A 57671-nucleotide genomic window follows, 5' to 3' on the forward strand; every position below is an offset into this window, starting at 1 on the left:
TTTTGGGCAAAGGTCTCCGTCATCCTTGTAATGACTTGGAGATGGACAGGATATAATATGGTGATTTTTTTGGCTGGACTACAGAATATTCCATCTGAATTATATGAAGCAGCAAGTATTGATGGAGCCAGTAAAGTAAAGCAATTTTTCATGATCACGATTCCTCAGTTAAAACCTGTATTTATTTTTACTGTAGTCATGTCAACCATTGGCACGCTTCAGCTATTTGATGAGCCGTTTATTTTAACACAAGGCGGACCAAATAATGCCACAATGACCATCACACTTTATTTATATGAAGCAGGCTTTAAATTCTTTGACTTTGGATATGCATCCGCGATTGCTTATGTTCTTGTCATCATCACGGCAATCATCTCATGGATACAAATGAAACTGGCAGGTGATGAATCATGATACATTCTAAAAAATTATCCTCGAAGGTTGGGGTGTATTGTTTATTAATTGCAGGTGTAGTCATATCTATTGCACCATTTTATTGGATGCTAGTCGGTTCTACCCTGCCTTCAGGAGAGATTTTTCGTCTGCCTCCTAAACTTCTGCCAGGCGATTACTTAGCACAAAACTTACAATCACTAAATGAGTCATTAGGGTTTGCTAAAATCTTTTGGAATTCATTATTTATTGCCCTTGTTTATACATTGGTTAGCACGCTTATTAGTTCAATGGCTGGGTATGCATTTGCAAAATTTACTTTTAAGGGTAAGAACTTTTTCTTTTTCATTATATTATGTACATTAATGATTCCTTCTCAGGTGACATTGATTCCTCTATTTGAAATGATGGTTACCTTTAATTGGTTAAATACGTATCAAGCGATTATTTTACCGACACTTGCTTCTCCTTTTGCGATTTATTTAATGAGGCAGAATATGAAGTCGGTTCCAGATTCGATTATTGAGGCTTCCCGAGTGGATGGGGCAGGGGAATTAAAAATATTCTTCACGGTTATTTTGCCAGTAACAAGACCTGCAATGGCTGCCGTTGCTATTTTTCTCTTTATGTCTCAATGGAATAGCTTACTCTGGCCGCTTATTACGTTAAATTCGAAAGAAATGTTTACTCTGCCGGTTGCTTTGTCTAGTTTAATTGGAATGGCACGCATTGATTATGGTCAGTTAATGTTAGGAACCACCTTATCTACGGTTCCCATTATGATCTTTTTCCTTTTGCTGCAAAAGCATTTTATTTCTGGGATTTTAGGCGGAGCTGTAAAAGAATAAATATAAGCCAACTGCAGTAAAGAAAAGCAAAAGAGAGCGGTCAATCCGCTCTCTTTCTTGATCTTTAAACGACTATCGTCTTTTTACCAAACAAAGTACCCCTTGGATGATTACCACAAGTGAGAATAAAAGGACAGCTAAGACACCAATTAGGAGAACTAACGGACTAAGCGGTGCGAAGAATCCGGTCAGCTCCACTCTTAATAAGGCAAAACCAGCTATAATGCAGCATAAGTACAAAAAAGGACTGCGGTCTAATACACTCATTGCTTACTCACTCCTTTTCTTGGGGTTAATTCATAAGTATTCATAAAAGGAGAAATTTATTTAACAGAATAATAAATCAGTTCTAAATAACTATTCTTTTGGAAATTTAATCCTTGCTGAAGGCGGGAGAAGTAGTGCTTTTGGCATTTTATTTTAATCAGGATTGATATGTGACTATATAAGCAAGGAATTGGATAGTATAACGTTTAATTAGCCGCCTTTGAAGGAGCTCATCTGCCCATGTGGAAGCTGGTATTTATATTCTTTTTTATCCTTGTCATCATTGCTTATCTAGTCCCAAAAAGATTGACTAAAATTGAATTATATACAACGAGTCTATTTGCTTTGGTATTTGGGATTAATGTGGATATGATTTTTAACTTTAAATATCATTTGTACGGGTATTTTGATAAAGGTTTCCAATGGCACGGGTTTTTAGGGGAATTTCTGTATTTCATCCCTGTTAGTATTTTGTTTTTAAACTATTACCCCTTTAAAGGGACTAATCAAACAAAACTCTTTTATATCCTTGCATGGACAGCAGGATCCTCCATAATTGAATTTTTTGTCGAAAGGACTCATTTTTTTAACTATACAGGCTGGAAACTCTGGTATTCCATCTGCATGTATCCCTTCGTGTTCCTAATCTTAGTGACTCATTTAAGGATCGTTCGGAGAATGATTAAACTAGATTCATGAAAAACGGTTGGATAAGAGCCCAACCGTTTTTTTTTATGAAATTTACCAATCAAAAGGCTTCTGCACGTTTCTTCGTTGTTTGTTCCACTGCAAGCTCCGGATGAACCTTCCGAATAACGGCTGGTCTTAAGAGCGTAAGGACTACACCTAAGAATACTCCAGATGACAGGAGCAGCACCCACTCGGCAGGGAAAACATCGTACAGAAATCCGTACAGTACCATACCTAATGGCGATAAAGCCATGGCAACTGTTTCAACGAGAGAGAATACGCGCCCCTTAAATTCATCAGCAATTTGCTTTTGCATCATGACTTGGGTTGGCGTATTGATGACAACTATACATGCTCCTAAACCAAGTTGAAGTATGATGAAGTAGCCAAACATCACGTTATAAGATAATGAGAAAAGTAAAGGTAAGGTGGCACCACCCATAATAACCCCCATGAGGATAATACCCCTTTTTGATATTAGTAACGGAAATCTGATCTCTTTTCGGATGGAGAGATAAATGGATAACAGCAGCATTCCAACAGCAAAGGCACCTTCTGTAAAACCAAAATGGGTGGAAAGCATTTTTAATTTTTCAATGAGAATGAAGGAATATCCAACTTGGTACGCACTAAAAAGGAAATTAACTAATAAGGCAATCCAGATAATAGTCATTAATATCGGCTGTAGTTTTAAATAAGATACACCCGCTGACATTGCTTGCCACATTGATTCTTTCGGCTTCTCTTCTGTTTCTGCCTTTGAGTTGGAGAACAAAGTGAATTTCATTGTAGCTTCGAGAATAATGGCAATCGTTGAAGCAGTCATGTAGAGAACGAGGAATAGCGGCATAGAAATGACTCCATACAAAAGTCCCCCAACTGCGGGAGAGGCAATGGCCGCAAAAGAAACGGACATTTGATTTAATGACATTGCTTTTTGAATTCTTGCTTCATCTACAAGACCTGTTATAGAGGAAGTGAATGCTACACTGGAAAACATAGATGTAAGCGATAAAATACAGGTTGTGATATAAATTGCCGTAAGCGATAGCCCATACGTAACACTGACGAGCAATAATCCCCCGATGGCCAAGGTTGCCGCTATTTGTGAAATGATTGCAATCCTTTTTCTTGGATATTTATCAATGATATAACCGGCAAAGGGTGCAGCAAGGGTGCGAGGTAATACATTGCAAATCAAGTTCAATGCAAAACTTTTTGCGGATCCTGTAGCCTGCAGAATATAAAAACTAATGGCAAATGAATATACTTGTGAACCAAAGGAGGCAATCAGTTTGCTTATGGTAAACGTCCAGAGATGATAAGTGGCTTTTTTCAACATGACACTGTTATTCATAATAATCTCCTCTTCTCTTAGGAATATTTTTGAAGAAAGTTTAATTTAATTAAACAAATCATAACATGAAGTTTTTACCAAATCAACTAAAAAGTTTAATTTAATTAAACAAAATTTGTTTCTTAACGAATATATCTTTCAAATTTAGGTAAAGTTTAATATAATTAAACAAAGAAACTGTTTAAGGAGGTGCTCTAACATGTTAGGAGATCGGATACGAAAATTAAGAAAACAGAAAAAGTTGACGCTTGAAGCACTTGCTGGTCAAGGGCTTACCAAAGGTATGCTCAGCTTAATCGAGAACAATAAAGCCAAGCCTTCGATGGAAAGCTTGGCACATATTGCTGAAGGGCTAGGGGTAGATGTAACTGAATTATTAGGTGAAATTAGCACACAAGAGTTAAGGGCAATTCTTGAAAAAGCAGAAAAGTTATATAATGAAAAGTCGGATGACCAATACAAGGAATTACTAACGCTGATTGAACCTTACATAGAAAAACTTACACAAGGATATGAATCTGCCAGGTTGCTGGATATCTTTTCCCGCAGTCTTTACAAAGAAAAGTTAGCTGGCTGGGAGGAGTTTGCTGATCGGGCCGCAATTATCTATGACGAGATCAATTTAACAGCAAACCGTGCACAAATTGCGATTTTTCGTGCAATGGTAAAATTTATCCAACATGATTATGCAGGTTCGTTAGATATTTTGGTAAGTGAACGGAAAGAGATTCATTCGAAGCATGTCTACATGGATCATATGACACGCATGGATTTTGATTATCATGAAGCCATTTTACATTTTGCTATTGGTGACAATGAGGCAGCGAGTGCTGTGATGGAAAAGGCGATTCAGTTTTCAAAAGAGCAGAGAATTTTTTATCGGATTAATGATTTATATAGACTTGGTGCAGGCCAAGCACTCATGTTTAAGGATGAAGAAAAGCTAGAGTTGTATTTGCGAAAGTTAAAACAATACGGGGAGTTTGCGGATGATTTACTCTCTATCCTCGTTCATGATTTAATTATCGTGATGTCTCTAAATACAGTGAAAAAGCAGTATACTTATGCACTTGAAATCATTGATACTTATTTAGCAGAACCCACAATGGAGGAAGTAGTAAAGGATCTCTATCAAATAGAAAAAGGTAAGGCGCTTTATGGGCTAGGTGAATTTCCGGAAGCCATTTCTTATTTCAATGAGGTAGAGACCTCTACTACGACGCATCATCCGTTTGATTTATCGCTCTATTATGTACGATATTCGTATAAAGCATTATGCCATCAGGAACTTGGAGAGATTGAAGAAGCTCTTCAGGCTGCACAGATTGCTGTGGAGAAATTTGAAGCGTTACCCGATACGCCTTTTAAAGAGTTTGCCACTGAGACCTACACTGCTATTCTCGCACAAGTAAACCCACAATAAAATGTAACGAGTTTATTTGTGAGGTGCAAAATGATTAAATCGCAAACCTAATCACAAAAACTTCACAGTGAAAAAGGCTAAGAGTTACAAATATCTCTAAGCCTTTTTTAAAATTTGTTTTTTTTAAAAGAACCGATAAATTGTACAAGTTTATTAGACGCTAAACAAAGTTCGATAAATAAGCGGAGAAACTTCGTCTAATTAGAAAATATTATTAAAAATGGCGTAAATAGACGGAAGGAATCCGCCTATTGACCCGAAAAACATGAAAATGAGTCATTTTTTCTTGCTTAAGCGGAAAACCTCCGCTTAAATCCCAGAACCGAGCTCTATTCACTAGTCTAAGCGGAAAACCTCCGCTTAATTAATACGGGGTTTCTCTTTTGTTTTTTACACTCCTCGTTCAAAGCCTCGTTTAAAACTAGGTTTTAATTTTCGTTCTAACTTTTTACCCTCATCACGGTCTCCCGTTTGTCCTGCTTCATTTCCGATTACTTTGAAACTATCCTTTGTTATTTGGTAGGAAGAAGCTTCACTTGTCTTTTTAGCTTTTTTCTTCTGAGCCTTAGGAAGTTTATATAACACTCCGACTTTTATTTGCTGTACTTCTTTTACACCCTGGATAATGAGTTGCATAGCGAAGATCGCTAGCATAAAGGCAGCTAAAATCCACAGGTACCAGTAGCGTCCTGAGGCGATTGTGGTTCTTCCTATTTCACCAATTAGCCCGGACCATTCATTGGTTATCGACATTGGCGGATCTGAACCCATTGGGTCAAAGTCTAGCTTTGTCCCGCCAAAGAAAAATTTAAATATCCCTAAATGAATAAAGATAAGTAGTACCTGAATAAATTGAGTTCCCAATAATATCGTTAGACGCGGACCAATATGTGGGATGATGTGCTTCCAGAAGAGATGAAATCTGCTTCCGCCTAAGACGCGCGCACTGGCAATAAATTCATAATCTAGAACTCTCTTGATTTCTTTTCCTAATAAAACGGTTGTTAACGGAACGACAAGGATGGTTAAGATAAACATCTCTAATAAAATTCGTTGTGTAAAGGTATAAGTAAATTCATATCCATAACCGATCAACGTCGGAAGTAAGATCGGTGCTAGCAAGATGTAGGCAACCAAGCTCAAAGGCAGGAAATGAATCGAATCGATTAACTTTGCAAGCCATTGCTGTGTGCGGGGACCTAAATGGAAAGCATAAATGACCCCAAATAAAAGCCCTCCAAGAACGCGCAATAAGGCAATTAATAACGCAAAAATCAATGTATATTTCGCGCCAATGACTAATTGGTCAAAAAGGCTGAACCCTAATTTGTCTGAGCCAAAGAAAAAGGGCTTAGTAGGTGCATGTGGTGCGGCACCAAGCAGCGTCGCACCATCCTCTGCGTAATAAAGTCTGACTTGATCGACATGGTTATCGGTTGTGACTGAATAAATAATGCTGTAACTGATGGTTACAATAAAAAATAGAGCTCCAAGTGCAAACTTCCAATTTTTCATATGCCTTCCAAATGTGAAGAGCATATTTAGAAATGGACGGAATGGCGATACTTTTCGCAGGTTAATCATTTGAAAAGAATATAGAATGTTTTCAAAGAATCTCTTGGTTCCCTCCGCAATATTACCAATGCGCCACAATGAATTCCGTCTCGTTTCGTACGCTAGTGGCCGATCTTCTTTTAGCCATAAGTCTACTAATTGGAATAGGAAGTAAAATGGTGTGAAAATAAGACCCAGCGTAACAAAGATGGTTATAGGCTGAAAGTTATCTAGTAAATAGAATGTTAATCCGTGGACGTTAAACACCCGTTCAATAATAAATTGGCTGGAGAGTGTTCCCCAAATAATAATCTTTATATGATGAAACGAAAGGGGCATGATATTTTTTAATACATGTCTAAGCAGGATATTCAATTTGTCTATCCCTTTACTTTTTACAAAGGTAACATAAACCTTCAAAAACTCTTCCTCAATCATAAGGAGCAGAATCTTGAACATGGAAACTAGCGGTAAGATTGCCAATGTGACAATAGGTGCAAAATAGGCCTTTTCTGTAAAACTGGCAACCTTAAATAAATCAACGCCAAACGACTTAAAGATAACAATGGAAAATACTTGTAATAAAGTAGCCAGTATTAAGTCAGGAACAGACTCCAACACATCAAGTAATCTCTTTATCGGACTCAGTAAGAACTTAGGTAAAAAGGTGGACCATAATGCGAGAATAAGCGCGATACTAAAGCCTGCCAAAAGAGCACCTAACAATATTTGCATGGAATATATAAATGCCGGCCCCATAATCTCCATCATGGGTGCACCGCCAGTTTGAGAACGTTCGAACTTATAAATCCATGATTCTGATTTAAACAAGTCCTTGCCAAAAGCAATTAATTGTTCAAAATAACCTGTTGAATCCGGAGTTCCCCTTGTGGAAAAATATTGTGGAAAAATACTCACACAAAATATAGATACAATTCCAAGTAGGTAGTATGTAATTAATCTAACCATCTTCAAAATATCTCACCCCATTTTCTCCCTCTAAATCACTAGATTCGTATAATAGAAGTAGTCACGTAAAAGAAATTATATTCTAAATTTTCACTCCTTTCAACATGATTTATCCCCTAATAATTTCCATGGCTGAAATTTAGACGTAATTGGGGTTGTATTTGTTACAATTAATAAGGAATATTTATTTAAATCTTTTTAAGAGGAGAAATGATTATGATTCTAGTGGTTGGCGGTGCGGGTTATATCGGAAGTCATCTTGTAAGGGAATTAGTAGAAACAGAAGAGGTAATCATTTTAGATAACTTGTCTACAGGTCATCGTGAAGCGATTGATACAAGAGCCATTTTTGTACAAGGAGACCTTGGGAATGAAGAAGATATACAGATGATATTCTCAAGTTATCCGATAAAGGCAGTTATGCATTTTGCGGCTTATAGTTTAGTAGGAGAGTCCGTGGTTGATCCTCTCAAATATTATGAAAATAATGTTGCATCTACGTTAACGCTTTTAAAAGTAATGATGAAAAACAATGTAAAGAACTTTATCTTTTCTTCAACTGCAGCTACATATGGTATTCCAAATGTTGAGATCATTGATGAACAAACCATTACATCACCAATCAATCCTTATGGACATTCTAAATTAATGATTGAACAAATGCTCGCTGATTTTTCCAACGCCTATGGCTTAAACTATGTCATTCTTCGTTATTTTAATGCAGCTGGGGCACATGAATCCTCTAAGATAGGTGAAAGTCATAACCCGGAAACGCATTTAATTCCCATTATTCTTCAACAGCTATTAGGTCAGCGCGAAAAGGTCGCTGTTTTCGGCTCCGATTACGATACTGCTGACGGTACATGTATCCGTGATTATATCCATGTGACCGATTTAGCGAAAGCACATATTCTTGCGTTAGAGGCTTTATTAAGTGAAAAGAAAAGTGCGGAGATTTATAATTTAGGAAATGGTCTTGGCTATTCGGTAAAAGAGGTCATTGAGACATGTGAGAGAGTAACCGGGGTAAAAGCAAATGTTGAAATGGCTGACCGTCGTGCAGGGGATCCGGCTAGACTCGTCGCTACTTCAAAAAAGATTTACAATGAATTAGGCTGGAAAGCAGAGCGGAATCTAGAACAGATTATTGCAGATGCCTGGAAGTGGCATAAGAATCAGCAATATTAATAGAAAGCCCTTGCTCGTGGGTGCGGGCAAGGGCATTTTTATCTGAATTAAAATAGTAATCGAATGATTATTTTTATCCAACCGAAAAACGCAATCCATAATGGAACACTTAATGAAGTCCCCCAAACCAGCCCATAAGCGAAATTACCATGCTCATCCATAAAATCCACTCCCTATAAGTAGTTGTAGATTATTTTTTAGTTTTTCCGATTGTTATACTGATCATAATAGAGAACGCTTACATTTACAATGATTCAAATGATTTATTTCACTGTGTTTAACTTGAAAAGTCGAGACAATAGCACTAAACAATTATCCTTAATTAAGTTTAACAAAAAGGAAAGGGGAAAAACCGTAAAGCTTGTCAAACTAATTAGTTTTGTTTTCGAGCATATTCTATAAAATAACCTGCTTTTATTCGACAGAATATTTTCTGGGAAATTAACATAGGCTTGTTATCTATATAGGATTTAGGCAGCAATCCTCAATCATTTGATTAGTAGTAAAAGGCGAAAAAATTGTCTGAGTTTGTTGATATCTATCACAGCTATTTTTATGAATTTAGTTTATGTTCACTATAAGCAGTGTATGATTCCTGGTGACCATGGAAAGGAGCTTCTTCTTGAGAAATGTGATCAAAAAGTCAGATTTAGATTCTTTTGTTGAGTTCTGTGAGCCTTTACTTTCTGAGGCACCATTTCCTTGTTATGTAATGGATCTGGAGGGCAGTATTGTTTTTTCAAATAAAGCCGTTCAAGAATTAACAGGTTATGAAAGACATCGTGATTATCAGCGGAATTTTTTCTCAGTTTTAGAAGAAGATGAGATTGGTAAGACGATAGAGCATATAAATACTGTCCTAAAAGGAGAAAGAAAGAGTCTTCGAACAAAGATTAGAAATCGGAGCGGTCATGTAATAGATGTGAACATCCTATCCATTCCGGTGATAGTAGAAGGTGAAATTCTTGGTATTTGCGGCTATATGATTAGTGCATCAAATGAGAGGATTTTTTCGAAACCTATTCCTGAGAACTGGAATAATATCATTACTGGTATTAAGACAATTGACAGAATTGCTATGGATAGTTCAAAGCGGAAAAAGGCAGAGGAACAGTTAACTTACTTAGCTTATCACGATCCTTTAACAGGCTTGCCAAACAGACGAAAGTTGGACCATGAACTGCATATATCGATTACGGAAGCAAAAGAAAAGATTATGTTGGTTGGGGTTTTATACTTGGACCTCGACCGTTTTAAATATATCAATGATTCTCTCGGTCATAAAATGGGCGATAAGGTTTTACAGGTCATTGCAGATCGCTTAAAGGACAGTTTGAGAAGTGACGATACGGTCTCCCGTCAAGGAGGGGATGAGTTTGTCATCTTGCTGAAGAATGTGTCCACTAAAGAGGACCTTTATGAAGCTGCAGCTAGAATTAATCGGATTATCGCAGAACCAATACGACTGCTTGGTCATGAATATGTCCTTAGTGCCAGTATCGGGATGAGTATTTTCCCAGACCATGGGTTCGAAGCCGAAGTTTTAATTCAAAAGGCAGACCAAGCGATGTACCTTGCAAAGGAAAGCGGGGTAGGAATTCAGCCTTACGAAGCGGGAATGTCGAAAAGTCTATCTCGAAAACTGCTGCTCGAGCAATTCCTTCATAAAGCCATTGAAAAGAATGAATTATATCTGGAGTATCAACCAATCGTTGATGTGTACAAAAAACAAGTAATGGGGTTAGAAGCACTTCTTCGTTGGCAGCACCCAGTTATAGGGCCGATACCACCCGGAGAATTTATCCAAATTGCTGAGGAGTCAGATTTAATAATAAAATTAAGTAATTGGGTATTGGAAACAGCATGCAGACAGCGTAAAACGTGGGTGGATATGAACCTGCCGCCATTTTATGTATCTATTAATGTACCAGCGAGACAAATTAATTTGGAATCTTTCCTTGAAACCGTTAAGGACACACTAGCACGCTATCAGCTGCCAGCTAATTTATTAAAAATTGAAATAACAGAAAGAACTGCGATGACCAATGTCCAGCAGACGTTAAACACGATAAAAGAATTACAGGATAATGGAGTTGATATCATACTCGATGATTTTGGGGTTGGTTATTCGTCCATTAGCTACCTGGTACAATATCCCTTTAATACGATTAAAATAGATAAATCCTTCATTGAAGGGTTAGAGAATAAAAATCAGCGGTCTATTTGTCGAACATTAGTGTCAATGGGCAGGAACCTCGGAATGAATGTGGTTGCAGAGGGAGTGGAAGAATTAGAACAATTTCAATTCTTATGCAGTATTGGCTGCCATAATATGCAGGGCTACTATTTTAGCAGGCCAACTCGTGTTGAATTGATAGAGGCGTTCTTTACTTCTGAACAAAAAGGCTTACAGGGTAAATTTAAATAAGGGCCGAGACGTATCATCTTCGGTCCTTACCAATTAAAAATGCTTCACCATTGTCAAAAATTCAGTTGTATTTCTACTAAACTCTACTTTTTTAACAAATCCTAGTTTTGTATATAGATGAATGGCTCTTTGATTAAATTTTGCGACGGTTAATCGGATAGAATCGAGCTGATAGGTTTCTTGAATATACGAAAGGATAAACGTAAAGAATGGTGTTCCAAACCCCTGACCAGTTATGGCAGGATCCATGCCAATACCTATATCCTGCAAATCTTCATTATAGGCGCCAACTGTAGAACCAAATGGAACTTGGGCAGCGCTCCCAATACAAAGGAAACCAAGGAGCTCATGGTCTTGATTCAAAACCGCATAATAAGGATTTTCTAGTAATTCGGTAAGAGATTCAGCACTTTCTTCATTGTTATAAAAATCATAGGGTGCTTCGTATTTCCAAGTTAGGATCTGCTTTGCGTATTCCTCCGTCATATCCCTTACAAGTAACTGCATTTTATAACCCCTTTTTTCTGTAATCAAAACAAAACCGCTGCCATAAAGTGAACAGCGAGTTTATCTTTAAATTTTTGCAGTCCGAATAACCTTACTCATCATTTCTGCATTTGGATAATTGACTTCATGATAGAGTGCTGCGACCTTTTCAAAATCATAGTTTACTCTTCGAATAGAAGTTTTTATATGTCCGTCCTCGACTTCAACAAGTCCATAAGAGGCCTTTGTCAGACCATCGAACGGTAAACCAACGCTTCCAATATTCATGATAACCTTACCATTTATATATCTAATATAGGGCTTGTGGATATGTGCATAAATAAAAACTTGTGAACCCTGCGCCTGCATTAAACTCGTTTCGATTTGGTTGTCATCAGCGTTAGGGAGTATAACATCAAATAGATTAGTTGGTGTGGCATGAAACGCTGATAATTGAACATCTTCGATGGTAAGATTTAAAGTAGTTGGAAGGCTTTCTAAATATTCAATATCGGTTGGTTCCAATTGCTTTACAGTCCATTGGCGTTCTAGATTCATTAACTCTAGAACCTTATCTGCCACTTCCCCTTTTTGAACACCGCGTACCACCCATTCATCGGCATTTCCTTTTATCACTTCCGTATGTAAAGAGCGGACTAGGTCAAGAGAACGCTTAGGCTCAGGTCCACGATAACATATATCACCTAATACATAAATTTGATCAATTCCTTGTTGCTCAATATCCTGGAGAACGGCGTCCAGTGCGATGGCATTCCCATGAATATCCGATATAAAGGTAATTTTCATATCTATCCAACCTCCTTTAAAAATAGTACCATTTTTTGCTTGTAAAATAAAATTAGAATTTTCAATAAAAGCTTCGCTTCTACTGGCTGTCTGCTGTATAATCTTTTCTAATAATAAAAGAGGAGTTATGACAATGAATTCATTTATAAAGGATCAACTAGAAACATTCCAACAAGAGAACAGAAACCGTGGACGTTTGCTTGTCAGTTGCCCAGACCAGCCAGGGATTGTTTCAGCTATCTCGCAGTTTTTATTTTCGTATCAAGCAAATATCATCGAATCTAGTCAATATTCTACTAATCCTGAAGACGGAGTATTTTTTATTCGAATCGAATTTGAATGCCCGAATTTAAAGGAAAAGGCAGAGGATATGGAAGGGGAGTTTGCTGCAGTTGCTGAGAAGTTTTCGATGGATTGGAAATTAACCCATGTCTATCAGGTGAAAAAAGCGGCAATCTTTGTGTCTAAGGAACTTCACTGTTTGCTTGAACTGCTGTGGGAATGGCAAAGTGGTGACTTAATGGCGGATATTGCGCTTGTAATCAGTAACCATGAGGAAGCTAGAGATGCGGTAGAATCTTTGAATATACCGTTTTATTATATTCCTGCGAATAAGGATATTCGTGAACAGGTGGAAGAAAAACAGCTTGAGTTATTAAAAGAATATGAAATTGATTTAGTGATATTAGCACGTTATATGCAAATCCTGACTCCAAAGTTTGTCGCTGCCAATCCAAAGAAAATTATTAATATTCATCATTCCTTTTTACCAGCGTTTATTGGGGCAAGACCATATGAGAGGGCACATGCCCGCGGTGTAAAGTTAATCGGAGCAACATCTCATTATGTAACCAATGATCTTGATGAAGGACCGATTATTGAACAGGATATTGCCCGTGTCGATCACCGTGATGATGTGAATGATTTGAAAAAAATTGGACGTAGAGTGGAAAGAAGTGTTTTGGCTCGTGCGGTGAAATGGCATATTGAAGACCGGATTATTGTCCATCAAAATAAAACGATTGTTTTCTAATGAAGTTGGAAAACAGAGTAAGGCTGACTCAATAGTTGGAAATGAGTCAGCCTCTTTCTTATTTACAAAATATATGTTTACCAATTTTCTTGATTTGTGGGCGGCTCCAAATCCAGCTGCTTGTCGCTGTATCGGGATTAAAGTAATATAGGGCATTTCCGGTTGGATCCCATCCATTTAACGCATCCTGGACAGCCTTTTTTGCTGTTTCATTCGGTGTCAAATTAATTTGTCCATCCGCAACTGCCGTGAAGGCGCCAGGTTCATAGATGACCCCGGCTGCTGTATTTGGAAAAGAAGCACTTTGAACCCGATTAATAATGACAGCTGCCACAGCGACCTGACCGGTATAGGGCTCCCCGCGTGCTTCCCCGTACACGGCATTTGCCATCAAACGGATATCATTGGCACTATAACCGTTCGGAACATTAGCACCTGTTGAACCGGTATTTCCACTCTTTTCATATTTTGTTGCTTTTACTAGCATTGCCTTCGTATCTGCCCCGACAACCCCATCGACAGGCAATCCAAATTCATATTGGAAATTCCGTACAGCCCAGTATGTATTCCAGCCAAACACACCGTCAATTTTACCTTTATAAAAGCCATTATACGAAAGGCGTGACTGCAGCTCAATCACATCTTCCCCCGAAGCCCCCTGTTGAATGATCTGGTTCGAAAATGCTTGAATATCCTTACTTTGATCGCTATTGGCTAAAGATGTTACAGTTAGAAAAATCATTACCAGCAAAATCTTAAAGATTGCTCTCCTCTGCACAGGTTCAACCTCCTAACGATTTAAAAAGACGTATAATACTATCCTTTCATATTTTTTACATTTCTATGTAACAAATGAAAGGAGTAAGGGTTTTTCTGCTAAAATAAGTTTCTTAGGATAGAATTCTTAAACCGTTCTTCAATAAAATGGATGAAGGACAAAACTTGATAAAGAAGCAGAGGATTTTTCTTTCATAAGAGGCATGAAGGACAAATCTCAATAAAGAAGCAGAAGATTTGTCTTTCATAAGAGGCCTGAAGGGACAAATCTCGATAAAGAAGCAAAAGATTTGTCTTTCATAAAGGGCATGAAGGACAAAACTCAATAAAGCAGCAAAAGATTTGTCTTTCATAAGGGGCATGAAGGACAAAACTCGATAAAGAAGCAGAAGATTTGTCTTTCATAAGGGGCATGAAGGACAAAACTCAATAAAGCAGCAAAAGATTTGTCTTTCATAAGAGGGATGAAGGACAAAACTCAATAAAGCAGCAAAAGATTTGTCTTTCATAAAGGGCATGAAGGACAAAACTCAATAAAGCAGCAAAAGATTTGTCTTTCATAAAGGGCATGAAGGACAAATCTCAATAAAGAAGTAAAAGATTTGTCCTTCATAAGAGGCATGAAGGACAAAACTCAATAAAGAAGCAAAAGATTTGTCTTTCATAAGGGGCATGAAGGACAAATCTCAATAAAGCAGCAAAAGATTTGTCTTTCATAACAGAGATGAAGGACAAAACTCAATAAAGAAGCAAAAGATTTGTCTTTCATAAAGGGCATGAAGGACAAAACTCAATAAAGAAGCAAAAGATTTGTCTTTCATAAAGGGCATGAAGGACAAATCTCAATAAAGAAGTAAAAGATTTGTCCTTTATAAGGGGCATGAAGGACAAAACTCAATAAAGCAGCAAAAGATTTGTCTTTCATAAGGGGCATGAAGGACAAAACTCAATAAAGAAGCAAAAGATTTGTCTTTCATATGAGGGATGAAGGACAGATCTTGATAAAAAAGCAAAAGATTTGTCTTTCATAAGAGGCATGAAGGACAGATCTTGATAAAGAAGCAAAAGATTTGTCTTTCATAAGGGCATGAAGGACAAAACTCAATAAAGAAGCAAAAGATTTGTCTTTCATAACAGAGATGAAGGACAAATCTCGATAAAAAAGCAGAAGATTTGTCCTTCATAAAGACCGCGAAGTACATATCCCAATATAGTAAATAATCCCCTCAAAAAGGTTGAGGGGATTTATGCTGCTGCTTATTAATGAAATTGTTTATACCATTCTACGAAATGACCCAACCCTGTTTCTAATGGTGTAGCAGGGGAGAAACCGGCTGCCTGCTGCAAGTCGGTAATATCTGCATAGGTCTCTTTTACGTCTCCAGGCTGCATCGGGAGGAATTCAATTTTGGCCTTTTTACCGATTAGATTTTCTAATGTTTGGATGAAGGCCATTAATCTGACGGGGCGATTGTTGCCAATATTATAGATTTTGTAGGGAGCATGACTTGTGCTTGGGTCGAGATCTCTGTGTGGATCTGGCTCAGGTGGCTGGTCTAATAATTTGACGATTCCTTCTACAATATCATCTATATAAGTGAAATCCCTGCGCATGTCGCCATTATTGTACACTTTTATCGAATTCCCTTCGATTATATCCTTTGTAAAGGAATAATAAGCCATATCCGGTCTGCCCCAAGGTCCATACACTGTAAAGAAACGAAGGCCGGTAGTAGGGATATTAAATAAATGACTGTACGTGTGTGCCATTAATTCATTTGCTTTTTTCGTGGCTGCGTAGATACTTACTGGATGGTCGACAGAGTCAGTGGTGGAGAAGGGGGTTTTGGTATTGGCTCCATAGACAGAACTGGACGACGCGTAAAGTAAGTGCTCCACTTGATAATGCCTGCAAGCCTCTAAAATATTTACAAATCCTACTAAGTTGGAATGGACATAGGAGTGTGGATGAGTGAGACTATATCGGACCCCAGCCTGTGCAGCTAAATTAATCACAATGGGGATGGAATGACTCTCAAAAATTTCGTTTAAGCCTGCTGAATCAGCTAAATCTATTTTATAAAATGTAAACTTATCGTTAGTCTCCAGCTGTTTTAACCGCTCATTTTTTAAACGTACATCGTAATAGTCATTAAGGTTGTCCACGCCGATTACATGATAATTTTCAGCTAACAAACGTTTAGAAAGATGGAAGCCAATAAAACCTGCCGCACCTGTCACTAAAATGTTCATCTTTTATCCGATCCTTTTTTACGATCATTTCCCTTCTTTTTATCCTTGTTATCTCTCGTACCGCCGTGCTCTCTTTTTTGACTGTGGTCCTTATCACGATTATGCCCTTTTTTATGGTCACGATCCTTATCACGATCATGTCCTTTTTTATGGTCACGGTCTTTACCATGGTCTCTGTCCTTTTTATGTCCGTGGTCTTTACCATGTTCCTTGCCTTTTTTATGGTCACGATCCCTATCGTGGCCCTTGCCCTTTTTATGCCCATGCTGTTTTTTACCGCTATGCTTTTTAATTTCTGGCAGAATAGTAGCAATGTCCTTAATTTCCATTTGAACTTCTTCCTCGGTAAGTGGAATAAGAGTTTTCGTCCATTCCGCGTGTGTAGCAGGATCTAAAACCTTTATTTGCTCTAAGAAATCAGCCAGGAAGCCTCTTTCATGAAGGTTTTGAAAAAGTTCTAATGGTCGTTCTTGCAGACGAGAGAAGGAATAAACATGGTCAACCATTTTAAAACCTTTATTGGTGACAAAAACATGTCGTAAGGGGGCGTCAATTTGTTTAAATCCAGCCTGTTTTTGGGAAGTTAGAATGTCTAATAGTAGTTTTGTCACGACGGGTGGAAGGGTGGTTTGTTTCTTTAAAAAGGTGTTTAAGTCTGGCCCTGATAAATATTCCATTACAACGTAGTTTTCTCCGCTTTCATGAACCTTTGGAATAAAGGAAAGGTCCTGATTCGCCAATAAAATGGTTTTTTCCATATGACAATGTTCCGGTTTTCCATAGATTTTTACGCATTGATCCTCTTCAATTCGAAAGACCGCACCTTGGTGACCAGCTCCAATTAATGTTTGCGAGATGGCGCTATCCACTTTTACTCCTTCACCATTTCCTCCTGAAAAGACGGGTATATTCCGGTAATCGATTGTGTTCTCTGCAAAGTATCGCTGCCAAGTTTCATAGGTGGCTGGTTCAAATTTTCTAACTTGAGATAAGAAGGATTCTTTTAATAACATCATGTTTAAATCTCTTAATAATTTAAGCGGCACAGGGTGTACACGTTTGAAGGCATTCACATGGTCAATGACCTTCAGCTCTTCATTTTCAAGGACGAAAATATGCCGTAACGGGGCATCAACCATTGTGAACTGTGCATTTCTCATTTCACTTAAAACATATAGAAGTTTTCTTGTAATCGATTCAGGAATATAGGTGCAATTCCGTAGATATTCTTTTAATGTAGGGGCATTAAAGAATTCCATAACGATATAGTTTTCACCATATTCATATAATCGTGGAAAGAACGCTAAGTGCTGCCCTGCTTTGAGTGCTTCTAATTCCATTTGAGCTTGCAGGGTATTGGAATAAATTTTTACGCAGCGCTTTTCGGATAATTTAAAGACAGCGCCTTGAGCACCCATTCCGATTAAAGGGTAGTTAGTGGGGTTATCGATTAATAGAGTTTTTGGTCCTTTCGTTACTTTAATTGATCTGAAGTCTGTCATCGTGATCCCCCTAACAATTCATCATAATATTTAGCCTGCAAGAGAAGCTGCTTAGTTTGGTCAAAGTTTTGTTCTACATTCTGACGAGCTGCAAGAGCATAGCCTTCCCATAGTTGTCGATTGAGTAACATAAATTCTAATGCTTGGGCAAGATGGTCCACATCGTTTTCTCGTACTAAAATTCCATCTTGGTTATTCGTAATAATCTCTGGAATACCCGCATGGTTTGTGGCGACAACAGGTATACCTGTCGCCATCGCTTCTTTAATCGTATTTGGAATTCCTTCTACATCCCCATTGCTAGCTGTTAAACTTGGGGCACAGAAAATGTCTGCTTGTCCCATTAATTCTGGAACTTGACTCTTGGGCACACGATTTAATAATCGGAAGGATGTACCTAAATTAAGCTGTGCTGCTAGGGATTTAATATAGCTTTCCAGCTCACCGCCGCCAATGATGGTAAGGGTAGCTCTTGGGAATTTTGCTTTAATCTTTTTAAATGCCTGCATTAAGACATGGTGACCTTTCTTTTCTACTAGTCTCCCGATTGAAAAAATGTTTTGTGTCCCTTGTAAATTTGGTCCCTTATAAGGGAAAAGGTTAAGGTCTACCCCTCCATAAAGCACTCTGATTTTATCTGCAGGACATCCCCATAAATTTATTCGATGTGCTAGATGCTGACAAACAGGGAAAAAACACTCTCCTTGTTCAAACAGCATTTTCATGCCATCTAAATAGCCAACCGGCTGATTGGCAAGAGTTGCATCTCTTCCGCGGAAACTGGTGACAAGCGGCAGGTTGGTTTCTTCCTTAAATGGAAGCATTAATAAACCTAATTGACCATGGTGGGCATGAATCAGTGATAGTTTGTTTTTTTCGACATAATCTACTGGAGAGAATATTTCACTAAGGTATTGAACCTTTTCATTAAGAAGCGATAAATTAACCATATACTTAGGCTGCCTGACCAAATGAATATAATCATAACCAGGAACTTCCCGAATCTGGGGAATGTATTGAGTCGGATCCACCCGCAGGTTTAAATGGATAACTTTAGGCAATTGTTCATTCTCCTTTCAAACATAATATCTAAATTTATAATCCTCTAAAAATAAGGTATGCTTTTTGAAAGGGAAGGCTTGGACAAATTGGTAAAAACACCAAGGCAAAAAAAAATGCGCTAAAGTCCTTAACAGACTGTAGCGCGTTTTTTTTAGATAAATAAGCTTAGTAGTAAAACGATTCCAAGACCAACAATGGAGTTGACGAATAAGAGAAGGCCCCAAGTTTTAAACGTTTCTTTAATAGATAATCCAAAATACTCTTTGAATAACCAGAAGGAAGCATCGTTCACGTGTGTAATGGTGTTACTGCCTGCAGCTGTTGCTAATACCATTAAGACAGGGTTTACATCAAAGGTATGCATAAGCGGACCAACAATCCCTGCAGCTGTAATCGCGGATACTACACCCGTACCGGTTGCAATCCGAATTAAGGCAGTGATAAACCAAGCCATGATTAACGGTGATACACTTGAATTTTGCATTAAGCTTGCAATCGCGTCACCCACACCAGAATCTAAGATAATTTGTTTGAAAGCACCGCCAGAACCAACGATGAAAACGATCATCGCAATTCCTTCAATCGCTCCTGAAAATGATTTCATGACGTCTGACATGGAACGGCCAATGCGAATACCAAATACATAGATGGCAACTAGAACGGCTAGAATCATACTGATTTCTGCACTTCCGAAGAAGTTAACGATTTGATATGCAGTGGAACCTTTTTCGATAAAGTAATTAAGAAGGGTTGCTGCCGTAATAATGATTGCAGGTGTTAATGGAACAAGTAAGCTTACTGCAAAATTTGGCATTTCCGCTTCTGTAAATTCTTTTTCTTTTTTTAACAAATTCGGTACTGGACGGTCTAAGTTTTTCAATAAGCGTGGGAGAATAATACCTGCACAAATGATAGCAGGAATGACGACCACTAGCCCTAATATATAAACCATACCCATATCCGCGCCATAAGCGTCAACAAGTGCTACCGGACCAGGCTGTGGCGGGAAGATACTGTGAGCCATCGTTGCCGCAGCTACCATTGTCATACCAAGACGTAAAAATGGTGTTTTCGCTTCTATTGCGATACTTACAACAAGTGGTGCCAAAATAATAAATGCTACTTCGTAAAATACGGAGATACCGAAGATGGAACCGACAAGTAAAATGGCCCATTGAACATATTTCACTCCAAATTTATTTAAGAGTGTGGTTGCAACACGTTGAGCCGCACCTGAATCAACCATCAACTTACCAAGGACAGCACCAAACCCGATAATAATGGCGAGACTTCCAAGCGTGCCGCCAAAGCCGGCTTTCACCGACGCAATGACATCTGGCAAACTGAGACCGTTTGCAATGCCTACAAAAATTGCTGAGATTAAAAGGGCTAAAACACTGTTAAGCTTTACTTTCATATTTAAGAAAAGAAGCAAAGCAACCCCGAGAGCTACCCAAATAATTGGTAAATAATTCTCCATGATATTTCCTCCAAGTTCTAGATGCATTAGCAGTATTGATGACGCTTACCCCATAGAGCAACGTAACTAATAATTAATTAGTTTAATAAACAAATTAACCTTTAGAAGGATATCATTTCCATAGCGAGTTCGTCAAATCTTTTTTGAAAGCGGTTATTACAAATTGTAGATTTTTATATAAAAAAAGTAACCCCATATTTCGGGGTTACTCGTATTAAGAATTAACGTAATGTTTTTAAAGCTCCGCTCCAAGCGATTACTTCGTCCAACATTGCAGTCATGTTTGTTTGGTGTAAATCTTGAGGTTTGAATTCTGAGCCGTTTTCAAAATCTGTGAATAAAGATAATGTTGGGTGTGTACGAACGTCAGCTACCTTAACTTCGCCAAGGATTCCACGTAAATGTTCTGCAGCACGTGCTCCGCCTGTTGAACCGTAACTTACGATACCAGCCGCTTTGTTGTACCAAGCTTCACGTGCAAAGTCAATTGCATTTTTTAAAGCACCTGTAATACTGTGGTTGTATTCTTGAACAACGAATACAAATCCATCTAAACTTGCAAGCTTTTCATTCCAAGCAGCAATTCCTGGCTCTGTTCCATCAGTAGTGCCTAGGAAGGGAAGGTTAAAATCTGCGATATCTACGATTTCGTAGTCTGCGTCTCCACGTTGATCAGCAATTCCTTTTACCCATTCTCCTACTTGCGGGCTAACACGTCCTTGACGTGTGCTTCCTAAGATGATACCGATTTTCAATTTTGGATTTGTCATTGTTTCTTCCTCCTTAGTTGTTGTACCAAATAATTTGTTGAAAAAACCCATTGTGTGCACCCCTTGCTGTTATTTTTAATCTATTTAGGTTTTTTGTTAACGTTTGTTTTGAATTAAAGTATACTCAGGTAAAATATTTTTAATTCGAGATAAATATAATACAGATTTATCTCGATGTCAAGAGATTGGTTTTAAAATAAAAAAAAGCCATTACTCAAAAAATAAAGTAATAGGCTTTCCTTTTTCAAAGGTTAACAAGTAAAAACCACTGGTACTGTTAAGCATGGTAAAGCGAACCCGAAGAATTCAATACATACTTTATTCGTAGATATAAGTTTCAAGGGGAAATTTATCGCTAGAGGAGCCGTGTTGTTAAAGGATAAATTGCCTTCCACCTCCACTACTAGAGTTTGAACTCCGTTTTCCTCTGTACAAATTGGCAGACCTGCCGCTGTCCCAGTAAATGTTACTGTTACTGTTGGACCGGGTGGGAATACCGCGGAAAAGGAAACATTGACAAAGCTTCCCGCTAAGGTACAGTTGGGGCAGATATTAATATCCACTTCAAGGTTTAAGGAAACTATGAATGATCCGATTTGAATCGTTTTTGTGCCAGTACCAATGGCAGTTGCACCACAATCGCATTGTTGTAGTCCCAAGTTCATTACCTCCTTTCATAGCAATACGATATGATATGAAGGTTGTATGATTTTGGACAAGTCATGAGTCCTAGGAAAAATCAACATTCCCTTGTTTTTTTTATCATACTGCAATAAGTGGAATGCTTGTTCCTTTTGGACTATACTTGGTAGAGATATTTTATTAAGAGATTGGAGAGGGAGTAATGATGTCAAGTTTGCCAAATTGCCCAAAATGCAATTCAGAATATACATATGAAGATGGAAGTTTATTGATTTGTCCAGAGTGTGGACATGAGTGGAGTTTAGAAGCAGCGTCTGTGGAGGAAGAACGTGTTATTAAGGATGCAAATGGTAATGTTTTAAGTGATGGTGATACGGTAACGGTTATCAAGGACCTTAAAGTAAAAGGAAGTTCATCTACCTTAAAACAGGGGACAAAGGTGAAAAATATTCGTTTAGTTGATGGGGACCATAATATCGATTGTAAAATCGATGGTTTTGGCGCGATGAGTTTGAAATCAGAATTTGTTAAAAAGATATAAAAAATTGGCGCTCCCTACTTAAGGAGCGCCTTTGATTCATTTTAAAAATCAATGTTGTCAGGGTTTGGACCGACTCTATGATTTTCATTAAGACTACTTATTTGGTCCAAATCTTCTGCTTTTAGTTCAAAATCAAATATAGATGAGTTCTCTATGATTCTTTGTTCCTTTGTTGATTTAGGTATCGTAACAACCCCATTTTGTAAATCCCAGCGTAAAATGATTTGAGCGACTGATTTGTTATATTTAATGGCTAGGACCTTTAGTAAAGGATGATCAAATAATTGACCCTGCATTAATGGGGACCAGGCTTCAAATTGAATGCCGTTTTTATCACAGAAGGCTTTGACTTCTGCCTGAGTTAGACGTGGGTGATATTCCACTTGATTGACCATTGGTTTTATCTCGGCATTTTTTAGTACATCTTCTAAATGATGGACTTGGAAGTTACTTACTCCAATTGCTTTTACTCTTCCTGCTTTATAAAGAGTTTCTAGCGCACGCCATGCATCTTTATATTTCCCCTCCACTGGCCAGTGAATCAGGAATAAATCTAAATAATCAAGACCCAGTTTCGCTAAACTATTCTCATAGGCTTTCAGTGTTGATTCGTACCCTAAGTCAGAGTTCCAAACCTTTGAGGTAATAAATAATTCTTCTCTTGTAATGCCGAATTCATTGATTGCTTCGCGAATGGCTTGCCCAACGCCTTCTTCATTCCCATATATAGCGGCTGTATCGATACTGCGGTAACCTTGTTTAATCGCAAATTTAACAGCATTCACTAATTCTGGACCTTCTTCGACTTTGAATACCCCTAGACCGAACCAAGGCATTTTTACACCATTCGATAAAGTAGTTGTTGCTTGTAAGTTGTTTGTCATTTTATTGAACCTCCAATTTTTGATTTGAAAATAAACACTGGTTATCAGTAACGGTTTTGTCTTTTTCTTCTAGCTTTCGGCTCCAGCCTGTCAGGAAGACGGCGCCAAGAACCATCAGGGCACCAATCCAAGTGGTATGGATGAGTCCAATTGAATCGGTTATGATTCCGCCTAAATAGGAACCAATCGCAATTCCTGCATTGAACGCAGCAATATTAAGGGCCGAAGCTACGTCTACAGCGCTTGGTACATAACGCTCAGCCAGCATGACCACATACACTTGTAATCCAGGAACGTTCATAAATGCAAGCAGGCCCATAAAGAAAATCGTAATTAATCCCGCTATTTTAAATGGTGCGGTAAACATTAATATAAATAGAACCACAGCTTGGACAATAAACATATACAACAGTGCCTTAATTGGATTTTGATTGGATACCTTTCCTCCAATCATATTTCCGATGGCGATTGCAATCCCATAGCCAAGTAGAATCGCAGCCACCGTTCCTTCTTTAAAGCCTGTGATATCTTGAAGGATTGGAGATAGATAAGTAAAGACTACAAATGTTCCTCCATACCCTAAGGCGGTAATGATAAAGACAAGTAAAAGCCGGCCATTTTTGACGATTTTTAGTTGATCACGAAAAGATGAAACACTACCTTTTCGTAAAGACGATGGTATCAGAATACTATTCGCAAGTAATGCGATGACTCCCACAACAATAATCAGAATAAACGCCATTCGCCAGCCAAATTGTTGACCAATAAAGGTACCAAGCGGAACACCGGTTACCGTGGCTACGGTTAGTCCTGAAAACATAATGGAGATTGCGCTGGCTCTCTTATTTTCCGGTACTAAATCAGCTGCGATCGTAGAGCCGATTGACATGAAAATACCATGGGAGAGGGCAGATATAACGCGCGCTACCAAGAGTACGCCGATGCTTGTTGCACTAGCCGCCAGACCATTCCCGATAATAAAAATCACCATGATCCATAACAATAAAGATTTCCGTGACATACTAGAAGTAACAGATGTCAGAATAGGTGCCCCGAAGGTAACTCCTAGTGCATATAAGGAAACCGTTAAACCGGCAGTTGTAACGGGAATTTCTAAATCATTTGCAATTAACGGTAAAAGTCCGACACTGATAAATTCAGTGGTTCCAATTGCAAACGCACTTATCGCTAATGCCAGCAGTGCAAACAAACTTTGTTTATGATTGAAAGACATATGTTGTCTCCTCCTTATGAATTTTTGAACGATTTGCTTTTTACGGCTCAATCGATAAATGTTATTATGGGATATAGTGAAATATTAGTGAAGTACGCACTTTAAAGTGATATAGATACTTTCGAGTAATATAGGTACTTAAAAGTGCCTATGAGTGAGGAGGGAATGTTCGTATGAAGCAACAAAAGAAATACAATATATCTGTAGAAGCAACGTTGGAAGTAATTGGAGGGAAGTGGAAGTGTGTGATTCTCTGCCATTTAACCCACGGCAAGAAACGAACAACTGAATTAAAGCGGTTGATGCCCGATATAACGCAGAAAATGTTAACACAACAATTGCGTGAATTAGAGGAAGATGGGGTCATTAATCGAATCGTTTATAATCAAGTTCCGCCGAAAGTGGAGTATGAGTTAAGTGAGTATGGCAGGAGTTTAGAAGGGATTTTAAATTCACTATGCACATGGGGAGAAAAACATATTACCAAAGTTTATGGAAGTTTAGATGTCTTAGAAGAGAACGTACTAAATGAACATTTAAAATAAAAACACTGTTAAATTTTCATTGTTGATTTTTTGTGCAGCGGTATAAAAGGTAGATGAAGGACAAATCAGTAGAACTTCAGATGAGATTAGTCCTTCATAAGGGTGATGAAAGACAAATCAAGAGATTCCACAGTGAGATTTGTCCTTCATAAGGTTGATGAAGGACAAATCGAGAGATTCCACTGTAAGATTAGTCCTTCATAAGGGTGATGAAAGACAAATCAGGAGATTCCACAGTGAAATTAGTCCTTCATAAGGGTGATGAAAGACAAATCGAGAGATTCCACGATGAGTTTAGTCCTTCATAAGGTTTTTCGTGGCCGAAATCAACATCAGCCTTTAACTAAGCAAAAAAACAGGCGTATCCTTTTTCAAGGATAACGCCTTATTTTTTCAATAAAAGGTAAACAAAGTAGGGTGCACCAATTAGTGCTACCATAATACCGGCAGGGATTCCTGCAGATTCCATGATATTCCGTCCTACAGTATCTGCAAAAACAAGCAGCCAGCCGCCAATTAGAATGGCGATGGGAATAAATAACTGATTTCGCGGTCCTACTAACGCTTTTGCCATATGCGGCGCCATTAAGCCGATAAAGGTAATTCCTCCCGTAACTGACACAGCAGATGCAGCAAGGGCAACAGCGGTTATCAGTAAAACAATTCGTTCTTTTTCAATTGATACACCGACGCCGATGGCGACTGGTTCACTTAGACTAAGCAGATTCAACCGATTTGCCTTATATAAGGTAAAAGGAAGCAGTACAACCAGCCAAGGGAGGAGCGCCCAAATAAATGGCCAATCGGTTCCCCAAATATTTCCTGCTAACCATTTTGCAATAAAGTCGACCTTTGCCCGTTCGGCAGAAGAAATCAGGACAATCATCGCTCCGGAAAGCGCCATCGAAAAACCAACCCCGATTAACACCAATCGTACTGGCTGCATTCCTTCCGTTTTGCTGTACGCGAATAGATAGATGAGAACGGCAGTCAGCAATGCTCCAAGAAAAGCAACTAGTGGAAGCATATAGACAAACGAACCTGCTTCTATTGGAAAAAACAGAAAGAATACAGTGACAGCAACACCCGCACCAGAGTTAATCCCAATAATACCAGGGTCAGCTAAATCATTACGGGTGATTCCTTGTAAAATAGCCCCTGATAAGGCTAGTGCCATACCGGCTAAGAGGGTAATGATGATTCGCGGTAATCGAACCGAAAATAACACAAATTCCTCTTTAAACGTACCTTGACCAAGAAGGGTAGGGATCAGCCTGTCGTAGGAAAGAGAGGCATAACCTAAACCCAGCCCAATCACGAGCGTAACCAAAATTAATGCTATTAAACTAACTAAAATGATTCGTTGTTTTCTAAGTACCGATGGGTGGATCATGAGAATGCCTTACCTCCTTTACGGACAATCACAAGAAAGAAAGGTAATCCCAAGGTGGCCACAATCGCAGCCACAGGTGTTTCAAAGGGAGCATTAATGGTCCGTCCAAGTGTATCAGCGAAAAGCATAAAGGTGGCTCCAGAAATAGCCGTCATAGGAAGAATAAAACGATAATCCGTCCCAACCATTGAGCGTACAACATGAGGGACCATTAAGCCGATGAAAGCCATGTTTCCTACAAGGGCAACAGAAGCCCCTGCTAATAGAATAATGGAGATAAAAAGAATGACCTTTATTTGTGTTGTTTTTTGACCTAGTCCAACTGCTACTTCTTCACTTAAACTAAGAATTGTAAGCTGCCTTGATAAAAAGAAAGACACTAGTAACCCAACTAGGATGAAGGGGATAATAATCTGGAGCTGCCCCCATGTAGTGCCAACCATTCCTCCAGCCGTCCACATTGAGACATTTTTTGATATTTTAAAATAAATCCCAATTCCTTCTGCAATGGCATAAAGGAAAGCAGAAACAGCTGCTCCGGCTAGTACAATTCTAAGTGGAGAAAACCCGCCTTTACTCATTGCACCGAGGCCGAATACCATGGTGGTTCCCACCGCTGCTCCAATAAAGCAGGCAATGGTAATACTGAAATAATTAGCTGAAGGGATAAACGTGATAATGAATGCTAGTGCTGCATTTGCCCCCGCTGTTAAACCAAGTAAGCCTGGATCAGCGAGGGGATTCCTCGTGATCCCCTGCATAATCGCTCCAGCAACGGAAAGGGCAGCTCCAACCACGATGGCAGCGATTTCACGCGGCAGTCGTATTTCACGAATGATGGAAATTTTTTCACCCTGCGCATTGGAGAAAAGTGCCTTTGATACATCTTGGAGCGAAATATCTGCTGCTCCCATGATTAAGGAAAGGATAAACATTGCGGCAAATATAAGAAGTCCGATTATTAATTTTAAGCCAAAAGGAATGGAACGTTGGTTTTCTCTTGTCATAACTCTCTCATCTTTTCTTTCGTAGAATAGGGTGAAGAGGAATCCTTTATAAGAATTCCTCTTCTAATATTAATTACCTAAAAATGATTTCTTAATAAATTCTAACTGCTTTTCTAGTGTTATTGGATCACTGAAAGAAGCACCTTGTCCATTCATTTCAAAGACGCGATTGTTCTTAACCGCAGGAATGTTTTTGTACGTTTCCGTTTCTTGGAAGGAAGTATCAGCGTCTGAGTATTTACTTAAAATCATATAATCTCCTGCATACTCAGGAATGACTTCGGCCGAAAGAGTAAAGTATCCAGATGACTCTGCCACTTCTTTCACTTTTTCAGGCATTTTTAGTTTCATTGCTTGATATAGGATTTCTGTTCCACGTGCCCAGTTGCTTCCGAAAACATAAAGATCTTTTCCGTAGCTTTCCATAACCGATACGGTTGCATCTTCACCGATCTTGGCGCGGATTTCTTCTCCCGCACTTTCAGCTTCTTTCTTGAAGTTGTCCACCCAAGCTTGGGCCTCTTTTTCTTTATTTAATAGTTTTCCAATTTCAATGTGCTGTGTTAAATAATCAACCTTTCCCCAAGTATATGTTACGGTAGGGGCAATTTCACTTAACTTATCAACGTTTTTAATATTAGATAAACCAATGATTAAGTCTGGTTCTAGTTCAATAATTTTTTCTAGGTCTTCATCGGATACTTCTGCAACATCTTTCATTTCTTTTTCAAAGGTTGGGTTATTCTTTGACCAAGTATCTACACCGACAACATTCACACCTAAATCAAGGACATTACCAGTGAATCCGGATAATAGAATAACGCGCTGTGGGTCAGCAGGTACTTCAATCGGTCCATTTTCTGATTGGTATGTAATCGTTTCAGATTTTTTCTCATTTGGTGCTGTATTTTCTTCTTCTTTAGAAGTATCTGTACCGCAGGCACTAATAATTAACGCTGCGAGCAGGATAAAGGGCAGTAGTAGTTTTTTCATGTTTAGTTTCTCCTTTTAGTAAATTGTACGTTACGCACATTGGTTTTTTTGTGCGGGGGTCATTGCCGATAACAGCGTCAATATTGAATACCTTCCTCAACACTTTTTGGCTGATTACTTCTTCACAACTTCCTGCCTTGACAATTTCACCGTCTTTTAAGGCGATAATATGATCAGCGAAGCGAGCAGCTTGGTTTAAATCATGAAGGACCATGACAATCGTCCGCTGTTGCTCGTGATTTAATTTTTGCAGAAGCTCTAACACTTCTAATTGATGGGCCATATCCAGGTAGGTTGTTGGTTCATCTAGAAAAATAATTTCCGTTTCTTGTGCCAGTGCCATCGCAATCCAAACGCGCTGACGCTGTCCGCCGGATAATGCATCTACCGGACGAAATTTAAAGTCTATTGTTCCTGTGACTTCAAGTGCCCAGTCAATTACTTCATAATCCTTTTTCGTTAGGCGGCCAAAGCCTTTTTGATAAGGGAAGCGACCATAAGATACAAGCTCGCCAACTGTTAATCCACTAGCACTTTCTGGTGTCTGGGGAAGAATGGCCATTTGTTTTGCGAGAATCTTTGTGTTTACTTTTGATATATCTTTACCATCTAAAAGGATGGACCCTGATTGGTGGGAAATGATACGTGTAATTGCTTTCAATAATGTCGATTTTCCACACCCATTCGGTCCAATGATGGTTGTTATCTGTCTATCTGGAATTTCAATACTTAGACTTTTGACAATTAAGCGTTCACCATAGCCAATGCTTAAATCATCAGTAGAAAGGCGAACCATTGTAATCCTCCTTTTGTTTCTGGAAATAATTGATAATGATTATCAGTGTCGTTATGACCTAACTATAAAGGTGAGTGATAATGATTGTCAATTACAATTTTGTGAATATTTTTTTATCAACTAATAGTGTTTACCAAATAAAGTCTCTTTTTCCTGTTAAATAAAGGTTTGTGTTTAATTTAAGGTCTGTCAAGATATCGACAAATATGAGCACCGCAGAATTTTCAAAAAAAATATGTATTGAAATCGTTGGGGAAATCCATTAATCTTATTGATAATGATAATCAATTACAATTGGTTAGGGAGTGGACGGAATGGAACAACAAGAATTGTTTGATGTGACGGTGATTGGCGGGGGACCTGCAGGACTTTATTCTACTTTTTATAGCGGACTTCGAGAAATGAAGACTAAGGTCATTGAATACCAACCGGAATTAGGCGGAAAGATTCATTTCTACCCAGAAAAAATGATCTGGGATGTCGGCGGTTTAACACCCATTACGGGAGCAAAATTAATGGAACAGCTTGTTGAACAGGCGTTAACCTTTAGTCCAACCGTTGTTTTGAATGAAAAAGTAGAGTCGATCGAGCGCAATGAAGAAGGAATCTTTGTCTTAAAGGGAACTTCTGGACAAGAGCATTTTTCAAAAACAGTGATTGTTGCTATTGGCAGCGGCATTTTGAATCCGCAAAAGCTGAACATAGAGGGCGCAGAAAGATTTGAAGTTTCTAATTTACATTACACCGTTAAATCCTTCGCACAATTCAAGGATAAAACGGTAATCATATCAGGCGGCGGGAATTCTGCTGTTGACTGGGCAAATGAATTAGAATCAATTGCGAAAAAAGTATATTTAACCTATCGAAAAGAGGAGTTGGGAGGGCATGGACAAGAAGCACAGGCAACCAAGCTTCTTGAAAGCTCTGTAGAGTGTTTCTTTCAATCTTCGATTACCAAATTAATTGCCAATGGCGACCGCGATGAAATCTCTAAAGTGGAATTAACGAACCACGAAACAGGAGAGGTATCTTATTTGGCAGTAGATGAAGTGGTCATTAGTCATGGGTATGAACAGGACGCAACCTTACTGGAAAATAGTGAGCTGGATATTGCTAGAGTAAATAATTATTATATCGCCGGAAACTCAACAAGCGAATCTTCCATAGAGGGTCTTTATGCTGCTGGAGATATTCTCATGTACGAGGGGAAAATCAATCTAATTGCCGGTGCTTTTCAGGATGCAGCCAATGCTGTAAACAAAGCGAAGAAGTTTATCCAGCCGGACGCCGCTAAAGTCGCGATGGTATCTTCCCATCATGAGGCTTTTAAAAAGCGTAATAAGGAATTAATTAAGCAAATGATATAATATAGTAAAGAAGGTGGACTGCTGCGGTCCACCTTTATTTTGTATATGGGGCAATTCGATCAATCCGATTTGTCCAGATTCCGCCGCTATAATTAGCAGGAAGTCTGTTTAAATCTTCTGGAGTATCAAATCCCTCTGACCAGCCGCCGTCACCCGCAACCACAATGACCCGCGTATCGACACTGTCCATTCGATTTAAGAACTTTTCCGACCATCCCCATAACCATGGAGCAATTTTCTCTTGTATATGCAATTGTGTTTTCTCACATGCTGAGGGGATATAACCGGTCCAGCCGACTACAATATATGGAAGAAGACAGCTTTTTAACGTCGCTTTTGACATCACACGAAGTTCGGGGATTTCCTCTTTTATTGTTGCAATAGGCTGATCCCCGCCGTAAACGGTCATTTGGGCTAAGCGTTTTGCAGGCAGCTTTGATAGCAATTCAGCCAGTTGTATGCCTTCTTCGGGGTCATCGCTTTTAATATGGATCAAAAAGGAACTCTCTGGAAAATGGTCTAATACTTCGTTCAAAGAGGGCATGAGGCCAGCGCCTTTCCCGCGAAAAGGATAAGTTTTTCCATTATCCGCCGTGTAGCCATAACCGATATCTAACTGCTTTAATTCTTCCATTGTGTATTCCTTCGTGGTTCCCTCAGCATTTGTCCGGCATTCCAACGTCCAGTCATGAAAAACAGCAAATTGCCCGTCTTTTGTAGGCTTAATGTCTAGCTCGACGACATCTGCACCGTTTTCAAAGGCTGCTTCCATCGAAGGGATAGTATTCTCTATATAGGGATGTTCAGGTTGGAAAATTCGCTCCGCTGTACAGGTATCGCCTTGGATACCTTCCATGCTAAAGGTTTGTCCTAGCCCGCGGTGTGCGAGAAGTAAAGGGTCACCCTCACGATCCTTTGCAAATAGAGAGCTATTGTTTAGAAAAATAAATAAAGATAGAAAGAGTAGAAATATGAAAGCTCTTTTTACTATTTTCTTCAGTTTCGATTCCTCCATTAGTTCATGTTCATGATAATAGACGTAATTCGTCGGATAAATGATTCAGTTTTTTATCATTCAAGTCAAAGTTAGCGGATATTAATAAGTAATACAAGATTAAGAGATCCATTTTTATGTCAAAGATAGAGATATCAGCGTTAAATGAATATATCGGCGATGAATGAGCTATATCAGCGAAAGGACATCTAAAATAAAAAAGCTGATTGGAGTTTCCAACCAGCAATGCGTTACATTCTCTCTTTTATATCGTCTCTAATGGATTCGATCATACTATCCGATAAATTAGCTGGCAGTGATGTACCATCCTTAAAGACCCAAGCATTAATAATCTCAAGATCTGCTTTTTTAAAAGTAATACTGTAATTCTTTTGATCATAGGTAAACTCTGCCGTTACATATTCCTCACTATCAAAATCATCATCAATAATCATATTTGTTATTTCATACGCCATCACAATACAGTCTCCTTTTAACCTACAATAAAATTAGTTTTAACTAAAAAGCGACGTTTATACAAAACCATCATCTGCAGCATGCTCCATTATCATACCTGACACTGTCCACCTGGGGTGGACAGTGTCCACGAGCGGTGCCTGTCACCCGTTTATTGTCACCCAATTATTTATAACCCAATTTATTAAGGAAAGTATATGTCTAACCATCCTTGATTATTTTTTAGGGTGTAGTAGTTTTGAAAGTCTGTGTTTATGTAGGCAAGTGGATAGTGTTGTTTCTCAATGCTGTAGTTGGTTCCGTCTTTTTTAGTAAAGACCAGGGCCGTTTTTGTTATCTGGATGGTTTGAAAATGGAAGCCATCTCGTTGGTAGAGCATTTCGTCTTCACCGTAATAGTTAAGTATCACCTGTCGATTTTGATGGTTTGTTAGTATTGAAAAGTCGTTTAATTGTTTTTCCATACGCGCAGCACATACCCTCCGCAACCGCATTGGTCGATAAACTTCATTTCTATGGTACTTCCGAAACCTTCTGATAAAACTCCTGTCAAATAGTCATCTGGATGTCCAAAAGAGGCGGGAGTAACGATGTTTACATAGTAACCTTTTCCTGTATGCTCGACTGCCTCTATGGACTCCTTGATAACTAACCCGATTTCCATTCTATATTCTTCGTGTTCCAGCGAAATGGACCAATTCTTATCCAATTTCGATCACCTCTTACATTCTTTTATGCTGTACTTAAATTTTTCTGTTCATTTCTGTTCAATCTACTAATTTAACATTAGCTTTAACATATCCTTATTTTAAAACGATGTTCATTGGAAAGTGGTGATAGGAATCACAAAGCGAAAGGAACCATAGTTAATCATGGTTCCTTTTCTCATAAATACTCATATTAAGAGATCGTTTCAGCCTTTTTATTTTCGATCAAGGCACTTACTTGCATGACGGTTAATGGTTTGCTAAAGAGGTCACCTTGGACAACGTCACAATGGTGTTCTTTTAGAAACAGCAGCTGCTCTTTATTCTCTATTCCTTCCGCAACAACGGTTAAACCAAGGCTGTGACCTAAGTAAATAATTGTTTCTACTAGTGCTTTGTCTTTTTGACTGGCCATAATATCTTGGTTAAATGGCTTAGGAATTTTTAAGGTGTTAATTGGAAATCTTTTAAGATACATTAAGGAGGAAAATCCTGTACCGAAGTCGTCAATAGATATCCTTACGCCTAAATCCCGCAGTGTCTGCATATTTTTAATCGCTGCTTCTGCGTCTGTAAAAGCAACGCCTTCCGTAATTTCTAACTCTAAACAATTTGGATTTAACCCAGTAGTTTTTAAAGCCTTTATGACCATCTCTACCAAATTTTCGTGAAGAAATTGAACAGGAGAGAGGTTTACAGCAATGATTAAATCGCTTTTCCCGCTATCATGCCAAGCCTTTCCCTGCATACAGGCATGATTCAGGACCCATTCACCTATAGGAATGATTAACCCGGACTCTTCTGCAACCGGTATAAATTGGCTCGGAGATACCATCCCAGCTTCCATTGTATTCCACCGAAGTAATGCTTCGACTCCGACAATTTCCCCTGTCTGTAAACTCACCTGTGGTTGATAGTTTAAAACAAATTCATTGTTTTTAAGTGCTTTTCGCAGTCCACTCTCAAGTGCCATTTTTCTAGATATCGTTTTATTCATATCCTTTGAATAGAATTTGTAATTATTTCTGCCTTCCTCTTTGGCGCGATACATGGCCATGTCGGCGTTCTTCATTAGTTCTTTGGTGTTATTTCCATCACTTGGGTAGAAAGCAATCCCAATACTCATGGAGACGTGTAATTCTTGACCTTGAATGTTGATCGGTTTTGCCACAATCGCTCTGATTCGTTCTACTAAAGGAATGACATCTTCCTCCGCCCGAATCCGGTTAAGTAAAACTGTAAATTCATCCCCGCCTTGACGGGAAATTGTATCAATTTTGCGGACGTTTTTAGCCATTTCTTTGGTAACATGCTTTAACAGTAAGTCACCAAATTCATGACCCAATGTATCATTAATATTTTTAAAACGATCTAAATCAATAAAGATAACCGCAAGTTTATATTGATTTCGTTTCGCTTCATCCATGGCTGTCGTCAGCCGCTCCAGAAACATCCTTCGATTGGGCAGCCCGCTTAGTACATCATGGTAGGCCATATGTTTCATTTTCCGGGCAGCTGAAAGAAGCTGTTGGTTTATCGAGCTTAGTTCCTCTGTCCTTTCCCCGATTTTCAGCTCTAATTCTTCTGTAAGTTCATGGTACTTGGCTAACAATGTTTGGTTTTCTAAGGAGGCAAATATGTGCCGTAATATTAGCAAAAGGATGGCTGCCGCAGAGCCGATGATTAAACTATTTGAATCTTGATGTTGAAAAATCATAGTCATAAATAAAAGAATTACACTAATATAAGGCAATAATAATCTTAGAGTGATAGAATTTTTCAAAGAAAGGATCCTATTTTTCTTTTTGAAAGATTCTTCGTCGTTTTGTGTCGCGAATGTCCCTGCCATTCCCAATAATAAAGGTGAAAGTGACCATAATGGGTAAAGTAGCCTTTCTGAAAAAGGGATATTCATTATAGAAATAATGAAATAAGAAGAATCAGCAATCACATGAATCAATAAGCTTGATAGGATTAAGACCTTATAAGGGGATAATTTTTCAGATCCTAAATAGAATATCAAAGCCCCAAAAACGAGGACTAAATCCCCAAGTGGAAACCCTATAAAAATATTGTGAATTTGGTGATTACGGATAATAAAATACCAGCTAAACGTAATAGCTGCAGTCATAATAATACATATATCAAAGGTGAATTTTGTAAGGTGAACGTTCTCTTCTTTCATTCGGATTATGTATATAAAGACGAAAAGAAAACATAGAATCTGAAGTATATAGAAGAGATGGTTCCATCCAAGGGACAGAACTGCTTTATGATAAAAATAACCGTTTGCCAGTACAGCCAAAAAGTTAAAAAAACATCCTAGTGAGTAAAATAGCCAAATGCAATTTTCTTTCGTTTTCAGTCTTCGATAAATGAAAAATAGAATAATAGATGAAGTGAGGGGGGCAGCTAATAAAAATAGATTTTCCCCAGTTGTTTTAGATGTGATGTTATTTTTCGAGAAGTAAAGCCAGATATAATAACCAAGAGTATAAAAAAGGGTATAGTAAATATATAGCCTATTTCTAACGAATCTATCCATCCGTGACACTCCTATGAGAAACCAGATATATTTCTATTTTCGTCAAATAAAAACAAGACTATTTTACCATTTAGCAGAGTGGGAAGTTGTCGAAAAATGTAAGTAGTTGTAATAATTAACAAAAAGTTGGATATCATTTGCCGCTAATATGAAATTTTAGGGAGTGTATACCGGTTAAAACCAAAATTCTACCTAACAGTGACTAGATCCCATTGTTCCCAGATTAGCAGAGGTTTGTGAAGTGAAAATGCGAGGAAAGGAAGAGGAACCAGTTTCTAGAGAAATCCTTGAAAAAGAAAAAGGTTAGGAGCCTCCTAACCTTTCGCTTTATTTTTCTAATAGCCACATGGTAACCGTTTGAGCTTCTTCTTCGGTTAGGAGTCCGCCTGGCATCATACCGGCACCATCGTTTAGTAATTTGAGCATTTCCTCTTCCGAATACTTTGCTTTCATATTGGTTATTGGCGGCCCTGCTAATCCTTCTAAGTTTTCACCATGGCAGGACAGGCACCCGAATTTATATAGACCTTCTCCGTCTGTAGGTCTCTTTGCGTCAGCAGTATTTGATGAACATCCTGCTAATAATAGTAATAAGAGTGCAAGAACAATCCATAGTTGCTTCATCATGTTACCTCCTAATGGTCGTGTAATGGTTAATCCAAGATTACTGTATAAAACTAAATATTTTCTAAACGAAAGATTAAAATTTTCTTAAATGCGTATTCATCTTAGTGATGGAAATACTGGCGGATAGTCGGTATTAGATGAGGATAGCGAGATAAACTTGGCGGATAGCACAAACTACTTTAAAATGGAAAAAATACTCTCGGATAGCGAAGTCTACTCTCTGAGGGGAAAAATAATATAAGGGGGTTGGCACAATGACTGAATTAGCAACGTTTGCAGGCGGCTGTTTTTGGTGTATGGTATCGCCGTTTGATGAACAGCCTGGAATTAAAGAAGTGCTTTCAGGTTATACGGGTGGGCATAAGGAAAACCCGACATATCAGGAGGTTTGCTCAGATACGACGGGGCATTACGAAGCAGTTCAAATTACATTTGACCCTGAGATTTACCCCTATAAAAAATTGCTGAAGATATTTTGGCAGCAAATTGATCCGACAGATGAGGGCGGGCAATTTAATGATCGAGGTCTATCGTACCGGACGGCAATTTTTTATCATAAGGAAGAACAAAGGGTGATGGCGGAGGACTCAAAGGCAGAGCTCGTTGCAAGCGGACGTTTTCAAAAGCCGATTGTTACTCAGATCCTGCCCGCTGGTCCCTTTTATCCGGCAGAGGAAAAACACCAGGAATATTACAAGAAAATGCCTTTTCATTATAACCACTATCGAGAAGGTTCAGGGCGTGCCAAATTCATTCGTGAAAACTGGAAAAAGCGGAAAAGTGATGAGGAGCTCAAGAAAGAATTGACCCCGATTCAATATGAAGTCACTAGGAAAAATGCAACAGAACCGCCGTTCAAAAATGAATATTGGGATAACAAAGAGGAAGGTATTTATGTAGATATCGTTTCAGGTGAGCCGCTTTTTAGTTCATTGGACCAATATAATGCCGGCTGCGGTTGGCCAAGCTTTACGAAGCCGCTAAGGCGATATGAATTGGAGGAAAGGTTTGATACATCGCATGGAATGAGGCGGATTGAGGTGCGAAGCAAAACATCCGATTCCCATCTAGGGCATGTGTTTGATGATGGACCTGGACCTGACCGTGCTAGGTATTGTATTAACTCGGCGGCACTTCGATTTGTCCCAAAAGATCAATTGGAAGAAGAAGGATATGGTCAGTTTTTAAAGCTGTTTACCTAATAAACTCCCAGGGATAAGCCTGGGAGTTTTGTCATCTTTCTTTTAATTCAGTGAGATATTCTTTCCATTGACTGGCCAGCTCTTCTATACCGAGTATTTTTTCAATCACTTCCATGGAAGGTGATGGGTCATGGAAGTAGAGATGATGGATGGAAGAGACGGTGATTTGCTCAGGATGTGAAACCAGCTTTTTAATTTGAGAATCTGCTGTTATGTTTCCTTCCTCCAGCACTCTGAAAAAATATCCGGTATATCCTGTTTTAACAATTCTTTTTAACAGAAGGTTGTTGTTATTGCGTTTATTAATGGTGGAGCAGGGATAACGACCTTGAGATACTTGTAAAACTGCCTCTCCAATCTGAAAAACATCTCCAATACATACCTGATCTTCCTTCATGCCTATCGGTGTTATATTTTCACCGAATGCAGATGGTTCCAATGTTTTACCAAAGACATTTTCCCAATGTGCATAATGTTCGAAGGGATATACGCAGACTACTCGCTCTGAACCGCCATGATACTCAGGGTTCGCCACCTGATCTCCATTTATTTGATCAAAGCCCACAAACAGCTCTTCACATTGTTCTTTCCAGATTCCAGACTTGTACGTCTCATTCTTATAAACCATATCTTTTGGCAATCCCTTGCTTAAATAAATGATTTCTCTATCGTGCAAAGCTACTCGCCTCCTTGTCATTTATTTTACTATAAAAATAAAGAAACCCTCATATAATTGAGAGTTTCTTATGTAAGGCTAAAAACGCGCTGAGTGATGGTCGGTAAAATAATTTCAATTGTTGTTCCTTCATTTACTGTACTATCAATGATTATTTGACCATTATGGCTTTCAATAATTTTATAACACGTCATAAGTCCGAGACCTGTTCCCTTTTCTTTGGTCGTATAAAAGGGTTCACCGAGTGTCGAAATTCGGTCCTTTGGAATTCCAATCCCCTGATCGATAATTTGAATAGAGATTTTATCTTCTTCCTTTAGTTTCACTCTAACATCAATGTTCCCACCGCTTGGCATGGCTTCTATGGCGTTCTTTAGCAGGTTTAAGAAGACCTGTTTTAATTGGTTTTCCTCACAGCTTATCCTTGGCAGGTCGCATTCTAATTCTACGAAGATTTGGACATTGTTTAATATAGATTGCGTATTAATTAAGGTGACAACATCTTTAATTAATTCCTTCACATCTTTTTCCGCAAAAACAGCAGCGGTTGGTTTAGCGAGAACTAGGAATTCTCCAACGATGTCATTGATTCGATCAAGCTCGGATAACACAATATCATAGTATTCTTCCTTTTGTGTATTGGTTTTGAATAATTGTATGAAGCCTCTTATTGAGGTAAGTGGATTTCGGATCTCATGGGCTATGCCTGCAGCCATTTGACCGAGCAGTGCCAATTTCTCGGATTTTTGCAGGAGTTGTTCCGTTTGTTCTTTTCTTTTTGTTATATCATTTCCAATTGACAATACAGCTTCTTTTCCGCCAAATGTAATGTACATGGAAGAGCCTTCAAAGATAAATACAGAACCATCTAATTTTTTAAACTTGTATTCAATGTTGTTTAATGGGTGTAGTTCTTTTTTTACTTGTTTCAAACGTTCGTCAAGCCTGTTTCGATAATCTGGAAAGAGATAATTGTAAATAGAGGTTCCCATCACGTCTTCTTTACGATTTGCGCCTATCATCGTGACGGCTTCCTTGTTGACATAGATAACCTTATTATCTTGGTGAATAATAACAGCCCTTGGTAAGGAATCAATTAATTTTCTATAGCTTTCTTCACTAGCCCGTGCTTTTTTTCCTAAAAAACGCGTACGGTCATATTGCCAGCCTACCAGCCAGGCGATGGCTGTGAAAATAGCAAAGTCTACCGTAAAAATACGATCATGGTTCATAATGGTTTGGAAACTGGAAAATAGCACCGATATTAGCACTAAAGAAATTTGCCCAAAATGATTCATATAAGGTTCCTCTAAATTATCTGGATTTGCTATTATCATATCATGAATGGCTAAAATTTTAATAGATAATTAGTATAAAAGTCTGATTATTAACGTTTAGGGAGTGAAAAGTAAAAGCCTAGCCAAAAGGCTAAGCTTTTAACGTTATCAGTGTCATTATTTACGCTTGGGCCATTTTTTGATAGATGTTTAAAATTGACTGGCCGTAGGTAGTACCTGGTACAGCCCATTTTCCGTTTAAGGCGGTCCATGTTGTGGCAGATCCCCTATTGACTAGATGAAAGCGGGGGTCAACGAGTGGATACCGGTTTGGTAAGGCTGCTGGTGTTGCATAAGCATATAAGTGCTGGAGGTGTGCAAGTACACCTTCTTCAGGAGTGCTGAAGCTGGCACCCCTGACGGCACCGCCTGTTGCTCCTATTCCTGCAAAGTTGTTTTGACTGCTCCTTACATCCCCTGTAAACCGAAAATAGCCTGTTTCCTGCATGGCTTGTGCAAAAGCAACATCTCCTCTAATCCCATAATACTCCCCAAATTGTTTGTAATATTCCCCTAATAAAGGTGCAGCAGGGTTTATCGTTCTAACATACGCATTCATTTGTTCAGCGGAGAGCTGGGTAGGTCCTAAAATTGAGGATGGATTGAGGTCAATTGCACGAGATCTTGAAACTGTGGTTGAAGTCGTGCTGGAAGCAACGTTTTCGCTTAGGACGAAAGCATTTATTCCTGTTTTTGCCTTGATTTCATTTACTCGTTTGTCGGCGTTTTCCCTGGTTGAAAAGGCGCCTGCTTGTACCCGGAACCAAGTTTCGCCCGAAATGACGGCCGATACAATAAAGGATTGGATTCCTTTTGAACGTAGGAAGGCTACTCGTTCCTGTGCATTTTCCCTAGATTTGAAAGATCCAGCAAATACTTTGTACATTTCATCTCCTCCATAATTCAAGTTTCTTTTTATTTTATGAGAAGGAGACTGGGGTGTTGTCGGTCAATAGCCTTTAAAAGTAGAAAAACCCCCTGATGGAGGTTTCATTTACGTGCTGCTCTTTATGGTTGCTTTAATATGAACCTTTTTTTGCTGTTGTGTTAAAAAGAAAAAGACACCAAGAAGCACGAGCATTCCGCCGGCAATTTGCCAGCTGGCAAGATGTTCATTTAATAAAATGACTGCCAATATCGTGGCACCCACAGGTTCTCCTAAAATACTCATTGATATGGTTGTTGCATTAACATAGTTTAAGAGCCAGTTATTGATAATGTGACTAATCGTCGGAACGGTTGCAAGTAAGAGGAAAATTCCCCATTCCTTGGCTGGATACCCGCTAAATGCAACACTTGTACTAAAGTTATAGATTGAAAGAATGATGGCAGCAATGAAAAATACACAAAAGCTGTAAATCCAGTGAGATACTTTTTTCACAATGCTTTGGCCAATCATCAAGTAACCAACAACAGCAATCACGCTTAAAAAGGAAAGGATGTCTCCAAGGATTGCGTCGGGACTTAAAGCAAAGTCACCCCAGCCAATCATCATCGCACCGATTATGGCAATTCCCATTGTCATTAAGGCGGATGTGGTTGTTCGTTCTTTAAATAGGAAGTAACCGCCAATTAAAGAGATAATTGGCTGCAGGGCAAGTATTATGGTCGAGCTTGCGACGGTGGTTAATTTTAACGAACCGAACCAAAGGACAAAATGCAAGGCCAAAAACAGACCTGAAAAAAATAATAAGACCCAATCGTTTTTTGTGATTTTTTTAAATTCTTGACGGTTTTTAAAGACGATTGGAATCATTAGCAGACTTGCAAGCAACATGCGATACATACTTAAAACTGAAGCAGGTGCGTCAGACCATTTTACAAAAATTGCTGAAAACGATATCGCAATAATAGAAATTGTAAGCGGTAAGACGATCGATCTAGAGTTATCTTGATGGTTCATTTCTATCCTCTTTTCATGAAATATAAATGAATTCTATCATAAATGTGGTTCTTCAGATACTAGCAATACTCACCAGCCGTATATCGAAAGAATGGAACCGGATTGTGTTAACCATTCAGAGAGTTATGAACCCAAGATAAAAACGTCAAGCCCTATCTAGATAAGAGGGTTGACGTTTTTTTAAAAAGCAATTAATTTTTTGCAGACAGATTTTGGACACGGTTTTCTTTCGATTCCAATAATTCCATGAACCGCTTGATTCGCAGCATCGCTTCTTGAAGTTGTTCCATAGAAGTGGCATAGGAGCATCTGATATACCCTTCGCCGCTTTCGCCAAAAGCACTGCCGGGAACAACGGCTACTTTTTCAGCAAGTAACAGCTCTTCTGCAAACTGTTCTGAGGTCATGCCTGTTTTTTTAATAGAAGGGAAGACATAGAAAGCCCCGCCTGGTGTGTGACAGTCCAACCCGACCAAGTTTAGCGATTGAACGATGTAATTCCGTCTTCTACGGTAACTTCTTCTCATGCTTTCCACTTCGTGATACGTATTACGTAAAGCCTCGATTGCACCGTGCTGAAGCATATGTGGTGCACACATGGTTGTATATTGCAAAATTTTCACCATTTGCTCGGTAAAAGGTTTAGGGGCGGCTAAGAAGCCTAGTCGCCAGCCTGTCATCGCAAAACCTTTGGAGAAGCCGTTAATTAAGATGGTACGGTCGTACATGCCTTCAATCGATGAAAAACTGGTATATTCATCATCATAGGTTAATTCTGCATAGATTTCATCGGAGACGACAAGTAAGTCATGTTTTTCTACGACCGCTGCAATTTTTGTCAGTTCCTCTTTGTTCAAATAGGTGCCCGTCGGGTTATTTGGTGAACAGAGTAAAATGGCTTTCGTTTTACTCGTAATCGCATTTTCGATTTGTTCCGGTGTCAGCTTGAACCCATTACTGTGATGGGTTGAAACAGGAATCGGCTTACCACCAGCCAAGGTAACTAACGGTGCATATGAAACGAAAGCCGGCTCAATAATCAGCACTTCGTCCCCAGGATTGAGGATAGCGCGGAAGGACAGGTCAATGGCTTGGCTGGCACCTGCCGTTACAATTACTTGGTCGACCGGATTATACTGTACCCCGAATCGCTTCTGTAAGTAGGCGGTGATTTCCTGTCTTAATTCAAGCAAACCTGGATTCGCCGTATAAGAAGTGTAGCCTTCTTCTAAAGATAAAATGGCTGCTTCCCGAATGCTCCACGGTGTGATAAAGTCTGGCTCCCCCACACCTAGGGAAATGACTCCCTTAATAGAGGCAGCCAGATCAAAAAACTTTCTAATCCCAGATGGTTTTAGTTCTTTTACCATTTCAGATAAGTACTGTTGGTGTTCCTTCATCATGGTGAAACCACCATTCGACGATCGCGATCATTGTTTTCACCAAAGATGACGCCATCATGCTTGTATTTTTTTAACATGAAATGAGTGGTTGTGGAAATAACATTATCGATCGTCGACAGTTTTTCCGAAACGAATCTTGCGATTTCACTCATAGTTTTCCCCTCAATGGTAATCGATAAATCATAGGCACCAGACATGAGATAAAGAGACGTAACCTCAGGAAAACGATAAATTCTTTCCGCTACATCATCAAAGCCAACCCCGCGTTTTGGAGTCACCTTTACATCAATCATCGCCACGATGTTTTCCTTGCCAACCACCTTGCTCCAATCAATCAAAGCAGGATAACTAACAATAATCTTTTCGTCCTCCAGCTTCTTAATAATCGCCGTAACATCCTCCACACTGGAATTCACCATCAACGCAATATCTTCCACAGGAATCCTATGATTCTCCTCCAGAATCGAAAGCACCTCTAACTCCTCACTAGACAACCTCATCCTAAATCCCCCTCATACGTTCAAATTTAATATTACTATAATACATCAATGTTAGAATAAATAAAATATTTTCTGTGGTGAGGCGGTTGTGAGGCGGTGCCTGTCACCACTCGTGGACACTGTCCACCTGAGGCGGACAGTGTAAGGTGTGTATTTGTTTTAAATAAACAAATAAAGGGTTTTGGCACGTGTTGTGCGAAACCCCCATTTTTTATTGTTCGATATTGATGCGGTAATGAAGGATGGCTGCGAGTCCAGCTCCATGTTTGAATTCTCCGTTTTGTATTAGCTGGTTTAACTCGTTCATCTCAATAATATGTAAGTCTATTTGTTCAGTGGCGTCTAGCTGCTGTTCTTTTTTTATCAGGTTGGTTGCAGCAAAGAGGAAAATTTGTTCACTCGTTGATCCAGGTGAGGGGTAGACACTTCCTAGATCTATCCAGTTTTTGGCCTGATAGCCTGTTTCTTCCTCAAGTTCTCTTTTGGCTGCGGATAGGGGTTCTTTGTCCTCTGGGTCAATGGCTCCTGCAGGTAACTCCCATTGCCATTCCTTTATTGCATGACGATATTGCCGAATACAAATGACCTTGCCGTCTTCTGTTATCGGCAAGATACAAACACCCTTAGAGAAATTCACGTAGGAGAAATGCATATCTGTCTGGTTTGGCAGGGTTACATCTTCCTGAACAATCTCAAATCGATCAACTTGTTCTTTTTGAACTTTGTTAATTATCCACTCCACTAAACAACACCTCTTTTATATAACTAATCTATTTATTTTTGCCTATAAAGGGAGGGGAATCAAGAGCAGGAAGTAAATTTCTTAATTTTTTAGATTGATTTGTTGGTAATGATTCATCCTAAAAAATCCAGCCAGTGCCAATGCAAGCAAGATACCTATTAAATCAAATCCAACATCGAAAGCACGTCCACCTCGAGTGAAAAATAATTGAAGTATTTCCGTTAACGCTGCAAAGGCTGCAGCTACAATTAAAATCATACATCTAGATCTATATTTCACTAACAATAGATATGTAAGAACTTGAAATACAGCGATATGACCTAATTTTTGCAAAAGGAAACCTCTGCTAAGGTTATAGGGAAGAGGTAACAGGAAGTGAGAAAATGGTGGATGACTGTCCCAGCGAAACCTAAGCACACCAAAGTGAATGAAATCTTGAAAGCTGGAAACACAAGTAAAAACCAAAATAACGGCACACCAAACAAAAATAACCATATTCCGCATACTAAATCCCCCTTTGTCAACCACAGTTTAAACGGTAACAAGAGGTTTCATACATAAATGAATGTATAAATGGTACAATTTGCATAAATGGTGACAGGCACTATAACAGCACCATAATAAGGAGGAATTGCAATGGCTGTGAAGAAATTGGAGCATGTTGGTGTGATGGTGAGTGATATGGAGGTTTCGATTGATTTTTATCAGAATGTTTTGGGTTTGGATTTGCTGGATAGGTTTGCAGCGAATGAAACTACGGGGTTGGCTTTTTTAGGTAATTGTGAAAGTGGACAGGTTATTGTTGAACTTATTAATGGGAAGGACAATCGATTTCCTGATGAAGGCAAGGTTCATCATATTGCCTTTACGGTGGACCATATCGAGGAAGAAATGGAACGTCTTAGAAAGTTGAAGGTACCTTTCGCAAATGAAGAAATTTCTACCTTGGCAAATGGAAGCAAGTATATTTTCTTTAAAGGTCCAGATGGGGAAACTCTGGAGTTATTTCAGCCGCAATCTAAATAGAACAGAATGACTGACTGGGAGGGGATCAAAGATGAGAGTGGAAGGCTTAGAAAAAGGCAGAATTCTCGACTTTGTTGCTTATTGTAAGAAACATAGAAATCAAATTGATGACTCCTACTTGTATGATTTCGAGTTATTAAAGTTTGAAATAGGAGATGAAAACCCTACTTATCTGGCGATAAATCAGCAGGAAGAGATAGTTGGAGCAGTTTCGCTTGTCATCGATGATTATCATAAACGTGGAAGAAGGGCTCGGTTTCGGATATTTCATACAGAGACGGAAGACCCTCAAGTCTATCAGTTACTTTTTAAGGAAGTTTTAAAGCATGCGACTAACCTAGATAAGGTTTTTCTGTTTATCCCAGTAGTCAATAAAAAATTAATAAAGATGATCGAAGACTTGAAGTTTTCTGTAGAAAGATACGCTTTCCTGCTTGTAAGAGAGGATTTGGAAGTACCTGAGATCCATTTGCCAGAGGGTTACGAACTGAAATCTTTTCGTCCAGGTCAGGATGAGGAAAATTGGTTAACGGTAAGAAATGCTGCTTTTTCAACTCTGAAAGGGAGTGAAACCCCCATTACGATTGAGGGTGTAAAAAAGCTATTAACCGATGATGATTATCTTGAGGGCGGCATGATGGTCCTTTTTGATCATGAGAAACCGGTAGGTGTGATTAGAGGAGCCAATGATGAATATAATGATGCCCCTATTATGAACATTGGCCCTGTCGCTATATTGCCTGATTATCAGGGTCGAGGATTAGGTCAAAGCTTGCTTAGAGCTTCGCTAAGGTTTGCAAAGGAAAAAGGCTATAAACGAACCATCCTAAGTGTAAACGGAGAGAATGAGCGCGCACAGGCACTATATATTAAAGAGGGCTTTAAACAGGTAGAGGCGGTTGTTTGTTATCAATATTTTTTAAAATAAGCAAAAGCTGCAAAAAAGGTGTTTTCTCATTTGCCAAAGAGAGAATGCCTTTTTCTATTAAAACCGATTTATTCTCGGAAATATTTATTTATTTTTGTAGTTCCACATCCCTTGAAATCCCATATGCTTATAGTAATAAGGGGTGAAATGTAATGAAAAAAGAACAATTTGACGCAGAAACACTAAAGCACATAAGGAGCAGACTGGATACTGTTTATTCAATTGCCAAGAAAAATTACAATGACAACCCTGAATTGATGGACACAATCGAGAGCTTAGCCCAAATTGCTATTATGTTTACCAATATTAAACTTCAAGAGGTTAACGATCACGAAGAAACTGCCAGCCCTCAGGGATACATCCTCTCCAAACTGTCACACTCGTACTCAAGAATGACAGAGTATGAAAAACAAAAGATAAAAGACTTTCCTGAATGGAAACTGTAAATTATAGTTTCTAACATGGAACCTCGTAAAAAGGCTCAGAGTTGGAAAACTCTGAGCCTTTTCATTTTAAAAAACTGTATGAGCATTTTTGGTTAAGGCCCCCAATTCATAAAGAATGGCAGCATCACTATTTTCACACCAAAGCTCTTTTACTTTGCCCTCATGAAAAATAAAGATCATGATACCCGTTTCCTTTACCCGCTGGTTCTCGGAAGGGATATTGAACCATCCGCCCTTATACGTCATCCATCCTGTATAACGAACAACTAATTTATTCCCTTGCTCAATTAAATCCTCCAAAACCCATTCATCGTCATGAAAAACAGCACGATACCATTTCATAAACTCTTTCATCTTTACTTTTGAGTTGTCACCATTTCTAGAATGATATATAAAGTCCTGTGTTGTTAGTTCATCTAAAACATCCAGATTCCCCTTAGTAAAGTACTCGTTAAACCATCTCTCTGCGATTACCTTTTTTTCCGTACTGACCATCTTTTTCCCCTCCACTATCTGTCTTTTTTCATTTTATCATGATTAGGAGTAGAACGCTTTCATTCGAGTTTTCTTTTTAAATCTCGACCAATAATGTCAATTTTAAGAACTTATCTATGTTTATAACGCTGATATTACGGAGTTTATAGGGAAAATTGTCTAACGATTATCTCCCTCTTAAGAAGGATATCCTGTAATCAAAAGGGAAGTTCGTTATTAGGAACAATCAGGAGGTTAGAGTACGATGGTTTTGCTATTTCATTATTTATCTCTTTTGAATATATTTGATGCTTTCATTACTTACTTTGGTTTGGAAAACTCACTGATACAGGAAATGAACCCGCTTATGAATAAACTATATGAAGCAGATCCGGCTTTGTTTTTGATTACCAAGATGGCATTTTCACTGTTTCTATATTTGTTTATTCTCTTTAAGAAGGTACCAACATCCTCCCTTACAAAGGGACTCACGGTCTTTGCCTCAAGTTTCTATACCTTGCTATTTTTCCTTCATTGCTATTGGCTCGTTGTTCTCCTTTAAAGGTGCCTATCCAAACTTTTGGCGGGCACTTATTAAGTTTGAAAGATGTCTCTTTGCTTAAGAGGGACACATACCGGAGTTATAGGCAATCCTTCTGGAACAGACACTACTGTGATGATAGTCAACCTCACCCCCCTCCCAGTAAGTCTTGTATTTTTCAAGTAATGATTTTCTTGCTATTAATAATATTGTTCAAGTCTCTGGGATAATTTTGTATAATTAATAGAAATTGGGCTTTTGCCGAAAAAACATAGATTTAGAGTTAAGGGGGAAAGCACAATGAAAAAATTAAAGGTGTGGGGTCCTTTGGTTGGGATTCTAGCTGGTATTGTGGGAGTCTATTTTTATTTAAGTGAAGATAACGGAATGAAAATAAACGTAATGAAAAATGATCCTGTCGCTGCAAAAGAGGCGCAAACAAAAATCGATAAAAGCTTTGAGACCCCTGTATCTAGCAAAGTAATGGAAGAGTATGAAACGATGAGTGAAGGGAAACTAATTCAAGAAGTACACAATATGACCCATCAAAAGGTGGAGGCAGACAAAAAATGGGGCTCCTCCGAAATCACCGCGGATAAAGTCCAGAAATTATATGATGTAATAAGAAATAATAATTTCAAAAATGGCAGCACAAAACAAATGCTCTTAGAAATCCTAGAACCATGGCTGGAAAAAGACTTCTCTAATGCCGTAAGCGCCCATAATCGCATTTGGTCCTCCCAAAACGGAAACATCGGCAAAGCCACCCGGCTCCTCACTCCACAGGAAGAACTTGAATACATTGAGGACAAGTTTCGCTGATGGTGCAGTAGACCAGTTGATGGTGCCTATTGATGGTGCCTGTCACCGCTCGTGGACACTGTCCACCTCAGGCGGACAGTTGTAAAAGGTTAACTTGATTAATATTTGGACGTGTATGGACATAGTCTTAATTATGGAAGTCTGTAGTGAAGGAGAGGTCCATGGTTAGAAAGTCCGCGTCGCTTAAGGGTTTTATGGTAGGAACTGTGTTGCTAGTCTGTATCGTTATTGTTTTTATGCTAATAAGGAAATCTTGGTTTTCACCTGATAAAGAGGCAGTGGCTGTAGTGGAGGAGTTTTATTTGTATGAACAGGAGGGGGAATTTGCTTCATCCTGGAACCTTTTCCATTCAACTATGAAAGTAAGGTTTGGTAAAGGGCATTATATACAAGACCGAGCTCACGTATTTATGAATCACTTTGGCGTCGAAACGTTTGACTTTAGATTGAGTGAGCCTGATAAAATTGATCATTGGAAAATGTCTAAAGCAGGACCAGCCATGAAAAACGTCTACAAAATACTCGTCACCCAAACCTACAAAGGAAAATACGGCAACTTTGATCTGAAACAAGAGGTATTTGCTGTTCAAGAAAAAGATGAGTGGACAATTCTTTGGGATTACAACCAATAACGGTAACAGGCACCCTCTGTTGAGATCTGTTTCATTGACGGATGTTGACGGAGGGGTGTTTTTTTGGTTATAATTATCTCGAAATCGAGATAATTGCATGCTCAACAAGTTCGTTTAGGAGGCTATTGTATGAAGCTGTTAGGTTTACATCATGTTTCGATCTTAACGGGTAAGGCGGAGAGGAACTTTCAATTTTATACAAAGATTTTAGGGTTGAGATTGGTCAAGAAAACCGTTAACCAAGATAACACAGAATCATATCATTTATTTTATGGTGACAGAAAGGGCAGTCCTGGCACGGAGGTTACCTTCTTTGATATTCCAGGGTTGGGGCATACATATCCTGGCATTGGCAGTATTTCCTCTACATCACTTCGAGTGAAGGACACGAAGGCACTTCACTACTGGGAAGCTCGTTTTGAGCAGTTCGGAATTCAGCATGGGCGAATAGAGAAGCGGAATAATCGTGACTCGCTTGCGTTTCAAGATTTTGAGGGAACTCGTTTAGTTTTAGTCGCAGATAACGGTGAAGAAGGAGTTCGTGCTGGTATTCCTTGGGACAAAAGTGAAGTACCGATAGAACATGCTATCATTGGTTTGGGTCCTGTTACCTTAACAGTTGGTGTTCCCGATAAAACAGTTAAAGTATTATCCGAAGTTATGGGGTTTACACAGACTGGCACTTATCCATCGCTTGATGGAGACTTCCCAGCTATTCAAGTTTTTTCAACAGGAGAAGGCGGCTCAGGGGCTGAGGTGCATATTGAATCGAGACCAGATTTACCTAGGGCGCGGCCGGGGCGGGGAAGTGTCCATCATGTAGCATTTCGCATTCCAAATGAGGAGGAATATGACTATTGGGCTCAGAGAATTGCTTCATCAGGACTAATGAATTCAGGTAAAGTGGAACGGTATTACTTCAAGGCCCTCTATTTCCGAGAACCAAATCATATTCTTTTTGAATTATCCACGGATACACCAGGTTTCGACGTGGACGAACCCATTGAAACGTTAGGGGAGAAGCTTGCACTGCCGCCATTCTTGGAACCACGTCGGGCAGAGATTGAAGCGGGGCTGCGGCCATTAGATTTAGAAAGTAAGTAAATCCATCAAGACAGGGACCATAATATGGAACTTGTCTTTTTTTCTTGGCACAATCCTCTCGCTATATTAATCTATAGAAAAATCCTCTTTTTAAAAATTTTTAAAAAAATCTCCAACACTTTTCTTCTCTCAATCGTTATCTTACTGAATGCGGTAAAAAACAACCTAATTCTTCAAACACAAGGCAAAGATTTTCACTAAATAATAAAAATGAATAAAAGTGAGTGGTCAATGTGAAAGTCGACGTGAGTGATTTATATGAAAAGTTAAAAGATGATCTGTTCCGTTTTGCACGTTCTATTTCAAGACATGAGCAGGAGGCGAATGACCTTGTTCAGGATGCCATGATAAAATCGCTCAAGGAACCTGAACTCCTCAGCCTGCCGGATTATAAGCAGCGTGCATGGTTTTTCCGGGTCATGAAAAACAGGCTGATTGATGATCGTCGAAAAGAACAGCGATTGACTGCTTGGGAAGATGATTTTGATTTTTCGATACGGGAGGCCGGTGTCAGCCACTTAGAAATAACGGAGTTACTTGGACATTTGCCACAGGATTTAAGTGATTTAATTTTTAAAAGATATTGGTTAGGGCTTTCGAGTCAGGAAATTGGCGGTCAGTTAGGGCTTCCTGCCTCAACGGTACGCTATAAGCTTCATCTCGCCATCAAACGATTACGAACCATTTTGGAGGAGGAAAAATAATGAGTCAACGAATTGGAAATGTGGGATTGTTAAACTTGGTGAATGCTACGGAAGAGAGCATTAAGGAGATCGAACGGATTGAAAACGCAGGACTTGTACTTTATGGAAAAGAAAATGCACATTTATTAACAAAGTTAAATATCGGGAATATCGGAGCAAGCTTAGAGATTCCAGCTGGTTTCCGCCTTTTTAATGGGGTTTTTCATCTCAATCAAAACTATCTTTCTTCTATCGCAGACCCCGTTTTTCTCCTTGTAAACGGCATAGTTCTTATTGATCAAGATGTGCAGCCAGACCAAGTTCAGGCAGGGCAGTTAAATTTGATGGTAAACGGAAAGGTGTATTGTCCTTCACACCTCTCAGGTTTTGTCGGCAATATGCTGTCCAAAGGCACTGGTGAAGTTGAAACCTATGATGGTGCACCTCCTCGGTTGGAGGATGGTAAGTTCACATTAACTAATTCCTTTTTACAGTCGATTGATGAGTCTCTATATTTAGTGGTCAATGGGCTGCTCACATTTGCAGAGGACCTTAATCTTGATCAATTTAATGAAAAAATTAATAAGTTAGAGGTAAATGGAAAAATTTCACTCTATGAAAACCAAGAAACCTATTTATATAAAAAAGCAGCTTCCTTAGCAACCTGTAAGGTGGAGGTATTTCCTGCGGGGTATGAAGTGCTTGAAAAACCACTGCGCTTAAATGCCCGTTCGATTCGCAGATTCCAACAAAAAAAATGGTACACCCATAAACCGATGATTATTGAAAGCGATGTTTCAAGAGAAATGCTGACGAAAGCCATTGAAAAAATTCACTCCACTTCAGTCATCATTTGCTGTGAGGAAGTCGAAGATCTCGTTTATGAATTATTAAGTTTGATGGAAACAGAAGTATTATCCTACGAAAGTAAATTTATTTTAATTGAAGGGAAAGAAATATGGTCAAACGATCAATTTCAAGCCTTAGACCAGGCAGCTAATTTCATCGTCAACGGCCAGTTAGTCCTTGATAAAGATGTAAACGAAGAGGCACTTCGATCCAAAGTATCAACTTTAGATATCTTAGGAGAAGTCGTGGTACGCGAGAAAAAACTAAAAGGTGTCCTTCAAAATTTCATCCGACTCAATACAGGAACAATAGAAGAAGAAAGAAGTAAGCATGAAACAGGAGTAGCACTTCAAAACGTGGGAGAGCTTACATTATAAACACACGGTAACATCAAACCCCAAGTGACTTGTCTCGCTTGGGGTTTGGTGTTACCCAATCTGTGTTACCATTCTGATTATCTACTAAATGTAGAGTTTGCCATTTTTCTTTTATACTTAAATGTCTATACATTTTTAAAAAATATTTATAATATTAGAATAAAAAGAATTATCAGAATAGAGGGATGCGAATCATGTTACATAAAGAGTTAAAGCCATTTCCTAAGTCTTTTTTATGGGGAGCTGCTTCCGCTGCCTATCAAGTAGAGGGAGCGTGGGATGTTGATGGCAAGGGTGTTTCCAACTGGGACCAGTTTGTCCGAATTCCTGGTAAAACGTTTAAAGGTACAACAGGTGATGTAGCAGTCGATCACTATCATCGCTATAAAGAGGATGTCCAGCTGATGGCAGAGATGGGAATGAAGGCTTATCGCTTTTCAGTTGCCTGGACACGGATTTTTCCAAACGGTAAAGGTGTTTTAAATGAAAAGGGAATCGAGTTCTACAGCAATTTAATCAATGAACTAAAGGAAAATAACATCGAACCTGTTCTGACATTATATCACTGGGATTTACCACAGACTCTACAGGATGAGTATGGCGGCTGGGAGTCTCGTAAAATAGTCGAAGACTTTACGAATTACAGTGTAGAACTGTTTAAACGGTTTGGGGATCGTGTGAAATATTGGGTTAGCTTAAACGAACAAAATATTTTTACAATGCTCGGATACCAAATGGCGGCACATCCGCCAGGCGTAAAGGATGACAAATTGTTCTATCAGGTTAATCACCATGCAAATCTTGCTAATGCCAGTGTAATTAAGGAGTTTCGTAAGTATGTTCCTGATGGCAAAATCGGTCCAAGTTTCGCCTATTCACCAGCTTATCCTTACACTTCCCATCCAAAAGATATACTCGCCGCGGAAAATGCAGAAGAGTTAAGGAACCATTGGTGGATGGACATTTATGCCTGGGGTCAATATCCTAAGTCTGCATGGACTTACCTTGAAAATAAGGGGCTTGCGCCTATTGTTGAAGAGGGAGATTTTGAACTTTTAAAACATGGAAAACCTGATTTTATGGGACTAAATTATTATCAGACGACAACTTTTGAAGAAAACTCAATAAAAGGCGGCGTCGGTGCTGGAGAAATGAATACTACTGGAAAAAAAGGAACTTCTAAGGATACTGGAATTCCGGGAGTGTATAAAACAGTTGAGAACCCTAATCTTGAAAAAACCGATTGGGATTGGAATATAGATCCCAATGGTCTAAGAATTGCACTACGTAGAATTACAAATCGTTATCATTTGCCAATATTAATAAGTGAAAATGGGCTTGGGGCTTTTGATAAAGTGGAGGATGGTGATGTTATCAATGACGATTATCGAATCGATTTTATCCGTACTCATATTAATGCCATCCAAGAGGCAATCACTGATGGAGTGGAGATGTTAGGTTATTGTGTCTGGTCTTTCACTGATTTATTAAGTTGGTTAAATGGGTTCCAAAAGCGCTATGGATTTGTGTATATCAATCAGCATGAAGAAGGTAACCACGATCTTCGCCGGATCAAAAAGAAAAGCTTTTATTGGTACAAAGAAGTCATAGAATCAAATGGAGAAAAACGATAAATTTTATCTTTGCAGCCACCCTCAACATTTTTTGTGAGGGATTTTTTTGTTTTTTTTGAAAAGATATTGCTATGTTTCCATAACTCTATGTTTTACGATTCACAAAATAAAATATACACAGTTAACCTCTTTAAGAAAAAATAACCTAGGTAGAAGTTCCTAATTTTATTATTTAAATACAATAAATTGCATAACCATTGTCAAAATTGGTCGAAAATTTAAAATTGACTAAATTTAGCTCGAGTGATAAATTCTAAATCAAGGAAACCGATTTCCAAAACCGATTTCCAAAATCGATTTCCTAAAGCACTTTCACCTTGTCAGGACAAATAGTTTGGCTATAGGAACTCTGTTTCTAAAGTTTTTCAAACGCTTACATAATAGGGAGGGTTGTCAATTAAATCATCGTTTTTGAAGCGGCAATTATTTTAATAAATCTAAAATAAAGGGGAAGATGAACAATGTCTGAAAAAGTACAAAGCTCAACTCTAGTAACTACGAAAGATGATCGCAAAGAAATACTTGAACTGTACAAAGATTTACGTGTAACAGATGTTCGTGACGGAATGGATTGGGTTGGAATGCATGGATATGGAACTGTTCATCACAGCATTAAACCTTTATACCGTACAAAAGTTGTTGGGATTGCTAGAACAGCTCGCTACATGCCATATGAAGGGCCAGCTCCAAGATTAACAGGCGATGAGTATACGGAGTGGGTTAATTGGTACTACCGTGAAGTATGTAATGATCCTTGGGGAGAAGAGATTTTAGAAGGCGACTTTATGGTTATGGATGTAAGCGGTGTCGATGTAGGTATTCTTGGATCTAATAATACCCTAGCTTTTAAGAAGAAAGGCTGCGTGGGTTACTTAACAAATGGCGGTGGTATCCGCGATACCGATGAAGTTATTTTACAAAAAATTCCTGTCTGGTCAAAATTCGTTTCACAAGGAATGGACCAAGCTCGTATCCGCTATGATTCAAAAGATATCCCTGTTGCAATCGGCGGCGTTGCCATTTACCCTGGTGACATTATCGTCGCTGACGGTGATGGAGTTGTCGTTGTTCCAAGAAAATTAGCATATGAGGTTGCCAAATATGCGCACCAAGAGCTAAAAGGCGACAAAGCAGGCCGTAAGAAGCATTATGAAGCGTTAGGCTGGGACTTAGACGAAACCGTTCTATAAAAGCAAATGCCCCTACTTAAAAACTACGATTTAATATGACAATTTGTTAGTAAAGAAGGCTAATAGAATGAAAGATTCTCTATCATTCTATTAGCCCTTATATTATAGGAGGAACTACTACATGGAAATTAGAAGTGTAGGTTTTATTGGGCTTGGTGCGATGGGACTTCCAATGGCAAAAAACCTGATTAAGAATGGCTTTGAATTACATGTGTCGGCTCACCGAAATCGGGGACCGGTTGAGGAATTAACGAAATTTGGCGCGATTGAACACGAATCAGCTGGTGAGATTGTTTCAAACTGTCAAGTGTTAATTAGTATTTTGCCAGCTGACCATGAGATGGAAGCCGTTCTATTATCTGAAGACACGCTAGGACGTATTACACCAGACCATATTTTGATAGAAATGACTTCTGGTTCACCTGAAATGATGAAAAAGGTGAATAACGCTTATCATGAAAAGGGAGCGCGCGTGTTAGACGCCCCTGTGAGTGGAGGAACCATTGGAGCAGAAAATGGTACTTTAACGGTAATGGCAGGCGGGGATACTGAACTCTTAGAAGATTGTCGTCACTTACTTAATGCAATGGCTGAAAATATATACTTAGTCGGTGCAATTGGTGCCGGGAAAGCTATTAAGGCAATTAACCAAATGCTTGCTGGTATTCATATGGCGGCTGCAGCGGAGGCTGTTGCTCTTGCTGAAAAACTTGAGATTGATAAAGAGGTAGTTAAACAAGTAGTTGGAAAAAGCTCCGGTGCTTCCTGGATGCTGGAAAATAAGTTTGATACGCTTTCAGAGCGAAATTATGCACCGGGTTTTAAGCTGAATCTAATGAAGAAAGACATTCAAATTGCTGTAAATGAAGGAGCTGAAAAAGTGCTGCCTCTTGCCTCCTATGTACTTGAACTCTTTGAAAAGGAATCACAAGAAAATGGCGAACTCGATTTCGCAGTAATAGGGAAGAAGCTCTTATCATAATAAAATTTTTTATACTCAATAATGTAAGAACTACCAATATTATAAAAATTCAAAAAGAGCACAAAAAATTATAAAAACTTAATTTAAAGGAGAATCATTAATGAAAAAATTGAGAGCACTTATATTTTCATTGATTTCTGTGTTTCTTTTAGTTGGGGTAGTTGGGTGCAGCAGCGGTGATAGCAGCAAAGAGGCTTCTGGAGACGGCAAGGACGAAAAAGTAGAAATTCGTTTCACTTGGTGGGGAGACACCAAGCGTCATGAAGTGTATAACGGTATTGTTGATCGTTTCGAAGAGAAATATCCAAATATTAAGGTGAAAAGAGAATTTGGTGGCTGGCCGGAATATTGGGAAAAGCTTACCACTCAAATTGCAGGCGGTAACGCACCGGACGTAGTGAGTATGCACCAATTCTATGTATCAGATTATGCACGCCGAAATGCTTTATTAGAGCTAAGTGAATATGTAAGTAACGATACGATAAATCAAAAGGATTTCGCTGAATCTGTTGTTAACAGCGGTAAGGTTGATGACAAGCTATATATGATTGCCCAAGGTGTCACAATGCCGGCTTGGGTTTATAATCCAGCTTTATTTGATAAGTTAGGAGTAGAATATCCGGATCCAAATTGGACGTATGAAGACTTCAGAAATAAGGTATTAGAATTGAAAGAAAAAGGAATTTGGGGAGTATCGGACATGAGTGGCGGACAACCTCAGCCAAATTTCCGATACTTTGTCAGAGCAAACGGACAGGATTTATACACAAAAGATGGAAAACTTGGATTTACGAAAGACGTTCTTGTTAAGTGGTGGACAATGTGGGACGAACTACGTAAGGCAGAAGCGATTCCAGATGCTGCAACTGGTGCGGAGTATGAATCTGCACCATTAGAACAGAACTTATTTGTAACTGGCAAGGTAGCTATGCACCAAATTCCAGCAAACCAGCTTTACCTTTACCAACAGCAATTTAAAGAAGGTGACCTTAAATTAGTTAGAATGCCATCTTTAGAAGGCGGCGAAAAGGGTGAATACATTGAGGGTGCTTACTTAAGTATCACCGCTAAATCGAAACATCCGAAAGAAGCAGCACAATTCATTAACTTCTTCGTCAATGAAGAAAAGGCGTTAGAATTATTCAAAGTGGAACAAGGCTCACCTGGCTCGACTAAAATGGCGGAATATGTAAAACCGCTTCTTGAACCAGCTCAATCGAATGCCGTTGATCTTATCCAGGCAGCATTAAAGGATGCTAGTCCAGCCCCTTATGCCCCTCTAGGTGCTTCCGAGTTAGAAGCAGCATTTAAGGATAGTGCGTCAGCCATTTCCTTTGGAAAAATGTCTGTTGAAGAAGCTGCCGATAAATTTATGAAGCAAGCTGAAAGTATTCTTAAATAAGAAATAGAAGGATTTGGGAATGGAGGGATGCAAATTCCTCCATTCCATTAAATTACATACGAAGGGGGAGTTGGGTTATGCAAACGTTTAAGAAAGCTTGGAGAAGAAATGCGGTGGCTTATATGTTTCTTAGTCCATGGCTTATTGGCTTATTGGGTCTCAGTTTAATTCCAATGGTAACATCTCTCTATCTATCATTTACTAATTATGACATGTTTACTTCTCCGGTATGGACTGGTATGGAAAATTATACGCAAATGTTCGAAGACTCTAAGTATCTAGCGAGTATCAAAGTAACAACTATCTACGTGATGTTGAGTGTACCGCTGCAGCTTATGTTTGCCCTAGGAGTTGCTCTTCTTCTAAATCGTGGTTTAAGAGGACTAAAATTTTACCGGGCAGTCTATTATGTTCCTTCTTTATTTGGCGGCAGTGTTGCGGTTGCATTATTATGGCGTCAGCTGTTTGGCGGCGAAGGATTAATTAATCGCGGGCTTGCTTTATTTGGAATTGAAGGCACCAATTGGATCTCCTCACCTGACACCGCTCTTTATACACTTGTCATTTTAGCTGTATGGCAGTTCGGTGCACCGATGGTAATCTTTTTAGCAGGTTTAAAACAAGTGCCATTGGAGTTATACGAAGCGGCTAGAATTGATGGAGCGAGCAAAATCAAACAATTTTTCAAGATTACGCTCCCAATGATCTCACCGATTGTTCTCTTTAATCTCATTATGCAAATCATTCATGCCTTTCAGGCATTTACTCCAGCCTATATTG

58 protein-coding genes (2 of these 58 running past the window's edge) are annotated in these 57671 nt (G+C 38.9%); 25 read left to right on the forward strand and 33 right to left on the reverse strand.

Annotated elements, in window-relative coordinates:
- A protein-coding gene (locus tag ACN6MT_RS08585; protein ID WP_419955542.1) for a carbohydrate ABC transporter permease crosses the window boundary here: on the forward strand, nucleotides 1–414 show its 3' end. Its footprint begins 507 nt before the window's first position; only the last 414 of its 921 coding nucleotides appear in the window; its start codon lies beyond the left edge, outside the window; it ends in the stop codon at nucleotides 412–414.
- The gene (locus ACN6MT_RS08590; protein ID WP_063251932.1) at nucleotides 411–1241 is read left to right on the forward strand and encodes a carbohydrate ABC transporter permease; all 831 of its coding nucleotides are present in this window, start codon (nucleotides 411–413) and stop codon (nucleotides 1239–1241) included. Before ACN6MT_RS08585 ends, ACN6MT_RS08590 begins: the two co-directional genes overlap by 4 nt.
- Nucleotides 1242–1313: 72 nt before the next feature.
- Here ACN6MT_RS08590 and ACN6MT_RS08595 read toward each other — a convergent pair whose 3' ends face one another.
- The gene (locus ACN6MT_RS08595; RefSeq protein WP_419955543.1) at nucleotides 1314–1508 is read right to left on the reverse strand and encodes a hypothetical protein; all 195 of its coding nucleotides are present in this window, start codon (nucleotides 1506–1508) and stop codon (nucleotides 1314–1316) included.
- A 369-nt stretch (nucleotides 1509–1877) separates the two neighbouring features.
- Here ACN6MT_RS08595 and ACN6MT_RS08600 point away from each other — a divergent pair, with 369 nt between their 5' ends.
- A complete protein-coding gene (locus tag ACN6MT_RS08600; protein ID WP_419956409.1) occupies nucleotides 1878–2207 on the forward strand; it encodes a hypothetical protein in 330 nt (109 codons plus the stop codon).
- Between the two features lie 49 nt (nucleotides 2208–2256).
- Here the strand turns inward: ACN6MT_RS08600 and ACN6MT_RS08605 are convergent, their stop codons facing one another.
- Nucleotides 2257–3555, reverse strand: a complete 1299-nt coding sequence (locus tag ACN6MT_RS08605; protein WP_419955544.1) for an MFS transporter — start codon at nucleotides 3553–3555, stop codon at nucleotides 2257–2259.
- Between the two features lie 199 nt (nucleotides 3556–3754).
- Here ACN6MT_RS08605 and ACN6MT_RS08610 point away from each other — a divergent pair, with 199 nt between their 5' ends.
- Nucleotides 3755–4978, forward strand: a complete 1224-nt coding sequence (locus tag ACN6MT_RS08610) for a helix-turn-helix domain-containing protein (RefSeq protein WP_419955545.1) — start codon at nucleotides 3755–3757, stop codon at nucleotides 4976–4978.
- A gap of 390 nt (nucleotides 4979–5368) precedes the next feature.
- Here the strand turns inward: ACN6MT_RS08610 and ACN6MT_RS08615 are convergent, their stop codons facing one another.
- On the reverse strand, nucleotides 5369–7501 hold the full coding sequence (locus ACN6MT_RS08615) for an ABC transporter permease subunit (protein ID WP_419956410.1): 2133 nt from the start codon (nucleotides 7499–7501) through the stop codon (nucleotides 5369–5371).
- A gap of 216 nt (nucleotides 7502–7717) precedes the next feature.
- Between ACN6MT_RS08615 and galE the strand changes: the two genes are divergently transcribed.
- Both galE and ACN6MT_RS08625 read left to right on the forward strand, forming a co-directional pair.
- Nucleotides 7718–8689, forward strand: coding sequence for a UDP-glucose 4-epimerase GalE (gene galE, locus ACN6MT_RS08620; protein WP_419955546.1), 972 nt, complete (start codon nucleotides 7718–7720; stop codon nucleotides 8687–8689).
- A gap of 631 nt (nucleotides 8690–9320) precedes the next feature.
- Nucleotides 9321–11117 carry an EAL domain-containing protein gene (locus tag ACN6MT_RS08625; protein ID WP_419956411.1) on the forward strand — a complete coding sequence of 599 codons (1797 nt, stop codon included), beginning with the start codon at nucleotides 9321–9323 and terminating at the stop codon, nucleotides 11115–11117.
- Nucleotides 11118–11150: 33 nt separating this feature from the next.
- Here the strand turns inward: ACN6MT_RS08625 and ACN6MT_RS08630 are convergent, their stop codons facing one another.
- Together ACN6MT_RS08630 and ACN6MT_RS08635 are read right to left on the reverse strand one after the other, a co-directional pair.
- The gene (locus ACN6MT_RS08630) at nucleotides 11151–11624 is read right to left on the reverse strand and encodes a GNAT family N-acetyltransferase (protein WP_419955547.1); all 474 of its coding nucleotides are present in this window, start codon (nucleotides 11622–11624) and stop codon (nucleotides 11151–11153) included.
- A gap of 66 nt (nucleotides 11625–11690) precedes the next feature.
- Nucleotides 11691–12410: a metallophosphoesterase family protein gene (locus ACN6MT_RS08635; RefSeq protein ID WP_419955548.1), complete on the reverse strand. Its 720-nt coding sequence runs from the start codon at nucleotides 12408–12410 to the stop codon at nucleotides 11691–11693.
- Between the two features lie 133 nt (nucleotides 12411–12543).
- Between ACN6MT_RS08635 and purU the strand changes: the two genes are divergently transcribed.
- Nucleotides 12544–13443 carry a formyltetrahydrofolate deformylase gene (gene purU, locus ACN6MT_RS08640; protein ID WP_419955549.1) on the forward strand — a complete coding sequence of 300 codons (900 nt, stop codon included), beginning with the start codon at nucleotides 12544–12546 and terminating at the stop codon, nucleotides 13441–13443.
- Nucleotides 13444–13501: 58 nt separating this feature from the next.
- On the opposite strand, the gene sleB is transcribed toward purU, so the two are convergent.
- The 7 genes from sleB to ACN6MT_RS08675 all read right to left on the reverse strand — a co-directional run bounded on the left by sleB (nucleotide 13502) and on the right by ACN6MT_RS08675 (nucleotide 21946).
- Complete coding sequence (sleB, locus tag ACN6MT_RS08645; RefSeq protein ID WP_419955550.1) at nucleotides 13502–14221, reverse strand: spore cortex-lytic enzyme; 720 nt, start codon at nucleotides 14219–14221, stop codon at nucleotides 13502–13504.
- Between the two features lie 1259 nt (nucleotides 14222–15480).
- Nucleotides 15481–16473, reverse strand: coding sequence for an NAD-dependent epimerase (locus ACN6MT_RS08650; RefSeq protein WP_419955551.1), 993 nt, complete (start codon nucleotides 16471–16473; stop codon nucleotides 15481–15483).
- Nucleotides 16470–17975, reverse strand: coding sequence for a hypothetical protein (locus ACN6MT_RS08655; RefSeq protein WP_419955552.1), 1506 nt, complete (start codon nucleotides 17973–17975; stop codon nucleotides 16470–16472). The genes ACN6MT_RS08650 and ACN6MT_RS08655 overlap by 4 nt, the downstream gene beginning before the upstream one ends.
- The gene (locus ACN6MT_RS08660) at nucleotides 17972–19036 is read right to left on the reverse strand and encodes a glycosyltransferase (RefSeq protein ID WP_419955553.1); all 1065 of its coding nucleotides are present in this window, start codon (nucleotides 19034–19036) and stop codon (nucleotides 17972–17974) included. Before ACN6MT_RS08660 ends, ACN6MT_RS08655 begins: the two co-directional genes overlap by 4 nt.
- A 152-nt stretch (nucleotides 19037–19188) precedes the next feature.
- On the reverse strand, nucleotides 19189–20517 hold the full coding sequence (locus ACN6MT_RS08665) for a gluconate:H+ symporter (RefSeq protein WP_419955554.1): 1329 nt from the start codon (nucleotides 20515–20517) through the stop codon (nucleotides 19189–19191).
- Nucleotides 20518–20738: 221 nt separating this feature from the next.
- Nucleotides 20739–21338 (reverse strand): NADPH-dependent FMN reductase, encoded by a 600-nt coding sequence (locus tag ACN6MT_RS08670; RefSeq protein WP_063251947.1) that lies wholly within the window; start codon nucleotides 21336–21338, stop codon nucleotides 20739–20741.
- Between the two features lie 200 nt (nucleotides 21339–21538).
- The gene (locus ACN6MT_RS08675; RefSeq protein ID WP_419955555.1) at nucleotides 21539–21946 is read right to left on the reverse strand and encodes a hypothetical protein; all 408 of its coding nucleotides are present in this window, start codon (nucleotides 21944–21946) and stop codon (nucleotides 21539–21541) included.
- A gap of 188 nt (nucleotides 21947–22134) precedes the next feature.
- On the opposite strand from ACN6MT_RS08675, the gene ACN6MT_RS08680 reads away from it, so the two are divergent.
- Complete coding sequence (locus tag ACN6MT_RS08680; RefSeq protein WP_419956412.1) at nucleotides 22135–22470, forward strand: zinc ribbon domain-containing protein YjdM; 336 nt, start codon at nucleotides 22135–22137, stop codon at nucleotides 22468–22470.
- A 41-nt stretch (nucleotides 22471–22511) separates the two neighbouring features.
- On the opposite strand, the gene ACN6MT_RS08685 is transcribed toward ACN6MT_RS08680, so the two are convergent.
- Nucleotides 22512–23354 carry an aldo/keto reductase gene (locus ACN6MT_RS08685; protein ID WP_419955556.1) on the reverse strand — a complete coding sequence of 281 codons (843 nt, stop codon included), beginning with the start codon at nucleotides 23352–23354 and terminating at the stop codon, nucleotides 22512–22514.
- A 1-nt stretch (nucleotide 23355) separates the two neighbouring features.
- Nucleotides 23356–24588, reverse strand: coding sequence for an MFS transporter (locus tag ACN6MT_RS08690; RefSeq protein WP_419955557.1), 1233 nt, complete (start codon nucleotides 24586–24588; stop codon nucleotides 23356–23358).
- A gap of 173 nt (nucleotides 24589–24761) precedes the next feature.
- Here ACN6MT_RS08690 and ACN6MT_RS08695 point away from each other — a divergent pair, with 173 nt between their 5' ends.
- Nucleotides 24762–25133, forward strand: coding sequence for a winged helix-turn-helix transcriptional regulator (locus tag ACN6MT_RS08695; protein WP_419955558.1), 372 nt, complete (start codon nucleotides 24762–24764; stop codon nucleotides 25131–25133).
- A gap of 385 nt (nucleotides 25134–25518) precedes the next feature.
- Here ACN6MT_RS08695 and ACN6MT_RS08700 read toward each other — a convergent pair whose 3' ends face one another.
- The 4 genes from ACN6MT_RS08700 to ACN6MT_RS08715 form a co-directional block, all read right to left on the reverse strand.
- Entirely contained in the window at nucleotides 25519–26526 is a 1008-nt protein-coding gene (locus ACN6MT_RS08700) for a FecCD family ABC transporter permease (protein ID WP_419955559.1), read from the reverse strand.
- Nucleotides 26523–27533, reverse strand: a complete 1011-nt coding sequence (locus ACN6MT_RS08705; protein ID WP_419955560.1) for a FecCD family ABC transporter permease — start codon at nucleotides 27531–27533, stop codon at nucleotides 26523–26525. Before ACN6MT_RS08705 ends, ACN6MT_RS08700 begins: the two co-directional genes overlap by 4 nt.
- A 69-nt stretch (nucleotides 27534–27602) precedes the next feature.
- Entirely contained in the window at nucleotides 27603–28526 is a 924-nt protein-coding gene (locus ACN6MT_RS08710; protein WP_034676650.1) for an iron-hydroxamate ABC transporter substrate-binding protein, read from the reverse strand.
- Nucleotides 28477–29322, reverse strand: coding sequence for an ABC transporter ATP-binding protein (locus ACN6MT_RS08715; protein WP_419955561.1), 846 nt, complete (start codon nucleotides 29320–29322; stop codon nucleotides 28477–28479). Before ACN6MT_RS08715 ends, ACN6MT_RS08710 begins: the two co-directional genes overlap by 50 nt.
- Nucleotides 29323–29636: 314 nt before the next feature.
- Between ACN6MT_RS08715 and ACN6MT_RS08720 the strand changes: the two genes are divergently transcribed.
- Complete coding sequence (locus ACN6MT_RS08720; RefSeq protein WP_419955562.1) at nucleotides 29637–30689, forward strand: NAD(P)/FAD-dependent oxidoreductase; 1053 nt, start codon at nucleotides 29637–29639, stop codon at nucleotides 30687–30689.
- A gap of 34 nt (nucleotides 30690–30723) precedes the next feature.
- Here the strand turns inward: ACN6MT_RS08720 and ACN6MT_RS08725 are convergent, their stop codons facing one another.
- The 6 genes from ACN6MT_RS08725 to ACN6MT_RS08750 form a co-directional block, all read right to left on the reverse strand.
- On the reverse strand, nucleotides 30724–31704 hold the full coding sequence (locus ACN6MT_RS08725) for a glycerophosphodiester phosphodiesterase family protein (RefSeq protein WP_419955563.1): 981 nt from the start codon (nucleotides 31702–31704) through the stop codon (nucleotides 30724–30726).
- Nucleotides 31705–31934: 230 nt separating this feature from the next.
- The gene (locus ACN6MT_RS08730; RefSeq protein WP_419955564.1) at nucleotides 31935–32159 is read right to left on the reverse strand and encodes a hypothetical protein; all 225 of its coding nucleotides are present in this window, start codon (nucleotides 32157–32159) and stop codon (nucleotides 31935–31937) included.
- A 185-nt stretch (nucleotides 32160–32344) separates the two neighbouring features.
- Nucleotides 32345–32623, reverse strand: a complete 279-nt coding sequence (locus tag ACN6MT_RS08735) for a hypothetical protein (RefSeq protein WP_419955565.1) — start codon at nucleotides 32621–32623, stop codon at nucleotides 32345–32347.
- On the reverse strand, nucleotides 32608–32868 hold the full coding sequence (locus ACN6MT_RS08740; protein WP_419955566.1) for a CGCGG family rSAM-modified RiPP protein: 261 nt from the start codon (nucleotides 32866–32868) through the stop codon (nucleotides 32608–32610). Before ACN6MT_RS08740 ends, ACN6MT_RS08735 begins: the two co-directional genes overlap by 16 nt.
- 191 nt (nucleotides 32869–33059) lie before the next feature.
- A complete protein-coding gene (locus ACN6MT_RS08745) occupies nucleotides 33060–35411 on the reverse strand; it encodes an EAL domain-containing protein (protein ID WP_419955567.1) in 2352 nt (783 codons plus the stop codon).
- Nucleotides 35412–35738: 327 nt separating this feature from the next.
- A complete protein-coding gene (locus ACN6MT_RS08750; RefSeq protein WP_419955568.1) occupies nucleotides 35739–36038 on the reverse strand; it encodes a c-type cytochrome in 300 nt (99 codons plus the stop codon).
- Nucleotides 36039–36292: 254 nt separating this feature from the next.
- Between ACN6MT_RS08750 and msrA the strand changes: the two genes are divergently transcribed.
- Nucleotides 36293–37240, forward strand: coding sequence for a peptide-methionine (S)-S-oxide reductase MsrA (gene msrA, locus ACN6MT_RS08755; RefSeq protein WP_419955569.1), 948 nt, complete (start codon nucleotides 36293–36295; stop codon nucleotides 37238–37240).
- 31 nt (nucleotides 37241–37271) lie between these two features.
- Here the strand turns inward: msrA and ACN6MT_RS08760 are convergent, their stop codons facing one another.
- The 8 genes from ACN6MT_RS08760 to ACN6MT_RS08795 form a co-directional block, all read right to left on the reverse strand.
- On the reverse strand, nucleotides 37272–37916 hold the full coding sequence (locus ACN6MT_RS08760) for an MOSC domain-containing protein (RefSeq protein ID WP_419955570.1): 645 nt from the start codon (nucleotides 37914–37916) through the stop codon (nucleotides 37272–37274).
- 68 nt (nucleotides 37917–37984) lie between these two features.
- Nucleotides 37985–39214 (reverse strand): ATP-binding protein, encoded by a 1230-nt coding sequence (locus tag ACN6MT_RS08765; protein WP_419955571.1) that lies wholly within the window; start codon nucleotides 39212–39214, stop codon nucleotides 37985–37987.
- Nucleotides 39215–39374: 160 nt separating this feature from the next.
- Nucleotides 39375–40139, reverse strand: coding sequence for an SPOR domain-containing protein (locus tag ACN6MT_RS08770; protein ID WP_419955572.1), 765 nt, complete (start codon nucleotides 40137–40139; stop codon nucleotides 39375–39377).
- A gap of 108 nt (nucleotides 40140–40247) precedes the next feature.
- Nucleotides 40248–41156, reverse strand: a complete 909-nt coding sequence (locus ACN6MT_RS08775) for a DMT family transporter (RefSeq protein WP_419955573.1) — start codon at nucleotides 41154–41156, stop codon at nucleotides 40248–40250.
- 191 nt (nucleotides 41157–41347) lie between these two features.
- Nucleotides 41348–42559, reverse strand: a complete 1212-nt coding sequence (locus ACN6MT_RS08780; protein ID WP_419955574.1) for an aminotransferase — start codon at nucleotides 42557–42559, stop codon at nucleotides 41348–41350.
- Nucleotides 42556–43059 carry an Lrp/AsnC family transcriptional regulator gene (locus ACN6MT_RS08785; RefSeq protein ID WP_063251956.1) on the reverse strand — a complete coding sequence of 168 codons (504 nt, stop codon included), beginning with the start codon at nucleotides 43057–43059 and terminating at the stop codon, nucleotides 42556–42558. The genes ACN6MT_RS08780 and ACN6MT_RS08785 overlap by 4 nt, the downstream gene beginning before the upstream one ends.
- A gap of 211 nt (nucleotides 43060–43270) precedes the next feature.
- On the reverse strand, nucleotides 43271–43801 hold the full coding sequence (locus ACN6MT_RS08790; protein ID WP_419955575.1) for an NUDIX hydrolase: 531 nt from the start codon (nucleotides 43799–43801) through the stop codon (nucleotides 43271–43273).
- An 81-nt stretch (nucleotides 43802–43882) separates the two neighbouring features.
- Nucleotides 43883–44305 carry a VanZ family protein gene (locus ACN6MT_RS08795; protein ID WP_419955576.1) on the reverse strand — a complete coding sequence of 141 codons (423 nt, stop codon included), beginning with the start codon at nucleotides 44303–44305 and terminating at the stop codon, nucleotides 43883–43885.
- A gap of 132 nt (nucleotides 44306–44437) precedes the next feature.
- Between ACN6MT_RS08795 and ACN6MT_RS08800 the strand changes: the two genes are divergently transcribed.
- The 3 genes from ACN6MT_RS08800 (at nucleotide 44438) to ACN6MT_RS08810 (ending at nucleotide 46201) form a co-directional block, all read left to right on the forward strand.
- On the forward strand, nucleotides 44438–44827 hold the full coding sequence (locus tag ACN6MT_RS08800) for a VOC family protein (RefSeq protein ID WP_419955577.1): 390 nt from the start codon (nucleotides 44438–44440) through the stop codon (nucleotides 44825–44827).
- 31 nt (nucleotides 44828–44858) lie between these two features.
- Nucleotides 44859–45755 carry a GNAT family N-acetyltransferase gene (locus ACN6MT_RS08805; protein WP_419955578.1) on the forward strand — a complete coding sequence of 299 codons (897 nt, stop codon included), beginning with the start codon at nucleotides 44859–44861 and terminating at the stop codon, nucleotides 45753–45755.
- A 152-nt stretch (nucleotides 45756–45907) separates the two neighbouring features.
- Entirely contained in the window at nucleotides 45908–46201 is a 294-nt protein-coding gene (locus tag ACN6MT_RS08810; protein ID WP_063251961.1) for a hypothetical protein, read from the forward strand.
- A 66-nt stretch (nucleotides 46202–46267) separates the two neighbouring features.
- Here ACN6MT_RS08810 and ACN6MT_RS08815 read toward each other — a convergent pair whose 3' ends face one another.
- Nucleotides 46268–46696 (reverse strand): ester cyclase, encoded by a 429-nt coding sequence (locus tag ACN6MT_RS08815; RefSeq protein WP_419955579.1) that lies wholly within the window; start codon nucleotides 46694–46696, stop codon nucleotides 46268–46270.
- A gap of 244 nt (nucleotides 46697–46940) precedes the next feature.
- Between ACN6MT_RS08815 and ACN6MT_RS08820 the strand changes: the two genes are divergently transcribed.
- From ACN6MT_RS08820 to ACN6MT_RS08870, 11 genes are all read left to right on the forward strand, one after another.
- On the forward strand, nucleotides 46941–47237 hold the full coding sequence (locus ACN6MT_RS08820) for a DUF5658 family protein (protein WP_063251963.1): 297 nt from the start codon (nucleotides 46941–46943) through the stop codon (nucleotides 47235–47237).
- Nucleotides 47238–47516: 279 nt separating this feature from the next.
- Entirely contained in the window at nucleotides 47517–48038 is a 522-nt protein-coding gene (locus ACN6MT_RS08825) for a DUF6241 domain-containing protein (RefSeq protein ID WP_419955580.1), read from the forward strand.
- Between the two features lie 161 nt (nucleotides 48039–48199).
- Complete coding sequence (locus tag ACN6MT_RS08830) at nucleotides 48200–48670, forward strand: hypothetical protein (RefSeq protein WP_419955581.1); 471 nt, start codon at nucleotides 48200–48202, stop codon at nucleotides 48668–48670.
- A gap of 129 nt (nucleotides 48671–48799) precedes the next feature.
- The gene (locus ACN6MT_RS08835) at nucleotides 48800–49774 is read left to right on the forward strand and encodes a ring-cleaving dioxygenase (protein WP_419955582.1); all 975 of its coding nucleotides are present in this window, start codon (nucleotides 48800–48802) and stop codon (nucleotides 49772–49774) included.
- Nucleotides 49775–50007: 233 nt separating this feature from the next.
- The gene (locus ACN6MT_RS08840) at nucleotides 50008–50478 is read left to right on the forward strand and encodes an RNA polymerase sigma factor (RefSeq protein WP_419955583.1); all 471 of its coding nucleotides are present in this window, start codon (nucleotides 50008–50010) and stop codon (nucleotides 50476–50478) included.
- Nucleotides 50478–51683 (forward strand): hypothetical protein, encoded by a 1206-nt coding sequence (locus ACN6MT_RS08845; protein ID WP_419955584.1) that lies wholly within the window; start codon nucleotides 50478–50480, stop codon nucleotides 51681–51683. Before ACN6MT_RS08840 ends, ACN6MT_RS08845 begins: the two co-directional genes overlap by 1 nt.
- A 194-nt stretch (nucleotides 51684–51877) precedes the next feature.
- Complete coding sequence (locus ACN6MT_RS08850; protein WP_419955585.1) at nucleotides 51878–53317, forward strand: glycoside hydrolase family 1 protein; 1440 nt, start codon at nucleotides 51878–51880, stop codon at nucleotides 53315–53317.
- 461 nt (nucleotides 53318–53778) lie between these two features.
- Nucleotides 53779–54507, forward strand: coding sequence for an RraA family protein (locus ACN6MT_RS08855; protein WP_052106344.1), 729 nt, complete (start codon nucleotides 53779–53781; stop codon nucleotides 54505–54507).
- Between the two features lie 121 nt (nucleotides 54508–54628).
- Complete coding sequence (locus ACN6MT_RS08860) at nucleotides 54629–55489, forward strand: NAD(P)-dependent oxidoreductase (RefSeq protein WP_419955586.1); 861 nt, start codon at nucleotides 54629–54631, stop codon at nucleotides 55487–55489.
- A gap of 100 nt (nucleotides 55490–55589) precedes the next feature.
- The gene (locus ACN6MT_RS08865; protein ID WP_419955587.1) at nucleotides 55590–56891 is read left to right on the forward strand and encodes an ABC transporter substrate-binding protein; all 1302 of its coding nucleotides are present in this window, start codon (nucleotides 55590–55592) and stop codon (nucleotides 56889–56891) included.
- A gap of 77 nt (nucleotides 56892–56968) precedes the next feature.
- Nucleotides 56969–57671 carry the 5' portion of a carbohydrate ABC transporter permease gene (locus ACN6MT_RS08870; protein ID WP_419955588.1) on the forward strand. 188 nt of this gene lie beyond the right edge of the window, so only the first 703 of its 891 coding nucleotides appear in the window; it begins with the start codon at nucleotides 56969–56971; its stop codon lies beyond the right edge, outside the window.

It is taken from the genome of Neobacillus niacini (genome assembly GCF_048572935.1).
GTDB classification, from domain to species: domain Bacteria; phylum Bacillota; class Bacilli; order Bacillales; family Cytobacillaceae; genus Neobacillus; species Neobacillus niacini.

Bases quoted from the DNA above. Each gene is read 5' to 3' on its own strand.
- ACN6MT_RS08590 (WP_063251932.1), top strand. From the start codon at position 411: ATGATACATTCTAAAAAATTATCCTCGAAGGTTGGGGTGTATTGTTTA.
- ACN6MT_RS08595 (WP_419955543.1), bottom strand. From the start codon at position 1,508: ATGAGTGTATTAGACCGCAGTCCTTTTTTGTACTTATGCTGCATTATA.
- ACN6MT_RS08600 (WP_419956409.1), top strand. From the start codon at position 1,878: ATGATTTTTAACTTTAAATATCATTTGTACGGGTATTTTGATAAAGGT.
- ACN6MT_RS08605 (WP_419955544.1), bottom strand. From the start codon at position 3,555: ATGAATAACAGTGTCATGTTGAAAAAAGCCACTTATCATCTCTGGACG.
- ACN6MT_RS08610 (WP_419955545.1), top strand. From the start codon at position 3,755: ATGTTAGGAGATCGGATACGAAAATTAAGAAAACAGAAAAAGTTGACG.
- ACN6MT_RS08615 (WP_419956410.1), bottom strand. From the start codon at position 7,501: ATGGTTAGATTAATTACATACTACCTACTTGGAATTGTATCTATATTT.
- galE (WP_419955546.1), top strand. From the start codon at position 7,718: ATGATTCTAGTGGTTGGCGGTGCGGGTTATATCGGAAGTCATCTTGTA.
- ACN6MT_RS08630 (WP_419955547.1), bottom strand. From the start codon at position 11,624: ATGCAGTTACTTGTAAGGGATATGACGGAGGAATACGCAAAGCAGATC.
- ACN6MT_RS08635 (WP_419955548.1), bottom strand. From the start codon at position 12,410: ATGAAAATTACCTTTATATCGGATATTCATGGGAATGCCATCGCACTG.
- purU (WP_419955549.1), top strand. From the start codon at position 12,544: ATGAATTCATTTATAAAGGATCAACTAGAAACATTCCAACAAGAGAAC.
- ACN6MT_RS08650 (WP_419955551.1), bottom strand. From the start codon at position 16,473: ATGAACATTTTAGTGACAGGTGCGGCAGGTTTTATTGGCTTCCATCTT.
- ACN6MT_RS08655 (WP_419955552.1), bottom strand. From the start codon at position 17,975: ATGACAGACTTCAGATCAATTAAAGTAACGAAAGGACCAAAAACTCTA.
- ACN6MT_RS08665 (WP_419955554.1), bottom strand. From the start codon at position 20,517: ATGGAGAATTATTTACCAATTATTTGGGTAGCTCTCGGGGTTGCTTTG.
- ACN6MT_RS08670 (WP_063251947.1), bottom strand. From the start codon at position 21,338: ATGGGTTTTTTCAACAAATTATTTGGTACAACAACTAAGGAGGAAGAA.
- ACN6MT_RS08680 (WP_419956412.1), top strand. From the start codon at position 22,135: ATGTCAAGTTTGCCAAATTGCCCAAAATGCAATTCAGAATATACATAT.
- ACN6MT_RS08685 (WP_419955556.1), bottom strand. From the start codon at position 23,354: ATGACAAACAACTTACAAGCAACAACTACTTTATCGAATGGTGTAAAA.
- ACN6MT_RS08690 (WP_419955557.1), bottom strand. From the start codon at position 24,588: ATGTCTTTCAATCATAAACAAAGTTTGTTTGCACTGCTGGCATTAGCG.
- ACN6MT_RS08695 (WP_419955558.1), top strand. From the start codon at position 24,762: ATGAAGCAACAAAAGAAATACAATATATCTGTAGAAGCAACGTTGGAA.
- ACN6MT_RS08700 (WP_419955559.1), bottom strand. From the start codon at position 26,526: ATGATCCACCCATCGGTACTTAGAAAACAACGAATCATTTTAGTTAGT.
- ACN6MT_RS08705 (WP_419955560.1), bottom strand. From the start codon at position 27,533: ATGACAAGAGAAAACCAACGTTCCATTCCTTTTGGCTTAAAATTAATA.
- ACN6MT_RS08710 (WP_034676650.1), bottom strand. From the start codon at position 28,526: ATGAAAAAACTACTACTGCCCTTTATCCTGCTCGCAGCGTTAATTATT.
- ACN6MT_RS08715 (WP_419955561.1), bottom strand. From the start codon at position 29,322: ATGGTTCGCCTTTCTACTGATGATTTAAGCATTGGCTATGGTGAACGC.
- ACN6MT_RS08720 (WP_419955562.1), top strand. From the start codon at position 29,637: ATGGAACAACAAGAATTGTTTGATGTGACGGTGATTGGCGGGGGACCT.
- ACN6MT_RS08725 (WP_419955563.1), bottom strand. From the start codon at position 31,704: ATGGAGGAATCGAAACTGAAGAAAATAGTAAAAAGAGCTTTCATATTT.
- ACN6MT_RS08730 (WP_419955564.1), bottom strand. From the start codon at position 32,159: ATGGCGTATGAAATAACAAATATGATTATTGATGATGATTTTGATAGT.
- ACN6MT_RS08735 (WP_419955565.1), bottom strand. From the start codon at position 32,623: ATGGAAAAACAATTAAACGACTTTTCAATACTAACAAACCATCAAAAT.
- ACN6MT_RS08745 (WP_419955567.1), bottom strand. From the start codon at position 35,411: ATGGATAGATTCGTTAGAAATAGGCTATATATTTACTATACCCTTTTT.
- ACN6MT_RS08750 (WP_419955568.1), bottom strand. From the start codon at position 36,038: ATGATGAAGCAACTATGGATTGTTCTTGCACTCTTATTACTATTATTA.
- msrA (WP_419955569.1), top strand. From the start codon at position 36,293: ATGACTGAATTAGCAACGTTTGCAGGCGGCTGTTTTTGGTGTATGGTA.
- ACN6MT_RS08765 (WP_419955571.1), bottom strand. From the start codon at position 39,214: ATGAATCATTTTGGGCAAATTTCTTTAGTGCTAATATCGGTGCTATTT.
- ACN6MT_RS08770 (WP_419955572.1), bottom strand. From the start codon at position 40,139: ATGTACAAAGTATTTGCTGGATCTTTCAAATCTAGGGAAAATGCACAG.
- ACN6MT_RS08775 (WP_419955573.1), bottom strand. From the start codon at position 41,156: ATGAACCATCAAGATAACTCTAGATCGATCGTCTTACCGCTTACAATT.
- ACN6MT_RS08780 (WP_419955574.1), bottom strand. From the start codon at position 42,559: ATGATGAAGGAACACCAACAGTACTTATCTGAAATGGTAAAAGAACTA.
- ACN6MT_RS08785 (WP_063251956.1), bottom strand. From the start codon at position 43,059: ATGAGGTTGTCTAGTGAGGAGTTAGAGGTGCTTTCGATTCTGGAGGAG.
- ACN6MT_RS08795 (WP_419955576.1), bottom strand. From the start codon at position 44,305: ATGCGGAATATGGTTATTTTTGTTTGGTGTGCCGTTATTTTGGTTTTT.
- ACN6MT_RS08800 (WP_419955577.1), top strand. From the start codon at position 44,438: ATGGCTGTGAAGAAATTGGAGCATGTTGGTGTGATGGTGAGTGATATG.
- ACN6MT_RS08805 (WP_419955578.1), top strand. From the start codon at position 44,859: ATGAGAGTGGAAGGCTTAGAAAAAGGCAGAATTCTCGACTTTGTTGCT.
- ACN6MT_RS08810 (WP_063251961.1), top strand. From the start codon at position 45,908: ATGAAAAAAGAACAATTTGACGCAGAAACACTAAAGCACATAAGGAGC.
- ACN6MT_RS08815 (WP_419955579.1), bottom strand. From the start codon at position 46,696: ATGGTCAGTACGGAAAAAAAGGTAATCGCAGAGAGATGGTTTAACGAG.
- ACN6MT_RS08820 (WP_063251963.1), top strand. From the start codon at position 46,941: ATGGTTTTGCTATTTCATTATTTATCTCTTTTGAATATATTTGATGCT.
- ACN6MT_RS08825 (WP_419955580.1), top strand. From the start codon at position 47,517: ATGAAAAAATTAAAGGTGTGGGGTCCTTTGGTTGGGATTCTAGCTGGT.
- ACN6MT_RS08830 (WP_419955581.1), top strand. From the start codon at position 48,200: ATGGTTAGAAAGTCCGCGTCGCTTAAGGGTTTTATGGTAGGAACTGTG.
- ACN6MT_RS08835 (WP_419955582.1), top strand. From the start codon at position 48,800: ATGAAGCTGTTAGGTTTACATCATGTTTCGATCTTAACGGGTAAGGCG.
- ACN6MT_RS08845 (WP_419955584.1), top strand. From the start codon at position 50,478: ATGAGTCAACGAATTGGAAATGTGGGATTGTTAAACTTGGTGAATGCT.
- ACN6MT_RS08850 (WP_419955585.1), top strand. From the start codon at position 51,878: ATGTTACATAAAGAGTTAAAGCCATTTCCTAAGTCTTTTTTATGGGGA.
- ACN6MT_RS08855 (WP_052106344.1), top strand. From the start codon at position 53,779: ATGTCTGAAAAAGTACAAAGCTCAACTCTAGTAACTACGAAAGATGAT.
- ACN6MT_RS08860 (WP_419955586.1), top strand. From the start codon at position 54,629: ATGGAAATTAGAAGTGTAGGTTTTATTGGGCTTGGTGCGATGGGACTT.
- ACN6MT_RS08865 (WP_419955587.1), top strand. From the start codon at position 55,590: ATGAAAAAATTGAGAGCACTTATATTTTCATTGATTTCTGTGTTTCTT.